The 53296-nt window shown below is 71.1% G+C and carries 56 protein-coding genes (1 of these 56 cut by a window edge); 37 read left to right on the top strand and 19 right to left on the bottom strand.

What is annotated here, in order from left to right:
- Positions 1-22 precede the first annotated feature (22 nt).
- Positions 23-304 carry a hypothetical protein gene (locus tag DR046_RS01945; protein ID WP_115379391.1) on the bottom strand — a complete coding sequence of 94 codons (282 nt, stop codon included), beginning with the start codon at positions 302-304 and terminating at the stop codon, positions 23-25.
- A gap of 133 nt (positions 305-437) precedes the next feature.
- The gene (locus tag DR046_RS01940; protein ID WP_115379389.1) at positions 438-1016 is read right to left on the bottom strand and encodes an FMN-dependent NADH-azoreductase; all 579 of its coding nucleotides are present in this window, start codon (positions 1014-1016) and stop codon (positions 438-440) included.
- 157 nt (positions 1017-1173) lie between these two features.
- Here DR046_RS01940 and DR046_RS01935 point away from each other — a divergent pair, with 157 nt between their 5' ends.
- Together DR046_RS01935 and DR046_RS01930 are read left to right on the top strand one after the other, a co-directional pair.
- Entirely contained in the window at positions 1174-2064 is an 891-nt protein-coding gene (locus DR046_RS01935) for a LysR family transcriptional regulator (RefSeq protein WP_115379387.1), read from the top strand.
- Entirely contained in the window at positions 2057-2926 is an 870-nt protein-coding gene (locus DR046_RS01930) for a DMT family transporter (RefSeq protein ID WP_115379385.1), read from the top strand. The genes DR046_RS01935 and DR046_RS01930 overlap by 8 nt, the downstream gene beginning before the upstream one ends.
- Here the strand turns inward: DR046_RS01930 and DR046_RS01925 are convergent.
- Complete coding sequence (locus DR046_RS01925) at positions 2912-3700, bottom strand: class II glutamine amidotransferase (protein ID WP_115379383.1); 789 nt, start codon at positions 3698-3700, stop codon at positions 2912-2914. The genes DR046_RS01930 and DR046_RS01925 overlap by 15 nt on opposite strands.
- Before the next feature lie 6 nt (positions 3701-3706).
- The gene (locus DR046_RS01920; protein WP_115379381.1) at positions 3707-3925 is read right to left on the bottom strand and encodes a DUF6356 family protein; all 219 of its coding nucleotides are present in this window, start codon (positions 3923-3925) and stop codon (positions 3707-3709) included.
- 111 nt (positions 3926-4036) lie between these two features.
- Between DR046_RS01920 and DR046_RS01915 the strand changes: the two genes are divergently transcribed.
- Positions 4037-4498 carry an Lrp/AsnC family transcriptional regulator gene (locus DR046_RS01915; RefSeq protein WP_115379379.1) on the top strand — a complete coding sequence of 154 codons (462 nt, stop codon included), beginning with the start codon at positions 4037-4039 and terminating at the stop codon, positions 4496-4498.
- 159 nt (positions 4499-4657) lie between these two features.
- Here the strand turns inward: DR046_RS01915 and DR046_RS01910 are convergent, their stop codons facing one another.
- The 4 genes from DR046_RS01910 to DR046_RS01895 form a co-directional block, all read right to left on the bottom strand.
- Positions 4658-5824: a hydantoinase/carbamoylase family amidase gene (locus tag DR046_RS01910; protein WP_115379377.1), complete on the bottom strand. Its 1167-nt coding sequence runs from the start codon at positions 5822-5824 to the stop codon at positions 4658-4660.
- Positions 5817-6599, bottom strand: coding sequence for an HNH endonuclease (locus DR046_RS01905; RefSeq protein WP_245190755.1), 783 nt, complete (start codon positions 6597-6599; stop codon positions 5817-5819). The genes DR046_RS01910 and DR046_RS01905 overlap by 8 nt, the downstream gene beginning before the upstream one ends.
- Positions 6600-6685: 86 nt before the next feature.
- The gene (gene dnaE / locus DR046_RS01900) at positions 6686-10207 is read right to left on the bottom strand and encodes a DNA polymerase III subunit alpha (protein WP_115379373.1); all 3522 of its coding nucleotides are present in this window, start codon (positions 10205-10207) and stop codon (positions 6686-6688) included.
- 70 nt (positions 10208-10277) lie between these two features.
- The gene (locus tag DR046_RS01895) at positions 10278-10679 is read right to left on the bottom strand and encodes a PRC-barrel domain-containing protein (protein WP_115379371.1); all 402 of its coding nucleotides are present in this window, start codon (positions 10677-10679) and stop codon (positions 10278-10280) included.
- Between the two features lie 168 nt (positions 10680-10847).
- On the opposite strand from DR046_RS01895, the gene xdhA reads away from it, so the two are divergent.
- From xdhA to DR046_RS01840, 11 genes are all read left to right on the top strand, one after another.
- Positions 10848-12233 carry a xanthine dehydrogenase small subunit gene (xdhA, locus tag DR046_RS01890; RefSeq protein ID WP_115379369.1) on the top strand — a complete coding sequence of 462 codons (1386 nt, stop codon included), beginning with the start codon at positions 10848-10850 and terminating at the stop codon, positions 12231-12233.
- Entirely contained in the window at positions 12230-14560 is a 2331-nt protein-coding gene (xdhB, locus tag DR046_RS01885; protein ID WP_115379367.1) for a xanthine dehydrogenase molybdopterin binding subunit, read from the top strand. The genes xdhA and xdhB overlap by 4 nt, the downstream gene beginning before the upstream one ends.
- Positions 14557-15417, top strand: a complete 861-nt coding sequence (gene xdhC / locus DR046_RS01880; protein ID WP_115379365.1) for a xanthine dehydrogenase accessory protein XdhC — start codon at positions 14557-14559, stop codon at positions 15415-15417. The genes xdhB and xdhC overlap by 4 nt, the downstream gene beginning before the upstream one ends.
- A complete protein-coding gene (locus tag DR046_RS01875) occupies positions 15414-16928 on the top strand; it encodes an ABC transporter ATP-binding protein (RefSeq protein ID WP_245190754.1) in 1515 nt (504 codons plus the stop codon). Before xdhC ends, DR046_RS01875 begins: the two co-directional genes overlap by 4 nt.
- Positions 16929-16949: 21 nt before the next feature.
- On the top strand, positions 16950-18068 hold the full coding sequence (locus DR046_RS01870) for an ABC transporter permease (RefSeq protein ID WP_115379363.1): 1119 nt from the start codon (positions 16950-16952) through the stop codon (positions 18066-18068).
- The gene (locus DR046_RS01865) at positions 18065-18358 is read left to right on the top strand and encodes a hypothetical protein (RefSeq protein WP_115379361.1); all 294 of its coding nucleotides are present in this window, start codon (positions 18065-18067) and stop codon (positions 18356-18358) included. The genes DR046_RS01870 and DR046_RS01865 overlap by 4 nt, the downstream gene beginning before the upstream one ends.
- A gap of 55 nt (positions 18359-18413) precedes the next feature.
- Entirely contained in the window at positions 18414-18680 is a 267-nt protein-coding gene (locus DR046_RS01860) for a hypothetical protein (protein WP_115379359.1), read from the top strand.
- A complete protein-coding gene (locus DR046_RS01855; protein WP_115379357.1) occupies positions 18671-19597 on the top strand; it encodes an ABC transporter permease in 927 nt (308 codons plus the stop codon). Before DR046_RS01860 ends, DR046_RS01855 begins: the two co-directional genes overlap by 10 nt.
- Positions 19584-20324, top strand: coding sequence for an ion transporter (locus tag DR046_RS01850; RefSeq protein ID WP_115379355.1), 741 nt, complete (start codon positions 19584-19586; stop codon positions 20322-20324). Before DR046_RS01855 ends, DR046_RS01850 begins: the two co-directional genes overlap by 14 nt.
- Complete coding sequence (locus tag DR046_RS01845; RefSeq protein ID WP_115379353.1) at positions 20321-21421, top strand: BMP family ABC transporter substrate-binding protein; 1101 nt, start codon at positions 20321-20323, stop codon at positions 21419-21421. The genes DR046_RS01850 and DR046_RS01845 overlap by 4 nt, the downstream gene beginning before the upstream one ends.
- A gap of 190 nt (positions 21422-21611) precedes the next feature.
- A complete protein-coding gene (locus DR046_RS01840; protein ID WP_115379351.1) occupies positions 21612-22583 on the top strand; it encodes a TIGR03885 family FMN-dependent LLM class oxidoreductase in 972 nt (323 codons plus the stop codon).
- Positions 22584-22633: 50 nt separating this feature from the next.
- On the opposite strand, the gene DR046_RS01835 is transcribed toward DR046_RS01840, so the two are convergent.
- Positions 22634-24274, bottom strand: coding sequence for an alpha-amylase family protein (locus DR046_RS01835; protein ID WP_115379349.1), 1641 nt, complete (start codon positions 24272-24274; stop codon positions 22634-22636).
- Positions 24275-24417: 143 nt separating this feature from the next.
- Here DR046_RS01835 and DR046_RS01830 point away from each other — a divergent pair, with 143 nt between their 5' ends.
- From DR046_RS01830 to DR046_RS01820, 3 genes are all read left to right on the top strand, one after another.
- Positions 24418-25350: an aldo/keto reductase gene (locus DR046_RS01830; protein ID WP_115379347.1), complete on the top strand. Its 933-nt coding sequence runs from the start codon at positions 24418-24420 to the stop codon at positions 25348-25350.
- 136 nt (positions 25351-25486) lie between these two features.
- Complete coding sequence (locus DR046_RS01825; RefSeq protein ID WP_115379345.1) at positions 25487-26554, top strand: NAD(P)/FAD-dependent oxidoreductase; 1068 nt, start codon at positions 25487-25489, stop codon at positions 26552-26554.
- Positions 26554-27210: a DUF938 domain-containing protein gene (locus DR046_RS01820; RefSeq protein WP_115379343.1), complete on the top strand. Its 657-nt coding sequence runs from the start codon at positions 26554-26556 to the stop codon at positions 27208-27210. The genes DR046_RS01825 and DR046_RS01820 overlap by 1 nt, the downstream gene beginning before the upstream one ends.
- A 19-nt stretch (positions 27211-27229) precedes the next feature.
- Here DR046_RS01820 and hisG read toward each other — a convergent pair whose 3' ends face one another.
- From hisG to hisS, 3 genes are all read right to left on the bottom strand, one after another.
- The gene (gene hisG / locus DR046_RS01815) at positions 27230-27919 is read right to left on the bottom strand and encodes an ATP phosphoribosyltransferase (protein ID WP_115379341.1); all 690 of its coding nucleotides are present in this window, start codon (positions 27917-27919) and stop codon (positions 27230-27232) included.
- Between the two features lie 139 nt (positions 27920-28058).
- Positions 28059-29150, bottom strand: coding sequence for an ATP phosphoribosyltransferase regulatory subunit (locus DR046_RS01810; protein WP_115379339.1), 1092 nt, complete (start codon positions 29148-29150; stop codon positions 28059-28061).
- Entirely contained in the window at positions 29147-30712 is a 1566-nt protein-coding gene (gene hisS, locus DR046_RS01805; protein ID WP_115379337.1) for a histidine--tRNA ligase, read from the bottom strand. Before hisS ends, DR046_RS01810 begins: the two co-directional genes overlap by 4 nt.
- Before the next feature lie 75 nt (positions 30713-30787).
- On the opposite strand from hisS, the gene DR046_RS01800 reads away from it, so the two are divergent.
- From DR046_RS01800 to cobJ, 10 genes are all read left to right on the top strand, one after another.
- Positions 30788-30982, top strand: a complete 195-nt coding sequence (locus DR046_RS01800) for a SlyX family protein (RefSeq protein ID WP_115379335.1) — start codon at positions 30788-30790, stop codon at positions 30980-30982.
- 183 nt (positions 30983-31165) lie between these two features.
- Complete coding sequence (locus DR046_RS01795) at positions 31166-32308, top strand: cytochrome P450 (RefSeq protein WP_115379333.1); 1143 nt, start codon at positions 31166-31168, stop codon at positions 32306-32308.
- A 58-nt stretch (positions 32309-32366) separates the two neighbouring features.
- A complete protein-coding gene (locus DR046_RS01790) occupies positions 32367-32747 on the top strand; it encodes an HIT domain-containing protein (RefSeq protein WP_115379331.1) in 381 nt (126 codons plus the stop codon).
- Between the two features lie 63 nt (positions 32748-32810).
- The gene (locus tag DR046_RS01785) at positions 32811-33560 is read left to right on the top strand and encodes a DUF3750 domain-containing protein (RefSeq protein ID WP_115379329.1); all 750 of its coding nucleotides are present in this window, start codon (positions 32811-32813) and stop codon (positions 33558-33560) included.
- A gap of 195 nt (positions 33561-33755) precedes the next feature.
- On the top strand, positions 33756-33974 hold the full coding sequence (locus tag DR046_RS01780; RefSeq protein WP_115379730.1) for a DUF6732 family protein: 219 nt from the start codon (positions 33756-33758) through the stop codon (positions 33972-33974).
- Positions 33971-35197 (top strand): sirohydrochlorin chelatase, encoded by a 1227-nt coding sequence (locus DR046_RS01775; protein ID WP_115379327.1) that lies wholly within the window; start codon positions 33971-33973, stop codon positions 35195-35197. The genes DR046_RS01780 and DR046_RS01775 overlap by 4 nt, the downstream gene beginning before the upstream one ends.
- A gap of 63 nt (positions 35198-35260) precedes the next feature.
- Positions 35261-35893, top strand: coding sequence for a precorrin-8X methylmutase (locus DR046_RS01770; RefSeq protein ID WP_115379325.1), 633 nt, complete (start codon positions 35261-35263; stop codon positions 35891-35893).
- Between the two features lie 144 nt (positions 35894-36037).
- Entirely contained in the window at positions 36038-37243 is a 1206-nt protein-coding gene (gene cbiE, locus DR046_RS01765) for a precorrin-6y C5,15-methyltransferase (decarboxylating) subunit CbiE (protein WP_115379323.1), read from the top strand.
- Entirely contained in the window at positions 37240-37941 is a 702-nt protein-coding gene (gene cobI, locus DR046_RS01760) for a precorrin-2 C(20)-methyltransferase (protein WP_115379321.1), read from the top strand. Before cbiE ends, cobI begins: the two co-directional genes overlap by 4 nt.
- Complete coding sequence (gene cobJ / locus DR046_RS01755; protein ID WP_115379319.1) at positions 37932-39719, top strand: precorrin-3B C(17)-methyltransferase; 1788 nt, start codon at positions 37932-37934, stop codon at positions 39717-39719. Before cobI ends, cobJ begins: the two co-directional genes overlap by 10 nt.
- A 74-nt stretch (positions 39720-39793) precedes the next feature.
- Here the strand turns inward: cobJ and DR046_RS01750 are convergent, their stop codons facing one another.
- Positions 39794-40234 (bottom strand): YybH family protein, encoded by a 441-nt coding sequence (locus DR046_RS01750; protein WP_115379317.1) that lies wholly within the window; start codon positions 40232-40234, stop codon positions 39794-39796.
- 17 nt (positions 40235-40251) lie between these two features.
- Here DR046_RS01750 and cobM point away from each other — a divergent pair, with 17 nt between their 5' ends.
- The 3 genes from cobM to DR046_RS01735 all read left to right on the top strand — a co-directional run bounded on the left by cobM (position 40252) and on the right by DR046_RS01735 (position 42403).
- Positions 40252-41019: a precorrin-4 C(11)-methyltransferase gene (gene cobM, locus DR046_RS01745; protein WP_115379315.1), complete on the top strand. Its 768-nt coding sequence runs from the start codon at positions 40252-40254 to the stop codon at positions 41017-41019.
- Between the two features lie 113 nt (positions 41020-41132).
- Entirely contained in the window at positions 41133-41492 is a 360-nt protein-coding gene (locus tag DR046_RS01740) for a hypothetical protein (RefSeq protein WP_115379313.1), read from the top strand.
- Between the two features lie 56 nt (positions 41493-41548).
- Positions 41549-42403 carry a D-amino-acid transaminase gene (locus DR046_RS01735; protein ID WP_115379311.1) on the top strand — a complete coding sequence of 285 codons (855 nt, stop codon included), beginning with the start codon at positions 41549-41551 and terminating at the stop codon, positions 42401-42403.
- Between the two features lie 139 nt (positions 42404-42542).
- Here the strand turns inward: DR046_RS01735 and DR046_RS01730 are convergent, their stop codons facing one another.
- The 4 genes from DR046_RS01730 to DR046_RS01715 all read right to left on the bottom strand — a co-directional run bounded on the left by DR046_RS01730 (position 42543) and on the right by DR046_RS01715 (position 44272).
- Positions 42543-42809 (bottom strand): hypothetical protein, encoded by a 267-nt coding sequence (locus DR046_RS01730; RefSeq protein WP_115379309.1) that lies wholly within the window; start codon positions 42807-42809, stop codon positions 42543-42545.
- 22 nt (positions 42810-42831) lie between these two features.
- The gene (locus DR046_RS01725; RefSeq protein WP_115379306.1) at positions 42832-43158 is read right to left on the bottom strand and encodes a hypothetical protein; all 327 of its coding nucleotides are present in this window, start codon (positions 43156-43158) and stop codon (positions 42832-42834) included.
- 66 nt (positions 43159-43224) lie between these two features.
- Positions 43225-43533, bottom strand: coding sequence for a DUF1244 domain-containing protein (locus tag DR046_RS01720; RefSeq protein ID WP_115379304.1), 309 nt, complete (start codon positions 43531-43533; stop codon positions 43225-43227).
- Between the two features lies 1 nt (position 43534).
- Entirely contained in the window at positions 43535-44272 is a 738-nt protein-coding gene (locus tag DR046_RS01715) for an N-formylglutamate amidohydrolase (RefSeq protein WP_115379302.1), read from the bottom strand.
- A 121-nt stretch (positions 44273-44393) separates the two neighbouring features.
- On the opposite strand from DR046_RS01715, the gene pyk reads away from it, so the two are divergent.
- From pyk to pheS, 7 genes are all read left to right on the top strand, one after another.
- Positions 44394-45839 (top strand): pyruvate kinase, encoded by a 1446-nt coding sequence (gene pyk, locus DR046_RS01710; RefSeq protein ID WP_115379300.1) that lies wholly within the window; start codon positions 44394-44396, stop codon positions 45837-45839.
- Between the two features lies 1 nt (position 45840).
- The gene (locus DR046_RS01705; RefSeq protein ID WP_115379298.1) at positions 45841-46152 is read left to right on the top strand and encodes a hypothetical protein; all 312 of its coding nucleotides are present in this window, start codon (positions 45841-45843) and stop codon (positions 46150-46152) included.
- Positions 46153-46559: 407 nt separating this feature from the next.
- Positions 46560-46760, top strand: coding sequence for a 50S ribosomal protein L35 (gene rpmI / locus DR046_RS01700; protein ID WP_115379296.1), 201 nt, complete (start codon positions 46560-46562; stop codon positions 46758-46760).
- 15 nt (positions 46761-46775) lie between these two features.
- The gene (gene rplT / locus DR046_RS01695; RefSeq protein ID WP_115379294.1) at positions 46776-47135 is read left to right on the top strand and encodes a 50S ribosomal protein L20; all 360 of its coding nucleotides are present in this window, start codon (positions 46776-46778) and stop codon (positions 47133-47135) included.
- 97 nt (positions 47136-47232) lie between these two features.
- Complete coding sequence (locus tag DR046_RS01690; RefSeq protein WP_115379292.1) at positions 47233-47910, top strand: SGNH/GDSL hydrolase family protein; 678 nt, start codon at positions 47233-47235, stop codon at positions 47908-47910.
- Positions 47911-47944: 34 nt separating this feature from the next.
- Entirely contained in the window at positions 47945-48748 is an 804-nt protein-coding gene (locus DR046_RS01685; protein ID WP_115379290.1) for a TerC family protein, read from the top strand.
- A gap of 75 nt (positions 48749-48823) precedes the next feature.
- On the top strand, positions 48824-49888 hold the full coding sequence (gene pheS, locus DR046_RS01680; protein ID WP_115379288.1) for a phenylalanine--tRNA ligase subunit alpha: 1065 nt from the start codon (positions 48824-48826) through the stop codon (positions 49886-49888).
- A 286-nt stretch (positions 49889-50174) separates the two neighbouring features.
- Here the strand turns inward: pheS and DR046_RS01675 are convergent, their stop codons facing one another.
- Together DR046_RS01675 and rnr are read right to left on the bottom strand one after the other, a co-directional pair.
- Positions 50175-51392, bottom strand: a complete 1218-nt coding sequence (locus DR046_RS01675) for a lytic murein transglycosylase (RefSeq protein ID WP_115379286.1) — start codon at positions 51390-51392, stop codon at positions 50175-50177.
- Positions 51389-53296: the 3' portion of a ribonuclease R gene (gene rnr, locus DR046_RS01670; protein ID WP_115379285.1), read on the bottom strand. 285 nt of this gene lie beyond the right edge of the window; 1908 of the gene's 2193 nt are visible here — the last part of the coding sequence; the start codon falls outside the window, past its right edge; it ends in the stop codon at positions 51389-51391. Before rnr ends, DR046_RS01675 begins: the two co-directional genes overlap by 4 nt.

Below are 53296 nucleotides of genomic sequence, written 5' to 3'. Positions count from 1 at the left end.
TCGACCGGCCGGGTCCTGCATGTCAGGCGGCGGAGGGTGTCGCGGCCTCGCCCTGCGTTTCGGCGGCCGTAGCCGGCTGCGCTGCCACGGCAGCGGGCGTGGCCAGCAGCGCGGTGGTCGTCTCGGCGACGAACTCGACCGCCTCGGCCGCGTCCTCGATGGCATCGATCGGCGCGTCCATCGCCCCGCGGAGGGTCGCGGAGAGGTGATCCGCCCAGAGCGCGGCGACGCGCGCGGTCATCTCCATCGTCATGACGGCGGGCAGGGTGAAGGCGGGGGCGAATCGCAGCGGGATCGAGGTCATGCCGGGTCCTTTCGGAGACAGTTGCGCCGCGACAATGGCGGGCGCGATCTCCGGATTCCAGCCCATTCGCCGCAGCTGCGAGCAAAAGATGCCGCGCCGCCGAAAGGGGCGGCGCGGCCGGTCCCGGACCGGATCAGGCGGCCAGCGCGGCCAGCTGCTCGTCGGCTTGGCGATGCGCGGCCTCGGCATCGACCATCAGCGTGTCGGCGGTGACGAAGGTCACGTCTGTGATGCCGATGAAGCCCAGCACGTGCCGCAGATAGGGCGAGGCGAAGTCGATCCCGGACCCGGCCTTCGTGCCGCCCGAGGCCATCGCGACGATGGCGCGCTTGCCCTCCAGCAGGCCGACGGGACCGTTTTCCGTGTAGCGGAAGGTCACGCCCGCGCGGGCGACGAGGTCGATCCAGGCCTTCAGCGCGGCGGGGACCGCGAAGTTGTAGACCGGCATCCCGATGACGATGGTGTCGGCGGCCTTGAGCTGCGCGATCAGCGCGTCGGACTGGGCAAGGGCGGCGCGCTGCTCGGGGCTGCGGTCGGCCTCGGGGGTGAAGTTCGACTGCATCCAGGTCTCGGTGATCTGGGGCAGGGGCGTCTCGGCCAGGTCGAGATGGGTCACCTCGCCGCCGAGCCGGTCGGCGATGCGGCCGGTCAGGTCGCGGGTGACGGAGCCCTCGTGGCGGGCGGAGCTGTCGATGCGGAGGATCTGGGTCATGTCGGGTCTCGCTGTTGGATCTGTCGTCTGCGGAAAAGATTGGCGCCGGGGTCCCTTCGGGCAATTCGCACCGAGCCCGCAGACCCTGTGCGCACATGCAGGGAAACCTTGTCATGTGCATCGGTGCGGGGTTACCTGCGCACAAACGGAGGACGCGATGGCATTCGACGATTGGGACGAGGTGCGGACCGCCTATCAGGTCGCGCGGCTGGGCACGGTGTCGGGCGCGGCGCAGGCGCTGGGCGTGCATCATGCGACGGTGATCCGGCATGTCGACAGCCTGGAGGCCAAGCTCGGCACCAAGCTGTTCCAGCGCCATGCCCGCGGCTACACCCCGACCGAGGCGGGGCAGGATCTGCTGAAGGTCGCGCAGTCGACGGACGACCAGCTCGCGCAGCTCGCCAACCGCATCCACGGGCGCGGCAACGAGGTCACGGGCGAGCTGATCATCACCTCGCTCGCCGTGCTGGCGCCGCTGCTCTCGCCCGCGCTGGCCGCCTTCCGGGAGGAGCATCCGGAGCTCACCATCAAGTTCCTGACCGACGAGCGTCTGTTCCGGCTGGAATACGGCGAGGCGCATGTCGCGATCCGGGCGGGCAACCCGCCGGACCAGCCCGACAACGTGGTGCAGAAGTTCTATCTTCAGGGCTTCGCGCTTTACGCCTCGAAGGACTACATCAAGCGTCACGGCCGGCCCGAGAGCCTGGAGGATGTCGGTGACCACGTCTTCATCGGCTCGGCCGACGAGGTGCCGCGCGCGCCGTTCTTCGCCTGGCTGAAGAAGAACATCCCGGCCAGGAACATCGGCTACCAGATCAACCAGATCACCGCCGCGCGCCCGGCGGTGAAGGCGGGGCTGGGCATCGGCTTCTCGACCACCTGGGCCGAGGACGAGGAGGAGGATGTCGAGATGGTTTTCGGCCCGCGTCCCGAATGGAACAGCCAGCTCTGGCTCGTGACCCATGTCGACCTGCACCGCACCGCCAAGGTCCAGACCTTCGTGAGCTTCCTCAAGGACTGGGCGAAGCGCTGGCCGACCTTTGAGTGACGCGCTGCGGGGGCATCTCGCGATGCTCCTCGCTTCGGCGCTGATCGCGGGGTCCTTCCCCATCGGCGCTGCGGCGGCCAACGACATCGCGCCGATGGCGCTGAACGCGGTGCGCTTCGTGGTGGCGGCCTGCGTCATCGGGATCGCCATGGTCCTGACCGGGGGGGCGTCGCGCGGCGCCTGGGCGGCGCCCTGGCGATACGCGGTGCTGGGCGGCGTCTTCGCGATCTATTTCGTGCTGATGTTCGAAGGGCTGAAGACCGCCGCGCCGGTTTCGGCCGCGGCGGTCTTCACGCTGACGCCGATCATCACGGCGGGCTTCGGCTGGGCCTTGCTGGGGCAGGTCGCGACCGGCCGCATCCTCGTGGCGCTGGCGCTGGGCGCGGCGGGGGCGCTGTGGGTGATCTTCAGCGGTGGGGCCGAGGGCGCCGGGCTCGGGCGCGGCGAGGCGGTGTATCTCGTCGGTTGCGTGGCGCACGCGCTCTATACGCCGCTGGTGCGCAAGCTGAACCGGGGGGAACGGGCGATCGTCTTCAGCTTCGGCACGCTGGTCGCGGGTGCGGTCCTGCTGATCGTGCTGGGTGCACCCGCCCTGGCGGCGACGGACTGGGGGGCGCTGCCGCCGCGCGTCTGGATCGCCATCCTCTACACGGCGGTTGCGGCCAGCGCGGCGACCTTCGTGCTGCTGCAATTCGCGACGCTGCGCCTGCCGTCGTCGAAGGTGATGGCCTATACCTATCTGGTGCCGTCCTGGGTCATCGTCTGGACGCTGGCGCTGGGCGGCGGCGGGCCGCCCGCGGTGCAGCTTGTCGGGGTGGCGGTGACGGTCGGGGCGCTGGCGCTGCTGCTACGCGACGGCTGAGAGCGGGGCAGACGCGAGCGGCATGACGACGGGCGCGCCGCCGTCGAGGATCACGAGCGACTCGGGCGGGACCGCGCACCAGTTGGCCGCGACGCCGTCGAGCGGCTCGGAGGCCAGTGCCCAGCCGCCATGGTCGAGCGGCCCGCGGCTGGCATAGAGTGTCGGCGCATGCGCGTCCGAGGCGTGGCGCAGGCCGAGCAGGCGGCGGCCGTCGCTCATCAGGCAGGTGATGCGGTCGGGCTCTCCGCCCTGCCGACGCGCGGCGAGCCGAGCCAGCACGCGGGCAACGGCGCCGGGGGCGTCCTCCGCCAGGCCCTCGGCCAGCAGCGTCAGGAACAGCACCTCGCTGTCGGTCGCCCCCTCGCGCCGGGCATAGAGCGCGTCGGGCAGCGCCGCCTCGAGCGCGCGACGATGGGCGGCGAAGTCGCCGATGCGGCCGTTGTGGCAGAAGGCCCAGGCGCCGTGGGTGAAGGGATGGCAATTCGCGCGGCCCGTGCCGCCGGTCGTGCCCGCGCGGACATGGGCGAGGAACAGCCGAGAGCGGATCACCCGGCAGAGGCTGGCGAGGTTGCCGTCGGCCCAGGCGGGCAGCACGTCGCGGTAGAGGCCGGGCTCGGCATCCTCGCCCCACCAGGCCATCCCGAACCCGTCGCCGTTGACGGCGAGCTTGGCCTCGTCGGCATGCTGGGCCTGCCGCAGAAGCGAATGGCAGGGGCGCGTCACCAGCCGCTCTAGGGCGATGGGCGGGCCGGAATAGCCCAGCATCCGGCACATGGAGGTCTAGTGCCGGTTGTGGATGCGGGCGTGCAGCGCGCGGATCTTGCGGCTGGCCGTTGTCTCGAAGAGCGGCGGGACGAAGGCATGGACGAGCGCCGCGCCGCCCGCGAGGAACAGTGCGCCCGCGAAGCCCAGGGCGAAGCGCATATGGCCGAAATAGGTCTCGTCGACCGAGGCGGGGTGGTCGCGGAAGGCGTTGAGGAAGGCTTGGGCGCGGTCCATCGAGTGTCTCCGGTCTTTGGGTTTGGTTGGGGCAGGGTATCCTTGGGGCGGGTCGAACATGTCCCAAATCGGGATGGCATTCGCGGTAGTCGTGGGATATCCGTACCGGTCATGAAGGATATCGCGGACGAAACGGACCGGCGCATCCTGCGCGCCCTCCAGGTCGATGCGGGCCAGAGCCTCGACGTGCTGTCGGAGCGGGTCCACCTGTCGCGCAACGCCTGCTGGCGCCGGGTGAAGCGGCTGGAGGAGGCGGGCGTGATCCGGGCGCGCGTGGCGGTCCTGGACGCGGCGTCGCTGGGGCTGGGGCTGGCGGTCTTCGTCCTGATCCGCGTCGGCGCGCACGAGCCGGGCTGGCTGGAGCGGTTCCAGGCCGCCGTCGCCGCGATGCCCGAGATCCAGGGCGCGCACCGCATGACCGGGGAACTCGACTACGTGCTGCGCGTCCGGGTGCGCGACGTGGCCGATTACGACCGCTTCTACAAGGCGCTGATCGCCCGGGTGCCGGTCGCGGACATCTCGGCGAGCTTCGTGATGGAGGACATCGTGGACCGGACCGCGCTGCCGGTCTGAGGGGGACGGGCGCAGGGGGGCATCGAGCCCCCCTCCGCCCGGCCCTTCGGCCGTGCGTCGCCTCGGCGCGCGCGGGGGGACGGGCGGTGCCGGGGGCTCCGCCCCCGTCGCCCCGGGGGGCGACTCCCCCGGAGTATTTGGAGCCCCGGGAAGGGGCTGTCAGGCGGCGAGGTCCGCTGCTGCGGCGGCGAGGATGTCGAGGGCGGCGGTCAGGTCGTCCTCGGCCGTGTCCTCCTCGAAGGCGTGGCTGATGCCGCCGATGGAGGGCGCGAACAGCATTGCGACGGGCAGGTGACGGGCGACGTTCGTCGCGTCGTGGAGCGCGCCCGACGGCATCTCACGCCAGCGGCCGGGCAGGCGCGCCTCGGCGGCCCGGGTGAGGGCGGCGCGCAGCTTCGGGTCCATTGCGGTGGGCGGCAGGGCGGCGGTGGCGGAGATGTCGAGGGCGAGGTCGGTGGCCTCGGCGGCGCGCGCCAGGGCGGCGCGGATGGCCTCCTCCATCCGGTCGAGGCGGCCCGCGTCGCCGTCGCGCCACTGGACGGTGAAGCGGACCCGTCCGGGCACGGCCGAGGGCGCGTTGGGGTGCAGCGCGACATGGCCGAGGGTCCAGACGCTGTCGGGCGCGGCGACGTTGCGCAGCGCCTCGGTGATCGCGGCATGGGACATGGCGAGGCCGGTCATCGCGTCGCGGCGCATCCGCATCGGCGTGGTCCCGGCGTGGTTCTGCTGCCCGGTCAGGGTGACGGTGACCTCGCGCAGGCCGACGATCGCGGTGACGACGCCCGCGCCCTCGCCGGCGGTGTCGAGGACGGGCCCCTGCTCGATATGGAGTTCCAGATAGGCGCGGAAGGTCGAGGGGTCCGGCATCGGCCCGGTCTCGGGGAGGGCCCGGCGCGCCGCGCCGAAGGAGGGGCCGTCGAGCGCGGTGAGCGCGTCGGCGGCGTCGAGCGCCAGCGCGCCGGACCAGATCTCGGAGCCGGTGGTCTTGCCGAAGCGGCCCTCCTCGTCCTGGAAGCTGACGACGGAGACGCCGGGAGTGGTGCGGGCGACCTCCAGCCCCGCGATCACGCCGAGGGCGCCGTCGAGCCAGCCGCCCTCGGGCTGGGTGTCGGTGTGGGAGCCGATGAGAAGCGGGCCGCCGAGGCCCCAGACATTGCCCGCCGGGTCGATGCGCGGCGCGAGCCCGGCCTCGGCGAAGCGGTCGGCGAGCCAGAGCCGGGCGCGGACATCGTCGGGGCTGAAGGCGCGGCGGACGACGCCGGTGCCCTGCGCGCCGATGGCACGAAGGGCGTGGAGGTCGGCGAGGAAGCGGTGGTGGTCAGGCATGGCCGTATACCTCTTCTCGGTGGTAACGGAGATATTCCGGGTGAGGATGGTCGCGTGGGTCTTTGGGAAGCATCAAGCGGCGCGACGGGTGGAGAAGCCGGTCGACCGTCGCGATATCGACCTTGTTGTGTGAAACCATGATGGCGTGATCTTCGGCAATTGCGATGAGCCCGCGGTCGAACATCCAGTGCAAGGTTCCGGACAGCGCAAGACCGTTGCGGACGACGTCCGGACCGCCATGAGCGACGGGGCGGATATGCGCAGCCTGCACTTCGGCCCTGCCGCCGCCGTTTCGGATTGAGAGGCCAGAGATGGCGCATCGCCCGCCATAGGCCCGGCGGACCATCCGCGAGAAGGCCGCGTCGCGGAGAGTGCGGCTGGTGAGGACCTTCGTGCGGTCGATGGTGAAGGCGGACTGATCCTCTTCCAGATCGAACAGCGGCCCCGACCGGGGATGGGCATCGATGTCGGGGAGTTCGTGCAGTCCCTCGGACACGATCGCAGAGAATTCCCGCGGTGTGAGCCGGCGCACGGCGGACGCGTTCAGCCCGCCCGAAGGAGGAAGGCGTTGCTCGTATGGTGTCCCGTCAGGCCGGAGTCGGGAGACCCTCCGCTCGAATTGCAGCATCTCGGCAGGATCGAGATCGGCATAGAAATGATCGGGTCGCTTCGGGTCGGGTCGCACCCCCGCGACCTTCTGCACATGCGTGTAGCCGTTCAGGCCGGCCCGCCCTTCGTAAAAGACGACCCAATCGCCCACGCACTCGCGCAGCATTCCGACGTATCTCTTGGGGAAATGGTAATGCAGCCCGTGGGCGTCGTCGTAGATCGAGTCCGGGTTCTGGATCAGGACGGCGTGGCTCACACCTCTTCCACCATCGCCACGCCGGGAAGCGAGCGCAGGGCGCCCTTGATCTGAGGGGTGACGGGGTATTCGCCGGGCAGGCGGAACTCGACCTCGCCGGGCAGGTCGTCGCCGAGCAGGCAGAGATGGACAGGGCCGCGGCCGCGGGTCTTCGCCTCGGACGAGACGCGGGCGAGCAGGCCGGAGAGCGGCGCGAGCGCGGCGGGGCCGCCCTCGACGAAGATGCGCAGGCCGATCTGGGGCGCGGCATCGACGGCCTCGTCCATCGGCGTCACGCCGCGGGCGAGCAGCTTGAGCTGGTCGGACTCCTGCGTGGCCTCGACCTGGAGGAGGACGCGGCAGCCCGGCTCCAGATGCTGGCGCGAGGCGTCGAGCGTGTCGGAGAAGACCATGCATTCGTAGCCGCCCGAGGGATCGGAGGCCTGGAGGAAGGCGAAGCGGTTGCCGCGGGCCGACTTGCGTTCCTGCCGGGCGGCGACGATGCCGGCCATCTTGACGAGGCGCGGGCCCTGGCGCGTCAGCTCTTGCACCTCGGCCAGGGTCTTGACGTCCTGCCGCTTCAACGCGGGCATGTAGTCGTCGAGCGGATGGCCCGAGAGGTAGAAGCCGATGGCCCTGAACTCCTCGCCCAGCCGCTCCGCCGGAAGCCAGTCGTCGCGATGGGGCAGGCGCGGCTCGGGCAGGTCGTCGCCCGCCTCGCCGAAGAGCGAGACCTGGTTCGAGGCGCGCTGGTCGTGGATCGCGGCCGAATAGCCGCAGAGCGCGTCGAGCGCCTCGAGCACCCGGGCGCGGTTGCCGTCGAGCTCGTCGAAGGCCCCCGCCCGCGCGAGCATCTCCAGCGGGCGCTTGCCGATGCGCTTCAGGTCGACGCGGCGGGCGAAGTCGTAGAGGGTGCTGAACGGCCTGTCGCCGCGGCCCTTGACCACCAGCCCCATCGCCTCGACGCCCACGTTCTTGAGCGCGCCGAGCGCGTAGACCAGCGCGCCGTCCCGCACAGTGAAGGTCGCGTCCGAGCGGTTGACGCAGGGAGGAACGATCGTCAGGCCCAGGCCGCCCCGGTCCTTCGTCTTGCGGACCTCTTCGGCATAGACCGCCAGCTTGTCGGTCAGGTGGATGTCCGAGTTCATGATCCCGGCCATGAACTCCACCGGGTGGTTCGCCTTCAGCCAGGCCGTCTGGTAGCTGACGACGGCATAGGCCGCCGCGTGGGACTTGTTGAAGCCATAGTTGGCGAACTTGTCGAGAAGCGCCCAGACCTCCTCGGCCTTCTTCTTGTCCACCCCGTTCTTCGCGCAGCCGTCGAGGAAGATCGGCTTCTGCGCGTCCATCTCGGCCTGGATCTTCTTGCCCATGGCGCGGCGCAGAAGGTCCGCGCCGCCGAGGGAATAACCGGCGAGCTTCCGCGCGATCTCCATCACCTGTTCCTGATAGACGATGATCCCCTGCGTCTCGTCGAGGATGCTGTCGATCAGGGGGTGGAGCGTGTCGCGCTTCGACAGCCCGTTCTTCACCTCGCAATATTTCGGGATGTTCTCCATCGGGCCGGGGCGGTAAAGTGCCACCAGCGCCACGATATCCTCGATGCAGGTGGGCTTCATCCGGCGCAGCGCGTCCATCATGCCCGTCGATTCCACCTGGAACACCGCGACCGTCCGGGCCGAGGCATAGACCTCGTAGGCGCCCGGATCGTCCAGCGGGATGGCGTTGATGTCGTTCTCGGTGCCGGGCTGCGGCTCATAGATGACGCGCCCGTCGGCGGCCTGGTGCAGGTCGCGGCCCTGCATGCGCACCAGACGGATGGCGTCGATCACCTGCGTCAGCGTCTTGAGCCCGAGGAAGTCGAACTTCACCAGCCCCGCCTTCTCGACCCATTTCATGTTGAACTGGGTCGCGGGCATGTCGGACCGGGGGTCCTTGTAGAGCGGCACCAGACGGTCGAGCGGCCGGTCCCCGATCACCACGCCGGCGGCATGGGTCGAGGCGTTGCGCAAGAGCCCCTCCAGCTTCTCGGCGAAGTCCAGCAGGCGCTTGACGGGGTTGGTGCGGCCCTCGCGGCGGTCCTGGTCGCTTTCGCGCGCCGCCTCGCGCAGGCGGGGTTCCTCGGCGAGGGCCTTGGTGATGCTGACCGGCTTCACGCCCTCGACCGGGATCATCTTGGACAGCTGGTCGCATTGGCCGTAGGGCATGCCCAGCACCCGCCCCACGTCGCGCACCGCGGCTTTTGACAAGAGCGCGCCGAATGTGATGATCTGGCCGACCTTGTCGCGGCCGTACTTGCCCTGGACGTAGCGGATCACCTCTTCCCGGCGGTCCATGCAGAAGTCGATGTCGAAGTCGGGCATCGACACCCGCTCGGGGTTGAGGAACCGCTCGAACAGCAGGCCGTAGCGCAGGGGGTCCAGGTCCGTGATCGTCAGCGCGTAGGCCACGAGCGACCCCGCGCCGGAGCCCCGACCAGGGCCGACGGGGATCTCGTGGTCCTTGGCCCATTTGATGAAGTCGGCGACGATCAGGAAGTAGCCGGGAAAGCCCATCCCTTCGATGATGCCCAGCTCGTAGTCCAGGCGCTTCTCGTAGTCTTCGACCGGCGCCGCATGGGGAATCACGGCGAGGCGCGCCTTCAGGCCCTCGACGGACTGGCGGCGCAGTTCGGCCACCTCGTCCTCGGCGAAGCGCGGCAGGATCGGGTCGCGGCCATAGGCCTTGAAGGCGCAGCGGCGGGCGATCTCGACGGTGTTCTCCAGCGCCTCCGGCAGGTCGGCGAAGAGCGCGGCCATCTCGGAGGGCGACTTGAACCGGTGCTCGGGCGTGACCCGGCGGCGCGGGGCCTGCTGGTCGACATAGGCGCCTTCCGCGATGCAGAGCAGCGCGTCATGCGCCGCGTGCATCGCGGCGTCCTTGAAGTAGACGTCGTTCGTGGCGACCAGCGGCAGGCCCTTGGCATAGGCCGCCTCGACATGGAAACGCTCCGTCGGCTCAGGCTGGCGGTGGCGTTGCAACTCGACATAGAGCCGGTCGCCGTAGATCGCGGCCAGGCGGTCGAGCAGCGCCTCGGCCCGCGCCTCCTGTCCCGCCGTCACCAGCCGGCCCAGCGGGCCGTCCGGGCCGCCGGTCAGGCAGATCAGCCCGCCCGAGAAGGTCTCCAGCTCCTCGAGGGTGACCTGCGGCAGCATGTCCGGCCGTTCCAGGTAGAGGCAGGAATTGAGCCGCATCAGGTTCTCGTAGCCCGGCTCGTCCTGCGCCAGCAGGACGATGGGCGCGGGCGCGCGAGGCCGCTCGCCCGGGGGCGCGGGGTCGTGCATCAGGTCGACCTGGCAGCCCATGATCGGCTGAATACCCTTCGCCGAAAGCTTCGTCGCCGCCTCGAGCGCGGCGAACATGTTGTTGGTGTCGGTGATCGCGACGGCGGGCATGCCGACCCGCGCGGCCAGATCCGGCAACTCGCCGAGGCGCAGGGCCCCTTCCAGCAGCGAATATTCCGTGTGGACGCGGAGATGGATGAATCGGGGCTCGGCCATGTCCCCATGTCTAGCCCGCCCCGCCCGAGGCCGAAAGGGAGCGCGGACACTCCGCGCGCCGCCCGTGGCGTCAGAGGTCCAGCGCGTCCGAGAGATCCTGCAAGGCCTCCGCGCCGTCGAGCTCGGACCCGGTCATCGGGATCTCGATCTCCGAACCGGCAGCGAGCCCGGCCTGCACAATGTCCCAAGGCAGCGCGATCCGGTCGCCGCCTTCGCGGGCGATCACGGCGGCGACGAGGTTGCCGCCGGGCAGGGCGACGAAGTCTTCGACCGTGCCGATGGACTCGCCGTCGGGGCCGATCACCTCGGCGCCCAGGCTGTCGGCAAGGGTCAGGCGATCCTCGGCCGCGTCGCGCAGTCGCTCGGCGGCGTCGGCGGCGCCCGACAGGAGGGCGTCGGGTTCGGGCAGGTCCTGCGCGGCCAGCGGCAGGGGCGCGGCGAGCAGGATCAGCGAAAGCAGGGCGTGGCGCATGGCGTCTCTCCGTGGCTTTCGGTGCGAACGCCCGGCGGCCTGCGCGCGTTCCCCGGCGGCCCTCTTGCCAATCCCCCGCGATGCCTAGTCTAATGGGGCGCCCGCCCCTCCTACGCCGCATCGGAGGGGGCACCGGGCCGGACCGGTACTGCGGCGGACCAGACACGCATGGAGATCCCTTTCCGCCTGAACGGCGAGGACGTCACCGCCACGCCCGGCGACCCGACCGACACCCTGCTCGACTGGCTGCGCGCGCGCGGCCTGACCGGCACCAAGGAGGGCTGCAACGAGGGCGATTGCGGCGCCTGCTCCGTCGTCGTGACCGGCGCCGACGGTATGCCGAAGGCGCTCAACGCCTGCATCCTGTTCCTGCCTCAGGTCGCTGGGAAGGCGGTCCGCACCGTCGAGGGCATCGCCGCTCCGGATGGCACGCTGCACCCCGTCCAGCAGGCGATGATCGACCGCCACGGCAGCCAGTGCGGCTTCTGCACGCCCGGCTTCATCACGACGATGGCCGCGGCCCATGCCCGCGGCGAAAGGGACCATGCCGACCAGATCGCGGGCAACCTCTGCCGCTGCACCGGCTATGCGCCGATCCTGCGCGCCGCCCGCGACGTCGAGGCGGCGCCGGTCCCGGACCACATGCGCGAGTCCCCTCTTCCTGTGGCCGGAAATTCTCCGGGGGAGCACGAGGGGGCTGGCCCCCTCGCTCCGACATCTGCGGACGCGTTGGCGGACTGGTATCTCGCGAACCCCGACGCCACCCTCGTCGCAGGGGCGACGGACGTGGGTCTTTGGGTGACGAAGCAGTTCCGCGACCTGGGCCAGGTCGCGTTCCTGAACCGTTGCGAGGACCTGAAGGGCATCGAGGTGACGGAGGACGGGATCCGCATCGGCGCGATGACCGACATGGAGACGCTGCGCCGCGCCATCGCGCCGCACCACCCGTCCTTCGCTGAACTTCTGCGCCGTTACGGATCGGTTCAGGTGCGTAACGCGGCGACCATCGGCGGCAACATCGCCAACGGCTCGCCCATCGGCGACAGCCCGCCCCCGCTGATCGCGCTGGGCGCCACGCTGCACCTGCGCCGGGGCGCGGAGCGCCGTGCGATGCCGCTGGAAGACTTCTTCCTCGACTACGGCAAACAGGACCGGCAGCCGGGCGAGTTCGTCGAGGCGGTGACGATCCCCCGCCAGCCGGACGCGCTCTATTGCCACAAGGTGTCCAAGCGATTCGACCAGGATATCTCGGCGCTCTGCATGGGCGCCAACCTGCCGGTGGTGGAGGGCAGGCTCGCCGCCCCGCGCATCGCCTTCGGCGGCATGGCGGGCACGCCGAAGCGCGCCGCCCATGCCGAGGCAGCGCTCGACGGCCAGAAGGTGACGGAGGCCGCCTTCGAGAAGGCCGCGGCCGCGCTGGCCGAGGACTTCACGCCGCTGTCGGACATGCGCGCCTCGGCCGCCTACCGGCTGGAGGCGGCGCGCGGCGCGCTGATGGGCGCCTTCCGCGCGCTGGCCGGGGACGGCCCCGTCCTGCTGGAGCTGCGGGCATGACCGTCGCGAAACCGATGCCGCATGAGAGCGCGCGGCTGCACGTCACGGGTGCGGCGCGCTACACCGACGACGTGCCCGCGCCCGCGGGCTGCCTGCACCTCGCATTCGGCGTCTCGGAGGTCGCGCGCGGGCGGCTGGACGCGCTCGACCTCGCCGCGGTGCGCGCGGCGCCCGGCGTGGTCGCCGTGCTGTCGGCGGAAGACTTCGGGACGATGCCGGACTGCTCGCCCTCGCTGCATGACGAGCCGCTGCTCTGCACCGGCGAGATCCATTACGCCGGCCAGCCTCTCTATCTCGTGGTGGCCGACAGTCACCTGAACGCGCGCCGCGCGGCCCGGCTGCACCGGGCGGAGGTGGCCGAGCTTCCACCTATCCTGACCGTCGAGGACGCGCTGGAGGCCGAGACCTGGTTCGACGACGGTCCCCGCATCTGGTCGGACGGCGATGTGGAGGCGGAGCTTTCCGCCGCGCCGCGCCGGCTGGAAGGGCAGTTCGAGATCGGCGGACAGGAGCATTTCTACCTCGAAGGCCAGGCCGCGCTGGCGCTGCCGGGCGAGGGGGGCGAGATGCATGTCGTCACCTCGACCCAGCATCCGACCGAGATCCAGCACAAGGTCGCCGACGCGCTGGGCGTGCCGATGCATGCGGTGCGCTCGGAGGTGCGGCGCATGGGCGGCGGCTTCGGCGGCAAGGAGAGCCAGGGCAACGCGCTGGCCATCGCCTGTGCCGTCGTCGCCGCGCGCACGGGCCGCGCGGCGCGGATGCGCTACGACCGCGACGACGATTTCGTCGTGACGGGCAAGCGGCACGATTTCCGCATCGCCTACGAGGTCGGCCATGACGACGAGGGCCGGGTGACGGCGGTGCGGTTCCGCCACTGGGTGCGCTGCGGCTGGTCGCAGGACCTGTCGCTGCCGGTGGCCGACCGGGCGATGCTGCATGCCGACAACGCCTACGACATCCCCGCCCTGGAGGTGACGTCCTGGCGGCTTCGGACCAACATGCAGTCGGCCACCGCCTTCCGGGGCTTCGGCGGGCCGCAGGGCATGCTCGGAATCGAGCGGGTCATGGATCATGTCGCGCAGGCCGTGGGGCGGGACCCGCTGGAGGTGCGGCGCCTGAACTTCTACGATGACGCAGCTGTCGAGGGCGGGAGCGAGGGGCCAGCCCCTCGCGCTCCCCGGAATATTTATGGAGCATCGAAGAAGGGGCATACGCATTACGGACAGCGGGTGGAGGATTTCTGCCTCGGCGCGATCGTGGAGCGGTTGCGCGAGACCTGCGACTACGACGCCCGGCGGGCGCGGGTGGCGGCATGGAACGCGGAGAATTCGAGGCTGAAGCGCGGGATCGCGCTGACACCGGTGAAGTTCGGAATCTCGTTCACGCTGACCCATCTGAACCAGGCGGGGGCGCTGGTGCATGTCTATGCCGACGGATCGGTCCATCTGAACCACGGCGGAACCGAGATGGGGCAGGGGCTTCATTCCAAGGTGGCGCAGGTCGCCGCCTCGCGCTTCGGCTGCGATCCGGCGCGGGTGCGGATCACTGCGACCGATACCGGAAAGGTGCCCAACACCTCGGCCACGGCGGCCTCGTCGGGCGCGGACCTGAACGGCATGGCGGTCGCCCGCGCCTGCGACGCGATCCGCGAGCGGATGGCCGAGTTCCTGGCAGCCGAGCACCAGGCAGAGCCCGCCTCGGTCGTCTTCGCGGACGACCGGGTGCGGGTCGCGGGCGCGGAATACGGCTTCGAGGAGGTCGCCGCCAAGGTCTACATGGGCCGCGTGTCGCTGTCGGCGACGGGGTTCTATGCCACGCCCGACATCTCCTGGGACCGGGCAGCCGGGAAGGGGCGGCCGTTCTTCTATTTCGCCTACGGCGCTGCCTGTTCGGAGGTCGCGATTGACCGGCTGACCGGAGAGAACCGCATTCTGCGCACGGACATCCTGCACGACGCCGGCGCGTCGCTGAACCCGGCGCTGGACATCGGCCAGATCGAGGGCGGCTTCGTGCAGGGCGCGGGCTGGCTGACCACCGAGGAGCTGGTCTGGGACGGCAAGGGGCGGCTGCGCACCCACGCGCCCTCGACCTACAAGATCCCCTGCGCCTCGGACGTGCCGGAGGCGTTCGACGTCCATCTCTGGGACGGGCCCAACCGGGAGGAGACGATCTATCGCTCCAAGGCCGTGGGCGAGCCGCCCTTCATGCACGGGATCAGCGTGTTCTCGGCGCTGTCGCAGGCCATCGCCGCGGCGGGCGGCAACCCGCTGATCGACGCACCCGCCACGGCGGAGCGGGTGCTGATGGCGGTGCGGGCGTCGTGACGCTGGACGTCGCGGCGCTCAGTGCCGCACTTGCAACGCATGGCGCGGTCGCGCGCGTACTTGTGGCCGAGGCGCGCGGCTCGGTGCCGCGCGGGGCGGGGACCGGGATGCTGGTCTGGGGCGACGGGTTCGACGGGACCATCGGCGGCGGCGCGCTGGAATGGCGCGCGCTGGCCCTCGCGCGCGAGGTGCTGGCCGATGGCCGCGCGCGGGTGGAGCGGATGCCGCTCGGTCCCGCGCTGGGCCAGTGCTGCGGCGGCGCCGTCACGCTGGTGATCGAGAGGCTGGACGCCGTGCCGGACCTGCCCTGGACGCGGCGGGTCGAGGGCAACCGGCCCTGTCCGGCCGGCCCGTTCCTCTTCGCCGAGGGCTGGGTGCGGGAGGAGGCGGCCGCCCCGGCCCGCGCCGTCTGGATCTGGGGCGCGGGCCATGTCGGGCGCGCGCTGGCCGGGGTGCTCGCCCCGCTGCCGGACCTGTCGGTGACCGTCGTCGACCGGCCCGACCGGCTGCCCGAGCTGCCGGATGTCACCCCGCTCGCCGCCGTCGACCTGCCGCGCGCGATGGCGCACGCGCCCGATCATGCGGAGCATCTGATCCTGACCTGGAGCCACGAGGTGGACCTCGCGCTCTGCCATGCCGCGCTGCGCCACGGATTCGCCGGCTGCGGCCTCATCGGATCGGCGACGAAATGGGCGCGGTTCCGGGCGCGGCTGCGTGATCTGGGGCATTCCGACGACGCCATCGCCCGGATCGACTGCCCGATCGGCGACCCGTCCCTCGGCAAGCACCCTCAGGCCATTGCGGTCGGCGTCGCCGCGCGGCTACTGTCCACGGGGCCGCGAGAGGGGATCACGTGACGGCACTGCTCACCATCGAGGGGCTGACCAAGGCCTATCCCGGCGTGGTCGCCAATTCAGACGTGTCGATGCAGGTCGCCGAGGGCGGCGTGCACGCCCTGCTGGGCGAGAACGGCGCGGGCAAGTCGACGCTGGTCAAGGCGATCTACGGGCTGGTCAGGCCGGATGCCGGCCGCATGACGCTGGGCGGCCGCTCCTATGCCCCGTCCGAGCCGCGCGAGGCGCGGGCTGCGGGCGTGGCCATGGTCTTCCAGCATTTCAGCCTGTTCGAGGCGCTGTCGGTCGCCGAGAACGTGGGTCTGGGCATGGAGAACCCGCCGCCGCTGCGCGACCTCGCGCGCCGCATCTCCGAGGTGAGCCGGACCTACGGCCTGCCGCTCGACCCGGGCCGCCGGGTGGGCGACCTATCGGCTGGGGAGCGCCAGCGGGTCGAGATCGTACGCTGCCTTTTGCAGGACCCGCGCCTTCTGATCATGGACGAGCCGACCTCGGTCCTGACCCCGCAGGAGGTGGACACGCTCTTCTCCACGCTGCGCAAGCTCTCGGCGGAGGGGACCGCGATCCTCTACATCTCGCACAAGCTGGAGGAGATCCGCGCGCTCTGCGACGCGGCGACGATCCTGCGCGGCGGCAAGGTGGTGGGCGAGTGCGACCCGCGCACGACCTCCGCCGCCGAGCTGGCCGAGCGCATGGTGGGCATGACGCTGACCCAGCCCAAGGGCCGCGGGCCGGAGCCCGATGGCGTGCTGCTGCGGGTCACGGGCCTGTCGCTGCCGCCCGCCTCGCAATTCGGCACGCCGCTGCGCGATATCGGCTTCGTTCTGCGCGCGGGCGAGGTGCTGGGAATCGGCGGCGTCGCGGGGAACGGTCAGGACGAGCTGCTGGGCGCCCTGTCCGGGGAGCGGCCGTCAGCGAAGGGCACGGTCATGCTGGGCGGGACGGACCTGTCGCGCGCGGGACCGACGTTGCGGCGTCAGGCGGGCCTCCTGACCGCGCCCGAGGAACGCCTGGGCCATGCCGCCGCCCCGGACATGAGCCTGACCGAGAACGCCGCCATGACGGGTGCCGCGCGCAAGGGGATGCTGCGGCGCGGGTTTCTCGACTGGGGACGCGCGAAGCTTTTCGCGCAGGACGTGATCGACGCGTTCGACGTGCGCACGCCCGGACCCCATGTCGCGGCGCGGGCGCTGTCGGGGGGGAACCTCCAGAAATTCGTGATCGGGCGCGAGGTGCTGCAGGACCCGAAGGTCCTGGTCGTCAACCAGCCGACCTGGGGTGTCGATGCTGCCGCCGCCGCCGCGATCCGGCAGGCTCTGCTGGACCTTGCGGCGCAGGGGGCGGGGGTGATCGTGATCTCGCAGGACCTCGAGGAGCTCTTGCAGATCTCGGACCGTTTCGCCGCGCTCAACGAGGGCCGGCTCGGCGCGCCGGTGCCTGCCCAGGACCTGACGGTGGAGCGCATCGGGCTGATGCTGGGCGGCGCGCATGACATGGAGGTGGCACATGTCTGACAGAGCTCCCGGAGCGGCCCGATGATCGCGCTGGAACGCCGCCCGACGCCGTCCCGGGTCTGGGCCTGGGCCTCGCCGCTGGTCGCGGTCGGGCTGACGCTGGTCGCGGGCGGCATCATGTTCGCCTTCCTCGGGACCGACCCGCTGGAGGCGATGCGCACGATCTTCTGGGACCCGGTCTTCGGCGAATTCGCCTTCTACTTCCGGGGCCAGCTTCTGGTGAAGGCGGGGCCGCTGATCCTGATCGCGGTCGGGCTGGCGCTGGGGTTCCGGGCGGGCATCTGGAACATCGGGGCCGAGGGGCAGTACATCGTCGGCGCGCTCTGCGGGGCGGCGGCGGGGCTGGCCTTCTACCCGGCCGAGACGCGGCTGATCTTCCCGCTGATGGTGGTCTGCGGCGCGCTGGGAGGCTTCGCCTGGGCGATGATCCCGGCCCTCCTGCGCATCCGCTTCGGGACGAACGAGATCCTCGTCTCGCTGATGCTGGTCTACGTGGCCCAGAACATCCTCGCCTCTGCCGCCGTGTCCTGGCTGCGCAACCCGGACGCCACGGGCTTTCCTGGCTCGCGCAACCTCAGTCGGTGGGAGGCCTCGGCCAACCCCGAACTGATCGCGGGCACCGGCGCGCATTGGGGCGTGGTGGCGGCGCTGATCGCCGTGGTCTTCGCCCATATCCTGCTGACGCGGCACCTGATGGGCTTCCAGATCAAGCTGACCGGCGCGGCGCCCCGGGCGGCGGCCTTCGCAGGCGTGCGGCCCGCGCGGCTCGTCGTGTTCTGCATGGGCCTGGCGGGCGTACTGGCGGGGATGGCGGGGCTGTTCGAGGTGACCGGTCCGGCGGGGCAGATCAGCATCGACTTCGCGAGCGGGTATGGCTTCACCGCGATCATCGTGGCCTTCCTCGGGCGGCTGAACCCGGTGGGCATCCTGCTGGCCGGTCTGCTGATGGCGCTGACTTATGTCGGGGGCGACGCGGCGGCGACCAATCTCGGGCTTCCCGCCTCGGCGATCAGCGCCTTCCAGGGGATGCTGCTGTTCTTCCTGCTGGCGGTGGACGTGATGACGAATTTCCGGCTGCGGGTGAAGCGGCGGGATCGGCGCGCGCCCGCGCCGTCCCCGGTGGTGGAGGCGGCGGAATGACCCACATGCGGATGGCCTGGCCCATGGGGCTGGCGATGGGAGCGATGGTGCCCGCGATGGCCCACGGGCCCATGGCAGGGGCCGGGTTGGCCTTCGTCGCGGCGCATCTGGCCGTCGCGCTGGGGCTCGCCGCCCTGGTCCTGGTGGCGCCCCGCGCCCGCGTCTGGGTTGCACGCCACCGCCCCTCCCGGGCGATGCTGGGGCGCATGGTGTTCGGCATGGGGCTCGGCTTCGCCGTCATCTGCGTGCATTGCCTCGTGACCTGGCATGGGAGCGGAGCGTGGAGCTGAAGGCCCTCCCTCCCCGCCGGCCCGCCTTGGGCGCGACCGTGCTGGAGGCTTCGGAGTGAGCGGGGCGCGGGCCTTCGGGGTCGCCACCCTCATCGGGGCACTGGTCGCTGCGTTGCTGGCCTTCGTCGCGCCCGACCTCGCGGCGGGGCTGTCGCGACCGATCTTCGCCCTCGCCATCGTGGTCGGCACCGGCCTCGTCTTCGGGATCGCGGGCTGGCTGATGGCGCGGCCGTTCCTCGGACCGGATGGCATGGGGCTGGCACCGGGTCTCTGCGGCGCGACCGCCCTCATCTTCCTGATCGGAGCGACGCCATGGACCTGACCTCCATCTCCCCCACGCTGCTCATCGCCTCCCTCATGGTCGCCGCGACGCCGATCCTGCTCGCCGCGCTGGGCGAGCTTGTGGTCGAGAAGGCGGGGGTGCTGAACCTCGGCGTCGAGGGGATGATGATCATGGGCGCGGCGATCGGCTTCATCGCCGCCGTCGAAAGCTCCTCGGTCTGGCTCGGCTTCGGGGCGGCCATCGTCGGCGGCGCGGTGATGGCGCTTCTGTTCGGAGTTCTGACGCAGATCCTGCTGTCGAACCAGGTCGCCACCGGCCTCGCCCTGACGCTGTTCGGGCTGGGCCTGGCAAGCCTGCTGGGCCAGAGCTACGCGCAGATGAAGGTCGACGGCCTCGCCCGGCTCGACTTCGGGCCGCTCTCGGACCTGCCCTTCTTCGGCCGGGTCCTCTTCGGGCACGATCCGATGGTCTATGTCTCGCTCGCGCTGGTCGCCGCGACCTGGGCCTTCCTCCGCTTCACCCGCGCGGGCCTGATCCTGCGCGCCGTGGGCGAGAGCCATAACGCCGCCCACGCGCTGGGCTACCACGTCGTGCGCGTCCGCCTGCTGGCCATCGCCTTCGGCGGGGCCTGCGCGGGGCTGGGCGGGGCCTACCTGTCGCTCGTCCGGGTGCCGCAATGGACCGAGGGCATGACGGCGGGCGCGGGCTGGATTGCGCTGGCGCTGGTCGTCTTTGCCTCCTGGAAGCCCGAGAGGGTGCTGCTTGGCGCCTATCTCTTCGGCGGGATCACGGTGCTGCAGCTGAACCTCCAGACGGCGGGGGCGCGCATCCCGGTCGAGCTACTGAGCGCGGCGCCCTATCTCGTTACCATCCTCGTGCTGGTGCTGATCTCGCGCCGGGGGCGTGGCGGGGGCGCCCCGGCCGATCTGGGCCGCTCCTTCCATGCGTCGAGCTGACACCAGGGCGGCGCTGCGCGACCTCCTCGACGGGGAAGGCCCGGCCGGGCGCGCCTTCGGGCTGGCGCTGTCGGGGCTGATCTTCGCTTCGGCCCTGATCATCGCCGTCGAGACGGTGCCGGACCTGCCGCGCTGGGCGGCCCGCGGGCTGTCGCTGGCCGAGATCGTCATCCTCGCGGTGTTCACGGTCGAATACCTGGCCCGCCTCTGGGCGGCGGAGCGGCCCTTGCGCTACGCCCTGTCCTTCTGGGGGCTCGTCGACCTGCTGGCGATCCTGCCGGGGCTTCTGCTGCTGGCGCCGGACTGGGCGGCGCTGCGGGTGCTGCGGCTTCTGCGGCTGCTGCGCCTGCTCAAGATGTTCCGCGCCGACCGCTCGCTGGCGCGGCTGGTGCGGGCGCTGGCTTCCTGCCGGGGCGATCTTGCCGTGTTCGGCTTCCTGTCGCTCTGCATGGCCTACCTGTCGGCGGTGGGGATCTACCATTTCGAGAACGCCGCGCAGCCCGAGGCCTTCGCCTCGATTCCGCACGCGCTCTGGTGGGCGATCGCCACGTTGACGACGGTGGGCTATGGCGACGTCTATCCCGTCACCACCGGCGGGCAGATATTCACCGCCTGCATCCTTCTGGTGGGGCTCGGCGTGGTGGCGGTTCCGGCGGGGCTTGTCACGGCCGCGCTCCTGTCGGAGTTTCAGAGCGATAACGAGAATCCGAGGGGAGATCACGGATGAGACTCACTACCATTCTGGCCGGGGCGCTGACCCTGGGCCTCGCCGGCGCGGCAGCCGCGCAGGACGACCCGCTGAAGGTCGGCTTCATCTATGTCGGGCCGATCGGCGACGGCGGCTGGACGTTCCAGCACAACGAAGGCCGCCTCGCCCTGGAGGAGCATTTCGGCGACCGGGTCGAGACCATCTACCAGGAAAGCGTCCCCGAGGGTGCCGATGCCGAGCGCGTCATCACCCAGATGGCGCTGCAGGGCGCGGACATCATCTTCACCACGTCCTTCGGCTACATGGATGCGACCAACAACGTCGCCGAGAAGTTCCCGGACGTGAAGTTCGAGCACGCCACCGGCTACAAGCGCGATCATCCGAACGTCTCGACCTATGACGCGCGCTTCTACGAGGGCCGCGCCGTGATCGGCACCATCGCCGGGCACATGACCGAGACCAACAAGATCGGCTATATCGGCTCCTTCCCGATTCCCGAGGTGATCCAGGGCATCAACAGCTCCTACCTGCATGCCAAGAAGGTGAACCCCGACGTCGAGATGGTCGTGACCTGGGCCTACACCTGGTTCGACCCCGCCAAGGAGGCCGACGCCGCGCGCGCCATGATCGACCAGGGCGTCGACGTGATCCTGCAGCACACCGACTCGACCGCGCCGCAGGCCGCCGCGCAGGAGGCCAACGCCAATCGCGGCGAGGGCGACCCGATGATCTACACCTTCGGGCAGGCCTCGGACATGGCAGCGTTCAAGCCGACTCCGCGGATCGCGTCGATCATCGACGAGTGGTCGCCCTACTACATCAAGCGCGTCGGCGCGCTGATGGACGGCACCTATGAGCAGACCGCCAGCTGGGGCGGGATGCCCGAGGGCGAGGTCGTGATCGGCGAGATCACCGAGGCGGTCCCCGCCGAGGTGAAGGCCGAGGCCGAGGCGATGATCGCGGCGATCACCGCGGGCGAGTACCACCCCTTCACCGGCCCGATCAACAAGCAGGACGGCACCGTCTTCCTGGAGGAGGGTCAGGTCGCCGAGGACAGCCAGCTCGCCACGATGGACTTCTACGTCGAGGGCATCGAGGGCGAGATCCCCAACTGATCCGCTGATCCGCTGATCTGCGCCGCAGCGCGCCTCTGGCGCCCGGTCCGTGAAGGGCCGGGCGTCTTTCGTTCGGGCAACGCAGGTTTGAAGGCTACCCTGTCGCAGGGCCGCCGCTTGCGGTGCCGGGGAACCGCGAGGCTCCCGCGCCGCTTTCCTCCCGGAAGCAGATCCGCGACCGGAGGCGCCGATGACCCGATGGGGATACCACAACAGCCACGAACAGTTCGCCCCCGGGCGGCTGCTCGACTGCGCGCGCATCGCCGAGGAGGCGGGCTTTACCTGCGCCAGCGCCTCGGACCATTTCCATCCCTGGTCGACCGTGGAGCAGGGGCAGTCGGGCTTCGTCTGGTCCTGGCTCGGTGCCGCGATGCAGGCGACCTCGGCGCTCGATTTCCGCACCGTCTCCTGTCCCGGCTGGCGCTATCACCCGGCGATCCTCGCGCAGGCGGGGGCGACGCTGTCGGCGATGTATCCCGAACGGCTGTGGATGACGCTGGGCTCCGGCCAGCTTCTGAACGAGGGGATCGCGGGGGTGAACTGGCCCGCCAAGGACGAGCGCAACGCCCATCTGAAGGAATGCGTCGACATCATCCGCGCGCTCTGGGCCGGGGAGACGGTGACCCATCGCGGCCGCGTCACGGTGGAGGAGGCGAAGCTGTTCACCCGGCCCGAGGTGCCGCCGCGCATCATCGGCGCCGCCGTCTCGGCCGAGACGGCGCGCTGGTGCGGGTCCTGGGCCGACGCGCTGATCACCGTGGGCAGCGCCGACCGCGCGCCCGTGCAGCGGGTTCATGACGCCTTCCGAGAGGGCGGCGGCGAGGGCAAGCCGTTTTGCGTGCAGGCCAAGATCGCCTGGGACGAAACGCAAGCGAAGGCGCTCGACGGCGCCTGGCGCGAGTGGCGGACCAACGTGCTGTGCGGCGACGTCCCGTGGGAGCTTCGGACGCCCGGGCAGTTCGAGGACGCCACGGAGCATGTGCGGCCCGAGGACGTGGCCCGCGCCGTCGTCGTCTCCGACAGCCTGTCGGAGCATGCGGACCGCCTGGCGGAGTTCGCCGAGATGGGCGCGGCCGAGGTCTACATCCACAATGTCGGGCCGAACCAGGAGGCGTTCCTGGAGGCGTTCGGCGCGAAGGTGCTGCCGCAATTGGCGGGGTAGGGCGGGCCGCTCCCGAGGTGTCTCCGGCCCCGCCACGCGCGGGACGCCGCTCAGCGCCGCTCTCCCCCGACCCGCAGCCAGAGGAACCCGTGCGGGCCGACCCGCACCGTCGCCCCCGGCTCGATCGGCGCGCCGGTCTTGTCGTCCGAGAGCAGGGGGACGAGCGGCGCGCCCTCGTCCAGCACCACTTCGCCGCCTTCCCCGCTCAGGTCGTGGATCGTCACCACCGTGCCGCCGCGCCATTCGCAGCGCAGTACCAGCAAGCCTTCCGGCGCGTCGGGCAGGGACCAGTCGCCCCATCCGATCTCGGGGCAGGCGCGGCGCACGCTGATCATCTTCGACACCTTGCGCAGCAGCGAATCCTGCGTCGCGCGCTGGTCAGCGACGTTCGTCTCGCGGAAGCCCAGCGTACCGTCCTCGACCGCCGGGCGCACGAGTTGCCCCGGCTCGACCTCGCTGAACCCGCCGTTCGGCTCGCCCGACCACTGCATCGGCGTGCGCACCGGCTTGCGCTCCGCCAGGTCCAGCCGCTCGCCCATCCCGATCTCGTCCCCGTACCAGATCACCGGCGTGCCCGGCAGCGCGAAGAGCAGCGACTGCGCCAGCGCCAGCCGTGCCGGGTCGCCGCCCAGCATCGGCGCCAGCCGCCGCCTTATGCCGCGCCCGTAGATCCGCATCGATTCCTCGGGGGCGAGCGCGGCGAAGCATTCCTCCCGCTCCGCCTCGGTCAGCTTGTCGAGGCTCAGCTCGTCGTGGTTGCGCAGGAAGACCGCGAATTGCCCCTGCATCGGCATGTCGCGGGGACGGGTGCGCAGCGCCTCGCGGATGGGCTCCGCCGAGCCGCGCACGAGGCCCAGCCAGAGCCGCTGGTTCAGCGGGAAGTCGAAGACCATGTGCATCCGCTCGGCCGCCTCGAATCGGCGGCCGCCGAAATAGGCCCCGACGGTCTCGCGCTTCACATTGGCCTCGGCCAGCATGATCGCCCCAGCCTTTCGCCACGACAGGAAGTCGCGCATCTCGGACAGCAGCAGCAGCGGATCGCGGTCCGGTTCCTCCTTGAGGCCCTTGTACTCGATCAGGAACGGCACCGCGTCGATGCGGAAGCCCTCGACGCCGAGCTCCAGCCAGAAGCCCATGATCCGCATGATCTCGTCCCGGACCGCGGGGTTGGCGATGTTGAGGTCGGCCTGATGGGCGTAGAAGCGGTGCATGTACCAGGCGCCCGCCTGCTCGTCATGGGTCCAGACCGCGTCCTGGACGCCGGGGAAGATGATGCCCTCGGTGATGTCCTCCGGCTCTTCCTCGGACCAGACGTACCAGTCGCGATAGGGGCTGTCCTTCGAGGCGCGGGCGGACTTGAACCAGGGGTGATCGATCGAGGTGTGGTTGCAGACGAGGTCGACCATCACCTTCATTCCCCTGTCGCGCGCGGCACGGGCGAACTCGACATAATCGCCGAGGCTGCCGAGCCGCGGATCGACGGAATAGAAGTCGGTGATGTCGTAGCCGTTGTCGCGGTTTGGCGACGGATAGAACGGGTTGAGCCAGATGCAGGTGACGCCCAAGGCCTCCAGATGGTCCAGCCGGTCGGTCAGCCCGACGAAATCGCCGGTTCCGTCGCCGGTCCGGTCCATGAAGGTCTCGACGTCCAGGCAGTAGATCACGGCGTTCTTGAACCACAGGTCGAGCATCGAGGGCCTCTCGCGGATGATGACATCGAGGGGAACGCGCCGCCGGGCGGTTTCGATCCCCGGTCCGTTCTAACTGGCCCCTTTCCACCTGCCATGACTGCCGGCGCTTGCGCCCGCGCCGCTGCGGCGCCACTCTCCCGCGCATGATCACGCTGACAAGCCCCAACGGCGCCCCGCCCTCCCGCCTCTGCTTCGGCGCGATGCAGTTCGGCGGCACCGCCGACGACGCCGCCTCCGCTGAGATGTACGCCGCCTGCCGGGCGGCGGGCGTCAACTTCTTCGACACCGCCCATGTCTATACCGGAGGCGAGTCCGAGCGCATCCTCGGCACCCTCGTCGCGGGCGAGCGCGACGACCTCATCGTCGCCACCAAGGCCGCCTACCAGGGCGGCGCCTCGCGCGCGAACATCCTCGCCAGCCTCGAGGAGAGCCGGGCGCGGCTGAAGCTCGACAGCATCGACCTGCTCTACCTGCACCGCTGGGACCCGGACACGCCGCTGGAGGAGACGTTCTACACCCTGGCCGAGCTGGTCGAGGCCGGGACGATCCGGACCGTCGGCGTGTCCAACTATGCCGCCTGGCAGGTGATGAAGGCCCAGGCCGTCGCCGCCCGTGTCGGGCTGCGGGTCGCGGCCCTTCAGCCGATGTACAACCTCGTCAAGCGCCAAGCCGAGGTGGAGATCCTGCCGATGGCGCAGGACCAGGGCATCGCCGTGATGCCCTATTCGCCGCTGGGCGGCGGGCTGCTGACCGGAAAGTACGCGCAGGGCGGCAGCGGGCGGCTGACCACCGACACGCGCTATGCCGCGCGCTATGCGCCCGACTGGATGCACGAGGCGGCGCGCGGGCTGGCGACGATCGCCGCCGAGGCGGGGGTCGCGCCCGCCACGCTGGCCGTGGCCTGGGCGATGAAGCATCCGGGCGTCACCGCGCCCATCGTCAGCGCCCGCTCCGCCGAGCAGCTCGGGCCGTCGCTCGCCGCGCTGGAGTTCGATCTGGACCCCGCCCTGGCGGAGCGGATCACCGCGCTGAGCCCGACCCCGCCCCCGGCGACGGACCGGCTGGAGGAAGGGTAGACGCGCAGGCCGCCGGACCGGACAGCAGTGCGACCCAATCCTCTTCGCATGGGGTGGATCGTTGCGCGGGCGAAAACGGACCGTCGCCATGCTGCGCGCTTGAGCGTTAACCCTTTGCGCCCCTAATGTCGCCGACATGGAAACCGATTTTCTGGTGATCGGCGGCGGTGTGGCCGGCGTCTCGGTCGGCGCGGCCCTCTCCGCGCTGGGTCAGGTCACCTTGTGGGAGGCCGAGGCCCAGCTCGGCAGCCACAGCTCCGCCCGCTCCGCCGCGATGTTCGACGAAAGCTACGGCCTGCCGCCGGTGATCGCGCTGAACCGGGCGTCCCGGGCGACCCATGCCGCGAACGGCGACCTCTCGCCCCGCGGTCTGCTGCTGATCGGTCTGGCGGGGGAGGAGGCCGTCTTCGACGCCGATCTCTCCAGGATGTACCTGACGGAGATCCCGCTGGCCGAGGCCCGCGGCCACGTCCCAATCCTGTCGGAGGCGGTGACGCGCACGGCCTACGACCCCGACGCTTTCGACCTCGACACCGACGCGATGCAGCAGCGCGCTCTGCGCGTCATTCGCGCCGCGGGGGGCACGGTCGAGACCGGGCGCCCGGTCACCGCGATGACCCGAGTTGCGGGCGGCTGGCAGGCGCTGTCCGGCGACCAAGCCGTCACCGCGCGGCAGGTGGTCGACGCCGCCGGGGCCTGGGCCGACCGCGTCGCGGCGTTGGCCGGGGTCACGCCGCTGGGTCTGCGGCCGCTGCGCCGCTCGGTCGCGCGCATCGCGGCGCCGGCGGGCAGCGATCCGCGCGGCTGGCCGATGCTGCTGGGCGCGGGCGAGCGCTGGTACGCCAAGCCCGACGCGGGTGCGCTGATCGTCTCGCCCGCCGACGAGACCCCGTCCGAGCCGATGGACGCCTGGCCGGAGGAGATCGACCTCGCCGAGGGGCTCGACCGCTACGGCCGCGCCGTCACCGCCGCGCCGACCCGCCCGCTGGCCAGCTGGGCAGGGCTGCGCAGCTTCACGCCGGACCGGTGCCTCGCGCTCGGCCCCTCGGAGGTGGCGGGCTTCTGGTGGGCGGCGGGGCAGGGCGGCTACGGCTTCCAGACGGCGCCCGCCGCGTCGCGTCTGCTGGCCGACCTGATCGCGGGGCGCCCGCCGGTGCTGGACCCTGCAACCGTCGCCGCCTGCGACCCGGCGCGCCTGATCTGATGCGCCGCGCCAACCCCCCCGAAGGGCCGCCCGCGCCCGACGCCGAGGGGCTGATGACGTCGCCCGCCGCCGCGCGGAACCTCGCCCCGATCCTCGACGTGCTGCTGCCGCACCTGCCCCGCAAGGGCGAGGTGCTGGAGATCGCGTCGGGCACCGGAGAGCATGTCGCGGCCTTCGCCGCCCACCGGCCGGACCTGACCTTCCGCCCCAGCGACCCGGACCCGACCCGGCGCAGGGCGATCGACGCGCGCTGCCGCGGGCTGCCGAACGTGGCAGCGGCCATTGATCTCGATGCCTGCGAATCCGGGTGGGCGAATGCGCTGGGACCCGTCGAGGCGGTGATCGTGGTCAACCTGCTGCACCTGATCTCGGACGGGGAGATGTCGGTCCTTCTCGACGAGGCCGGGCGCATCCTCGGGCCATCCGGGCGGCTTGCGATCTATGGGCCGTTCCTGCGGGACGGCATGGCGACCAGCGAGGGCGATGCAGGATTTCACGCCGCGCTGCAGGCGCAGGACCCGGCCATCGGGCTGAAGGACATCGAGGTGGTCACGACCGTCTTGGGGGTGCTGGACCTGTCGCCGCAGGTGGTCGAGATGCCGGCCAACAACCTGATGATTTTGGGCCGCAGGGGGACGGGCGTGCCGGGTCTCTGACCCGCCGGAGGGCCGGCGGTCAGGTCCGGGTCAGGCGCGGCATGAGATCGTCGAGCACTGCGCGGTCCTCGTCCGTCCACGGCGCGCGGCGGGCGCGGAACAGCGTCGCCTGGCTGGCATGGATCAGCCCGTCCTCGAGCACCTTGAGGTGGTTGGCGCGCAGCGTCTCGCCGGTCGAGGTGATGTCGGCGATGGCCTCGGCGGTGCCGTTCAGCACCGTGCCCTCGGTCGCGCCCTGGCTGTCGACCAGCGCGTAATCGGCCACGCCGTTCGCCCGCAGGAACTCCCGCACCAGCCGGTGATACTTGGTGGCGATGCGCAGGCGGTGGCCGTGGGTCGCCCGGAACTGGGCGCAGACGGCGTCGAGATCGTCCAGCGTGTCGACATCGGCCCAGAGCATCGGCACGGCGAGGATGAGGTCCGCATGGCCGAAGCCCATCGGCGCCAGCGGCTCGACCGCATCCTGCCAGCCCAGCAGGCTTTCGCGGACGAGGTCACTGCCGGTCACGCCGAGATGGATGCGCCCGGCGGCGAGCTCCCGCGGGATCTCGGAGGCCGACAGCAGGACCAGCCGCATCTCGGCGCCCTCGACGCTGCCGGCATATTCCCTCTCCGACCCGCTGCGGGAGAGCTGCAGCCCCCGCGCGCCGAACCACTCGAAGGTCTTCTCCATCAGCCGCCCCTTGGACGGCACGCCGAGCGCGATCATGGGCGGCCTCCGGCAGGGGGTGCAGACATTGCTCCGCCGGTCCGATCTGAGGCACAGGCCCGGTCCGGCAAGCGGGATCCCCTGGATCGAGCGTGCGCCTCCGGCGGGCATATTTCCGGAGCATCGAAGGCAGGGGCGGTCACGCGCGGTCCTCCAGCAGGCCAGGGCGGATGACGCCGCCGACGGCGGGGATCGCGGCCCCGCCCCCAAGCGCTGCGGTCAGGGCGTCGTAGCGGCCGCCGGTGGCGAGCGGCGGCAGATCGGCGCGGGTCCGGTCGGCGAAGGTGAAGATGAAGCCGTCGTAGTACTCCATCGCCGAACGTCCGCGCGCCGGGGCGAAGGGAAGGGCGTCGGCATCGATGCCGCGCCGGGCGAGCGCCTCGGCCCGGGACTCCAGCCGGTCGATGGCGGGGCCGAGGGCGGGCAGGTCGACGGCGAGGTCGCGCAGCGGGACGAGGGCGCCGGCCAGCGTGCCCTCCCAGGCGAGCAGGGCGTCGAGCGCCGCGGCCTCGGCTTCGGGGATCGGCGGGGTCCCGGCGTCCTCGGCCAGGGCGGTGAGGCGGGCGGCGACCTCTTCCGGGGCGCGGAGGCCGACGGCGGGACCGGCCTCGGCGGCGATGGTCTCGGGCGTCTCGGCGGCGAGCCGGGCCAGCAGCGCGGCGCGCGCGGTCGTGGGCTCCGTCCGGCCGGTGAAGCGGTCGGTCAGCCGGCGGAAGCGGAACGGGCGCCAGATGTGCCGGCGCAGTGCAGCGCGGCGGCGGGGCGTGGTGGCGAGCCCCTCGACGGCGGCGATCAGCAGGCCGAGATCGCCGGTCGCGGGGACCGGGTCCCAGGGGGCCAGCACCTCGGCGATGCGGGCGAAGACCTCGGCATCGGCCGCCGCCGGATCGCTGCCGTCGAAGAGCTCGTAGCCGACCTGGAGGTACTCGCGGGCGCGGGCGGGGTTTTCTTCCTGGCGGCGGAAGACCTCGCCCAGGTAGCAATAGCGCGCCGGGGTGGGGCCGCCGGCCATGTGGGCACGCACGACGGGGACGGTGAAGTCGGGGCGCAGCATCATCTCGCCCAGCGCGGGGTCCTGGGTCTGGAAGGCGCGGGCGCGGATGTCCTCGCCGTAGAGATCGAGGAGCGGCCCGGCCTCGAGCAGGATCGGGGCCTGCACCGGCTCCGCCCCGGCCGCGCGCAGCCTGGCGAGCAGCGCCTCGCCCCGGGTGCGGTCGGCGGCGGAGATCATGCGAGCAGGCGCTTCAGGTGCGGGACCAGATCGGCCAGCGGCACCTCGGTCTGGGAGGGGTTCTCCTTCCATTCCTCGACGGTGGCGTCCTGCGCCAGCCTGGCGCCGAGGATCAGGTCCTTGACCTGCACGACGCCGCGCGCGGCCTCGTCGGAGCCCTGGATGATCGCGGCGGGGGACTTGCGGTTGTCGGCGTATTTGAGCTGGTTGCCGAAGTTCCGCGGGTTGCCGAGATAGACCTCGGCCCGGATGCCCGCCTGCCGGAGCGTGGCGCAGATCGCCTGGTAGTCGGCCATCCGGTCGCGGTCCATGACGGTGACGACGACGGGGCCGGGCGCCTCGGCCTGCAGCTTGCCCTTCGCGGTCAGTGCCGCGAGCAGGCGGTCGACGCCGACCGAGACGCCGGTGGCGGGCACCTGCTGGCCGGTGAAGCGGGTCACGAGGTCGTCGTAGCGGCCCCCGCCGGCGACGGAGCCGAACTGGCGCGGGCGGCCCTTCTCGTCGGTAATCTCGAACGTCAGCTCGGCTTCGTAGACGGGGCCGGTGTAGTAGCCGAGGCCGCGGACGACGGAGGGGTCGATGACGATGCGGTTTGCGTAATAGCCTTGAGCCGCCACAAGCCGCGCAAGCTGCTCAAGCTCGTCAATGCCCTCGTTCCCGCTCTTGCTCATTCCGACGATTCTTCGAAGGTAAGCGCATACATTGAGGTTTCGTGGCGCTATGCGCCACCCTTCCTCTTCGTGCTCGAAGAAATCCCAATCCGCCGGAATTTGCGGGTTTGGGCTCCTGTCGACTGCGTCATTCGTCGAAAGGAATGTAAGAATCGTTGCGGCCTGATGTTGCGTGAGACCTGCGCCTTCGGTGAAGTCGCCACTCTCATCAAGTCGGCCCTTCGTAAGAAGTTGTCCAACGCCGTCCTTTCCCAGCCGGTCCAGCTTGTCGATTGCTCGCAGAACGATCCCGCGTTCTCTAGCGAAGCGGTCCGGTTCGGAAGGATCAAAGACACCAGCGACCTCCATCACCCCGTTCAGCACTTTTCGGTTGTTTACGCGGACAATGTAGTCGCCACGCGCGATCCCGACCCGCTCCAGCACGTCCGCAAGCATCGCGCAGATCTCGGCATCCGCCGCCACCGACGCCGTCCCCACCGTATCCGCATCGCATTGGTAGAACTGCCGGAACCGGCCCGGCCCCGGCTTCTCGTTGCGCCAGACCGGACCCATCGCGTAGCGGCGGTATGGCGTGGGCAGGGTGTTGCGGTGCTCGGCGTAGACGCGGGCGAGGGGCGCCGTCAGGTCGTAGCGCAGGGCGAGCCAGTCGGACTCCTCCTCCTGCCAGGCGAAGACGCCCTCGTTCGGGCGGTCCACGTCGGGGAGGAACTTGCCCAGCGCCTCGACAGTCTCCACCGCCGAGGATTCCAGCGCCTCGAAGCCGTAGAGGTGGTAGACCTCGGCAATGGCGTCGAGCATGGCCTTGCGCTGCGCGACCTCGGCACCGAAATAGTCGCGAAAGCCCCGGGGCGGGGCGGCCTTGGGGCGCGGTGTCTTCTTCGGCTTGGCCATCGGGGTCCCTTTCGTCGCCCGCCCGATACCGCCCGTCTGCCCGTCCCGCAAGCCGCCCACCGGAGGAGCCGACCCATGCAGGCACATGAAGAACGCATCGCCCACCTGACCCGGACCGTCGAGGACCTGTCCGACGTGGTCGCCGCCCAGTCCCGCGCGATCGAGGTGCTGGAGCGCCGCGTCGCCCTGCTGATGCAACGGGCGGCGGAGGCGGAGCAGGAGGCCGGCGGCTCGGTCCCGCTGGCCGACCAGCGGCCGCCGCACTGGTGAGGGGGCAGCAGACGTCCAACCGGCGGGGCGCCGGGAGATGGCAGGCTGTTCGTCCCTCGGCCCGCTTTGCGGCGGCGGCGGAGGGGGCTCTGCCCCCATCGCCCTGCGGGCGATTCCCCCGAGGTATTTGAAGCGAGATGAGGGGCGATTGACGCTTCCCGGCCCGGGCCGCATGGTCCGGCCATGATCCTGACCGACCTGCCTTCGGGCTTCCATGACGATCCCTGGCCGCATTACGCCGCGCTGCGCGAGGCGGGGGCGGTGCGGCAGCCCGACGGTTCGGTCCTGCTGGGGCGCCACGCCGACCTGGAGGCGATCTACAAGGATCCGGCAACCTTCCGCTCCGACAAGAAGGAGGTCTTCGCTCCCAAGTTCGGGGACAGCCCGCTTTACGCGCATCACACGACGTCGCTCGTCTTCAACGACCCACCGCTGCACGGACGGGTGCGGCGCGTGCTGACCGGGGCGCTGACGCCGCGGGCGCTGACGCGGCTGCTGCCGCGGCTGGAGGCGCTGGTGGACGGGCTGCTGGACGGGCTTGGGTCCGAGCCGGACCTCGTCGGCGATTTCGCCGCCGCCATCCCGGTCGAGGTGATCGGCGACCTGCTCGACGTGCCCCGGGCCGAGCGCGGGCCGCTTCGGGGCTGGTCGCTCGCCATCCTGGGCGCATTGGAGCCCGCGCCGGGGGCGGCGCGGCTGGCCGAGGGCAACGCGGCGGTGGAGGAGTTCCTCGCCTATCTGCGCGATCTCGTCGCCCGCCGCCGCGCCGCGCCCGGCGACCCCGAGACCGACGTGCTGACCCGGCTCGTCGCCGACCCGGACCTGTCGGAGGCGGAGCTTCTGCACAATTGCATCTTCATCCTGAACGCGGGCCACGAGACGACGACCAACCTGATCGGCAACGCGCTCTGGCTGCTCGACCGCCACGAGGCGGCGCGGGGCGCCGACACCGCCGCCCTGGTCGAGGAGGTGCTGCGGATGGAGAGCCCGAACCAGCTGGGAAACCGCCAGACGACCCGGGCGGTGGAGCTTGCCGGGCTGGAGATCGCGCCGGGGACGGACCTGCATCTCTGCATCGGCGCGGCGAATCGGGATCCCTCGGTCTTCGAGGCGCCCGACGCGCTGCGCCCTGGCCGGCCGGCGCGCCACCTTGCCTTCGCGGCCGGGCCGCATGTCTGCATCGGCCTGACGCTGGCGCGGATGGAGGGGCGGGTGGCGCTCGCCCGCTTCCTCGCGCGCCATCCCCGCTACCGGATCACCGGGACCGAACGCGCCGCCCGTATCCGGTTCCGCGGCTTCACCCGGCTTTCGGCGCGGCTCGGCTGACCTTCACCCCGGGCGGCGCGGGCACTATGCTCCGCGCGACCCACGGACAGGAGCCGCCATGGCCTATACCTACGACGATCAGAACGTCTTCGCGCGCATCCTGCGCGGCGAGATCCCGAACGACACCGTGATGGAGACCGAGCACACGCTCGCCTTCAATGACCTGCACCCCCAGGCGCCGGTCCATGTGCTGGTCATCCCGAAGGGCGCCTACGTCACCTACGACCATTTCTGCGCCGAGGCCTCGGAGGCGGAGATCGTCGATTTCACGCGCACCTGCGCCGCCATCTGCAAGGAGAAGGGCATTACCGCGGATGCATCCCCCGGCTTTCGCGCGCTGACCAACGCGGGCGAGCATGCCGTGCAGGAGGTGCCGCATTTCCACATGCACCTGATCGGCGGGCGGCCGCTGGGGCGCATCCTGTCGAAGATGGACTGAGGCGGCGCCCGCTTCACGCGCGCGTGCATGGCCTGCGCGCGGAAAGGCGGGCATAGAGGCGGGATGATCCGCCTCCTGCTTCTCTGGCCGCTCAGCCTGTTCGGGCTGCTCTTCGTCGTTCCGGTCGCGATCTCCGGCGTCTGGTGGTCGCTGCAGGACCGGCCCGGGTCGTGGCGGGCGGCGGACTGGGGGCCTTCGGGCGTCCTTCCGACCGCGGCCGAGGTGCCCGGCGCGGCGATTCATGTGCTTGCCGCGCGGACCGGCGGGGCCAAGGGCGCGGTTTCTGTGCATTCCTGGATCGTCCTCAAGGGCGAGGGCGCGGGGTCCTGGACCCGCGCCGAGGTGGTCGGCTGGGGCGCGCCCGTCCGCCGGGACGCCTATGCGCCCGATGCGCGGTGGTATTCGAACACGCCGGAGATCGTCGGATCGGTCACCGGGGAGGCCGCCGCCGCGCTCATCCCCGAGGTCGAGGCGGCCATCGCCGGTTACCCCTGGTCGGGGCGCGGCGACTACGTGATCTGGCCGGGTCCGAACTCCAACACCTTCGTCGCCCATATCCTGCGGGAGGTGCCCGGGATTGGGCTGACCCTGCCGCCGCACGCGGTCGGACGCGATTTCACGGGCCCGGGGGCGACGGCGCTGCGAGACGCGGGCGGCGACCTGCATGTCAGCTGGTCGGGCCTCGTCGGCTTCTCGGCCGGGCCCCGCGCGGGGCTGGAGCTGCACCTGCTGGGACAGGTCTTCGGCGTCGATATCCTGCACCCGGCGCTGAAGCTGCCGGGGATCGGCCGGATCGGCCTGCCCGCGACCTGAGGTCGCGTCGGGGCCGCGCCATGCCGCAAAGGCCGTTGCGCCCGCCCCCCCGCCCGCGCTAGCCCTCGGAGCGACGACGCCCCCGACGGGGCCGGACAGGTGGCCTCCCACGCGCCGACCCAGACCGGGGGCGAAGCGGCGGCATCGTCTTCCGGACCGGCCTCGACCGAGGGTGCCCCCATGCGAGGTCCGATCATGCGCTGTCTCCTGCCCCTTCTCGTCCTGGCCGCCCCGGCGCGCGCCCATACCGGCCATTTCGGAGAGATGGCGGGCCACGACCACTGGGTCCTGGGCGCGAGCCTCGGCGCCATCGCGGGCGCGGCGGCGATCGCCTGGGTCAAGGGCCGTCGCAAGACGGAGGAGCCCGCCGAGCCCGAGGCCGAAGCCGACGCGCCCGAAAAGGCGCAGGCATGAAGGACGCCTCCGAGGCCGAAGGGACCAGGACCGGCGTCATGATCTGCGGCCATGGCAGCCGCTCCCAATCCGCGGTCGACGAGTTCGCGACCCTGGCGCAGAAGCTGCCGCCGCTGCTGCCGCCCGACTGGGAGGTCGAATACGGCTATCTCGAATTCGCCAACCCGGTGATTCGCGACGGGCTGGACCGGCTGCGCGAGAAGGGCTGCACGCGCATCCTCGCCGTGCCCGGGATGCTGTTCGCCGCGATGCATGCCAAGAACGATATCCCGACGGTGCTGAACGCTTATGCCGCGCAGCACGGGCTCGACATCCGCTACGGGCGCGAGCTTGGCGTCGACCCGAAAATGCTGGCCGCCGCCGCCGCCCGCATCCGTGCGGCGCTGGACGCTGCGTCGTCGGAGGTCCCCCTGCACGAGACCTGCCTCGTGGTGATCGGGCGCGGCGCCTCGGACCCGGACGCCAACGGCAATGTCGCCAAGATCGCGCGGATGCTGCACGAGGGGCTGGGCACTGGCTGGCTGGAGGTCGGCTTCAGCGGCGTGACCTTCCCGCTGGTGGAGCCCTGCCTGCAACATGCGGCAAAGCTGGGCTACCGGCGGATCGTGGTGTTTCCCTACTTCCTGTTCAGCGGCATCCTGATCGACCGGATCTACGGCTTCACCGACCGCGTCGCCGCCGAGCATCCGGAGATCGAGTTCCTCAAGGCCGGCTATCTCGGCGACCATGACGGCGTCCTCGCCACCTTCGCCGAGCGCGTGCGCGAGCAGGCCGGCGCGATCCCTCCGCCCAATTGCGGCCTCTGCGCCTATCGTGAACAGGTACTGGCGCTGGAGGGGGGGCGGCATGTCCATATCCGTCCCGAGGACCGCCAGCATCCCGCCTTCGGCGAGGTGCCGCCGCCGACCTGCGTGACCTGCAAGTACCGCGTGCAGGTGCTGGGCTTCGAATCGGAGGTCGGCGCGGTGCAGGAGTCGCATCACCACCATGTCGAGGGGCAGGGCGCCTCCGCCCCCGGGTCGAACGTGGCGGACTGCACCCTGTGCGACACGTTCTGCACCGGCCTTTGCCGGTTGGGCGCGCAGGCGGCCCACACTCATCACCACCATACCCATCACCACGGCGGCGGCCACGCTCATCACCACGACCATCATCACCCGACCTATCCCCATGCCGACCACCCGCACGGGCCGGAGTCTGCACGCCGGACCGCGAGGGGCTGACATGACCGCCTGCGCCCCCCGGTTCTATGGGCCAAATGTTGCCAAAACGTTCACGGTCCCGAGGTGAGGCCCTACGAACGCGACCCGGCGGCCATCTATGCCGCCTCCTTCGCGACGGTGCGGGCCGAGGCGAATCTCGACCGTTTCCCGCCGGAGATGGCCGAGCTTGCTGTCCGGGTCATCCACGCCTGCGGCATGATCGAGATCGCGGACCGGCTGGCCTATTCGCCGGACGTGACCGGATCGGCCAAGGCGGCGCTGCAGGCGGGCGCGCCGGTCTATGCCGATTGCGAGATGGTCGCCTCGGGCATCACCCGGCGCCTGCTGCCTGCCGCGACCAAGATCCGCTGCACGCTGAACGACCCGCGCACGCCCGATCTCGCCGCAAAGGGGGGCACGACCCGCTCCGCCGCGGCCGTGGACCTGTGGGACATGGGCGGCGCGATCGTCGCCATAGGCAATGCGCCCACGGCCCTCTTCCGGCTGCTGGAACGGCTGGACGAGGGGGCGCCCCGGCCCGCGGCGATCCTCGCCTTCCCCGTGGGCTTCGTCGGCGCCGCCGAGTCGAAGGCGGAGCTTGCGGCGAACCCCCGGGCCACGCCCTTCGTCACCCTGCGCGGACGGCGCGGCGGGTCGGCCATGGCCTCGGCCGCGGTGAACGCGCTGGCTCTGCTGGCCGCGGGGGGCATGCAGTGACGGAAGTCTACTCCGACGCGCGCCCATGCGCCTTCGATGCTCCGGAAATATGCCGGGGGAGGCCGAAGGCCGGGGGCGGAGCCCCCCTCGACGCTTCGGTCAGAGTGCAACGCCCATCCAGTCAGACCCCCGCGGGAGCGCGCGATGCCTGACGCGCCCTGGCTGCACATCGTCGGGATCGGCGAGGACGGGCTGGGCGGCCTCTCGCCCGCCGCCCGGACCGTGGTCGAGACCGCCGAGGTGATCGTCGGCGGCGACCGCCACCATTCGCTGTCCGAGAGCATCGCCGCCGAGCGCCTCGCCTGGCCGCACCCGTTCGACGCGCTCATCTCGACGCTCCGCTCGCTGAAGGGCCGCCGCGTCGTCGTGCTTGCCACCGGAGATCCGCTCTGGTTCTCGGTCGGCGCGCGGATCGGTCGCGCGATCCCGCCGCGAGAGATCGCCTATCACCCGCAGCTCTCGGCCTTCCAGCTCGCCGCCGCGCGGATGGGCTGGTCGATGGCGGACCTCGAGACGCTGACGGTGCACGGCCGTCCGGTCGAGCAGATGATCGCCTTCATCCAGCCCGACGCGCGGCTGCTGATCCTGACCACGGGGGCGGAGACGCCGAGGCGGATCGCCAGATTCCTGGCCGAGCGCGGCTTCGGCGCCTCGCGGATGACGGTGCTCGCGAACATGGGCGGACCCGACGAAGCACGCTTCGACGGCATCGCCGAAAGCTGGAACCACGAGGTGCCCGCCTTCAACACGCTCGCCGTCGACTGCGTCGCCGCGCCGGACGCGGCGCTGCTGCCGCGGGTGCCCGGTCTCGACGATGCGCTGTTCCGCAGCGACGGCACGATGACCAAGCGCGAGGTGCGCGCCGCCACCCTGGCCAAGCTGATGCCGATGCGCGGGGCGCTGCTGTGGGATATCGGCACCGGATCGGGCTCGGTCGCGATCGAGTGGATGCGGGCCGCCCGCTCTGCCCGCGCCATCGGGATCGAGCCGCGCGCCGACCGCCGCGCCATGGCGGCCGAGAACGCGCTGGCGCTGGGCGCGCCGCGCCTCGACCTGCGCGAGGGCGAGGCGCCTGCGGTGCTGGACGGGCTGGAGCCGCCGGACGCCGTCTTCATCGGCGGCGGCCTCGGCGAACCGGTCTTCGATGCGGCCTGGACGGCGCTCCGCCCGCTGGGCCGATTGGTCGCCAACGCGGTCACGCTGGAATCGGAAAGCCTGCTCTTTGCGCTGCACGCGAAGCATGGCGGCGACCTCGTGCGCCTCTCGGTCGACCGGGCCGAGCCGGTGGGCCGCTTCCGCGGCTGGCGCGCGTCGATGCCGGTGACGCAATATTCGCTGGTCAAGCGATGACCGGAACGCTGCACGGCGTCGGGCTCGGCCCCGGCGACCCGGAGCTCATCACCCGCCGCGCCGCCCGCCTGATCGAGGCGGCGGAGGTCGTGGCCTATCCGGCGCTGGCCGGGGGCGACAGCCTTGCCCGGGCCATCGCCGCCGACCTGATCCCGCCGGGCACGCAGGAGATCGTCATGGACATCCCCATGACGACGGCACGTGAACCGGCGCAGGCGGCCTACGATGCAGGCGCCGAGCGGATTGCGGCGGCGCTGGATGCGGGGCGCGACGTCGTCTGCCTCTGCGAGGGAGACCCGTTCTTCTACGGCTCCTTCATGTATCTCTTCGCGCGGCTCAGTCCCCGCTACCCGGTCGAGATCACGCCCGGGGTCACGTCGCTGACCGCCTGCGCCGCACGGGCCGCGATGCCGCTCGCCGCGCGCAACGAGGTGATGACGGTGCTGCCCGGCCCGCTGCCCGACGCGGCGCTGCGCGCGCATCTGCGCGCGGCCGATACCGTCGTCTGCATGAAGGTCGGCCGCCACCTGCCGCGCCTGCGCGCGCTGCTCGACGCCGAAGGGCTCACCGCCCGCGCCACTTATGTCGAGCGCGCGACGATGGGGGCGGAGCGGGTGCTGCCGCTGGCCGAGGCGCCCGAGGCGGCGCCCTATTTCTCCATGATCCTGATCGCGAAAGGGGCCGATCCGTGGCTCTGACCCCCATCGTCCTCGCCCTGAGCGCCGCCGGGGAACCCACCGCCCGCCGCGTCGCCGAGGCGCTGGGCTGCCCCCTGCACGGGCGGGCCGGGCGGACGCAGGCCGAGATCACCTTCCCCGACGCGCTGGCCCATGCCCGTGACCTGTTCGCCGCGGGTCACGCGGTCGTCGGCGTCTGCGCGGCGGGTATCCTGATCCGCGCCGTCGCGCCTCTGCTGTCCGACAAGACGGCCGAGCCGCCGGTCCTGTCGGTCTCGGACGACGGCGCCGTCGTCGTCCCGCTGCTCGGCGGCCACCGTGGCGCCAACCGGCTGGCGCGCCGCATCGCCGAGGCTCTGGGCGCGACCGCCGCCGTCACGACGGCCGGCGACGTGGCGCTGGGCGTGGCTCTCGACGAGCCGCCCGCCGGCTGGGCGCTGGCGAACCCGGAGCACGCGAAACCCGTCATGGCGTCGCTGCTGCAGGGCGGCGGAGCGCGGATCGCGGGGGAGTTGCCCTTCGACCTGCCTGCTGGCGGTTCCGTCGAGATCCTCGGCACGGAGGCCCCGGCCGAGGGGGATCCCGCGCGGCTGGTCTACCACCCGATGCGGCATGTGCTGGGCCTCGGCTGCGCGCGGGACGCCGACCCCGAGGAGCTGTGGGAGAACGCGCAGGCGGTGCTGGCCGAGGCGGGCGTGGCGCCGGGCGCCGTCGCCGCGGTGGCGACCGTCGATCTGAAGCTGGACGAGCCCGCGATGCACGCCGTCGCGGCGCGGCTGGGGCGGCCGCTGCGGGCCTTCGCGCCGCCGGAGCTGGCGGCAATCGAGGTCCCGAACCCGTCGGAGGTCGTGCGCGCCGAGATCGGCACGCCCTCGGTCGCCGAGGCCGCCGCCCTGGCAGTCGCGGGCGGGGTGCTGGTCCACCCCAAGCGCAAGACGGCCATGACCACCGCCGCCCTGGCCCGTGCGGCCGACCCCATCACCGCGCCGAAGGGGCGCGGACGCGGGCGGCTCTCCATCGTCTCCCTTGGCCCCGGACAGGCCGCCTGGCGCGCGCCCGAGGCGTCGCGGCTGGTCCAGGAGGCCGAGGAACTGGTCGGCTACGGCCTCTATATCGACCTGCTGGGGCCGCTCGCCGCGGGCAAGGCGCGCGCGGACTTCCCGCTGGGCGGGGAGGAGGACCGCTGCCGCCACGCGCTGGAGCGGGCGGGCGAAGGGCGCAACGTGGCGCTGATCTGCTCCGGCGACGCGGGGATCTACGCGATGGGCGCGCTGGTCTACGAGCTGCTGGCGCGCGACCCCTCGGATCTCTCCGCCGTCTCGCCCGCCGCGCGCCGGGTCGAGGTCCTCGCGACGCCCGGCATCAGCGCGCTGCAGGCCGCCGCCGCCCGGATCGGCGCCCCGCTGGGACACGATTTCTGCGCCATCTCGCTGTCGGACCTGCTGACCCCGCGCGAGGACATCGTCCGCCGCGTGACCGCCGCCGCCGAAGGCGATTTCGTGATCGCCTTCTACAATCCCGTTTCGCGCCGTCGCCGCACGCTGCTGGCCGAGGCGCGGGACATCCTGCTGCGCCACCGCCCCGCCGGCACGCCGGTCCTGCTGGCCTCGTCGCTCGGGCGGCCGGAGGAGTCCCTGCGGCTGCGCCGGCTGGACGCGCTGGCGGTGGACGAGGTCGACATGCTGACCACGGTGCTGGTCGGTTCGTCGCAGACGCGGACCGTGAAGACGCCGGACGGGGTGCGGATGTTCACGCCTCGGGGCTATGCGCGCAAGATGGCCGGCGGGGACCTGGCATGAACGGGGGAGGGGTGCTCTGCCCCCCGTCAGCCTGCGGCCGACTCCCCCCGAGGTATTTCCGGCGAGATGAGGGATCAGCGGTAGCTCGTCGGGGTGAGGGCGCCCGCTCCCGCAAGCTGCGTCTCGGCCCCCGGCACCACGTCCGTGTTCTGCGCGCTGACCGCCTGCCAACCCCCGGGCGTTCGGTGCAGCACGAAGCTGAGGATCGTGGTCCGGGCGCCTGCACGGCTGCCGTCGGGCGCGCGCTGGCCGGTCAGCGCCATGCGGGCGTGGACCACGGCCACATCGCCCAGGTCGCGGATCCTGACGCGGCCGGGGGCGAGGCGCGTCTCGGCGAAGAAACTGCCCAGCGCGTAGGCATGGGCGCGGGCGATGGCAGGGCGGTCCTGCCACCAGATGCCGGTGACGTTGACGAAGTCCGCGTCGGGCGCGAAGAGCGCGGCGAGCCTTTCGCCGTCGCGCGCCATCCAGGCGGCGACGAAGGCGGGGACGAAGTCCTGCGGGGCGGGAACCATCTTGAGAGGATAGCGGCATGCGGGTTCACTTCATAGGCGCAGGGCCGGGCGATCCGGAGCTGCTGACGCTGAAGGCGCAGCGGCTGATCCGGTCCTGTCCGGTGTGCCTCTATGCCGGCTCGCTGGTGCCTGCCGCTGTCGTGGCCGAGGCGCCCGAGGGGGCGCGCGTCCTCGACACGGCCCCGATGACCCTCGACGAGACCCATGCCGAGATCCTCGCGGCGCGGACCCGTGGCGAGGACGTGGCCCGCGTCCATTCCGGCGACCCGAGCCTCTATGGCGCCATCGCCGAGCAGATCCGCCTTCTGAAGCGTGACGGCATTCCCTACGACATCTGCCCCGGCGTGCCCGCCTACGCCGCCGCCGCCGCCGCGCTGGGGCAGGAGCTGACGGTGCCCGAGGTGGCGCAGTCCATCGTGCTGACCCGGGTCAGCATGAAATCCACCTCGATGCCGCCGGGCGAGACGCTGGAGAACTTCGCCCGCACCGGCGCCACGCTGGCCATCCATCTCGGCATCCGCGCCCTGCGCGAGATCGAGCGCGCGCTGGTGCCGCATTACGGACCCGACTGCCCCGTGATCGTGGCCTATCGCGTCGGCTGGCCCGACGAGGCCTTCCTGCGCGGCACATTGACCGACATCCGCGAGAAGGCCCGCGCGGCCAAGATCACCCGCACGGCGCTGATCCTGGTCGGCCCGGCCCTGGGCGAGGTCGAGGATTTCCGCGACAGCGCGCTCTACGACCCGGCGATCCCGCACGTGCTGCGGCCCCGCGCGACGGGTTGACCGCGGACGCGGAGAATCTTCATCGCGGCTTCATTGACTCTTCATCCATCTGCGCCAGACTCATTCTGGAATATGGGGGTGTGCGGCGGCGCCGCGCGGGCAGGGAGGTTACAATGGTCGAGCTCGAGTCCGATATCCTTCCGCAGGACGTGCGCGACGGGCTCGCCGCCGCTCCGCCGCGCCGGGTGCGTCGTCCGGTCCGGGGCATCCGGGTCCGGGTGGGCGATATATGGTACCCGATCCGGGCCATGGACGAGACCGGCTTCGACCTCGACGTGGAATTCGCGCCCAAGCTGCGCGGCCTTGTCGAGATCCATGACGGCGGCACGCTACTGCGCGTCGGGCTGGTCGTCGCCGCCGAGCCGTCGCGCAACGTGATGCATTACGACTTCAAGCGCACGACGGAGATGCGCGCCGCCCCGCCGCGCGACTATGTCCGGGCGGAGCCCTGGGACGCTGGGGAGGCGCGCTGACGCTTGACCCTCCGGGCGCCGCCCCGCAAGACGGGCGGGCCGAACAGGAGGGGCCGATGCGCATCGTCTACGTAAACGGAGACTACGTTCCCGAGGACCAGGCCAGGGTCTCGGTCTTCGACCGCGGCTTCCTCTTCGCCGACGGCGTCTACGAGGTCACGAGCGTTCTGGGCGGCAAGCTCATCGACTTCGCCGGCCACGCGGCGCGGCTGAAGCGCTCGCTGGGCGAGCTCGCCATGGCCGAGCCGGTGGGGGAGGAGGAACTGCTCGCCATCCACCGCGAGCTGGTGGCGCGCAACGGCATCGAGGACGGGCTGGTCTACCTGCAGGTCACGCGCGGCGCGGCGGATCGCGACTTCCTCTACCCGGAGGCCGGAACCACGCCGACGCTGGTCCTGTTCACCCAGTCGAAGCCCGGGCTGGCCGATCCGGCGCGGGCCGCCAAGGGCCTCTCGGTGATCTCCATCCCCGACCGCCGCTGGGGCCGGCGCGACATCAAGACGGTGCAGCTGCTCTATCCGTCGATGGGCAAGATGATGGCGAAGGCCGCGGGGGCGGACGACGCCTGGATGGTCGAGGACGGCGCGGTGACCGAGGGAACCTCGAACAACGCCTATATCGTCAAGGGGGACACCATCGTCACGCGGCAGCTCGGCGAGGAGATCCTGCACGGCATCACCCGCGCCGCCGTTCTGCGGCTGGCCGCCGAGGCGCAGATGAAGGTGGAGGAGCGGCCCTTCACCATCGAGGAGGCGCAGGGCGCGGACGAGGCCTTCGTCACCTCGGCCTCGGCCTTCGTGATGCCGGTGGTCGAGATCGACGGCGCCCCGATCGGCGGCGGCAGGCCCGGCCGCGTGGCGGCCCGGCTGCGGGAGATCTATCTCGACGAGAGCCGCGCGAAGGCGGTCTGAGCCGGGGGGCGCAGACGTCATTCCGGTGACGGCGCCTTCAGGGTCAGGCAGCGGGTCGGGGCATGGTGCCCGTCACGACTGTCGGATGCCTCCGGCGGGCATATTTGCGGAGCATCGAAGGGGCCTGCGCCGGCCCCGGTCAGTCCTCGCGGGGCGGATCGAGGCGCAGGATCGCCTTCACGTCCTGCCGCGTGCGGATCCAGTTCGGCCCGAAGGACAGCGCGCGGCCCTGGAGTTGCATGTGCAGCGCCGCGATCTGGCGGGTCGAGAGCAGCGAGGCATCGACCTCGGAGAAGCCGAGCCGGTCGAGGCGGGACTGGACCGAGGCCACGAGCTGCGCGTTGGGCGCGGCCTCGGCGGCCAGCGGTGCGGCGAGCGTGACGGCGAGGAGAAGGGGGCGGATCATCGGAGGCTCCTTTCGGGGAAGCTCAGCGGAGGATGCGGTCGATCCCGCGTTGCAGCAGGCCGCGGCGCAGGGTGGCACCGATATGGCCCCGGATATCGCCTTCGGACCGGCCGGAATGCGCGAGATGGTGGATCGCGGCGAGCTGCGAGGCATTGAGCCGGCGCACATCGGTGTCGCCGTAGCCATAGTGCTGCAGATCGCGCGCGACGCTGGCGCGTAGGCCGGTCAGCGCGCCCCGGTCCTGCGAGATGCTCGCGGGCGGGGCGCTGACGAAGACGCTCTGGGCGGCGGCGGGAAGCGGCGCGGCGGCGAGGGTGAGGATCGCGAGACGGATGATGGGACGGGTCATGGCGTGGACCTCCTTTTCCCCTTAGGTAGGGACCGGGACCGGGGATCGCCAGACACGTCCGGGTGACTAGCCCTTCACGTTCTCCGTGAAGCTGGTCTCGAAGGCGGCCTGCTGCTCGGGGGTGGCCTCGGTCTGGTGGCGGGTTTTCCACTCGGACATGGGCATGCCGTAAAAGATCTCTCGCGCCTCGTCCTTCGACAGTTCGATTCCGCGCTCGGCGGCGGCCTCGCCGTACCAGCGGCTTAGGCAGTTCCGACAGAAGCCCGCGAGGTTCATCAGGTCGATGTTCTGCGCGTCGGGGCGGTCCTCGATCAGGTGCCGGCGCAGGCGGCGGAAGGCGGCCGCTTCGATCTCCAGGCGGGTCTGGTCGTCCATCTCAGGCATTCTCGGCATCCTCCAGGGCGGCGGTCAGCAGGGGCGCGAGGCGCGCGGCCCAGTGCCGCTGCCCCTTCGCATCCGAGATGAGGTCGTTTCGCAATTCGATCAAGACATGCAGCCTTCCCCGGGCCAGCGCGTGGCGGTCCATGCTGTCGCCGGGCAGGTGGCCGGAATAGGGCTCGTTTACGCCGACGCAGAGATCGCCCTCGGCCATGAGCCGGGCGATCAGCGGGTCGGAGAGACGCCGGTCGTGCGAGAACAGCACGCCGACCTGCCAGGGCCGCGGCTCGCGCCCGCGCAGCTGCGGCGTGAAGCTGTGCACCGAGCAGATCACCGGCGCCTCGCGGGCCTCGAGGAAGCCGGTGACGGCGGCGTGGTAGGGGCGGTGGTAGAGCGCGAGGCGCCGCTCGCGCTCGGCGGCGTCGGCATGGCGGTTGCCGGGAATGATCGTGCCGTCATAGAGCTTCATGAGCAGTGTGGGGTCGTCCTCGCCCCGGTTCGGGTCGATCACGAGGCGCGAGAAATCCGACAGGACCGCGGGCGCATCCAGAAGCTGGGACAGCGCCGTGACCACGCCCGCCGTTCCCGGATCCCAGGCGATGTGGCGGGCCATGTCGGCCTCGGGCAGGCCCAAAGGGCCAACCGCGTCGGGCACCCGGTTGGAGGCGTGATCGCACAGCAGCGTCCAGCGCGACGCGCCTTCGGGGTTGACGATCTGGTAGGGGGCGTCAGACATGGCCTCGCTTACCGCGCCCCGATCGGCTTGCCCAGACCCGTGGCAGGTTGCCTGCGCCGCCCGGGCAGGGCATTGGTGCGAGCGCTAACGCCACGTCTTCACAAGAAGGACCTGAGCCCGCATGAGACGCCATCGCAACGTGAAGATCGTCGCCACGCTCGGCCCCGCCTCGAACGATTACGATACCATCCGTGCCCTGTTCGAGGCCGGCGCCGACGTGTTCCGCCTCAACATGTCCCATGGCGGGCATGACGATATCCGCGCCCGCCACAACATCCTGCGCGACATCGAGCGCGACCTCGGGCGCCCGGTCTGCATCCTGGCCGACCTGCAGGGTCCGAAGCTGCGCTGCGGGGTCTTCGCCGATGGCGAGGCCGAGATCGCCGCGGGCGCGCCTTTCCGCTTCGACCTCGACGACGCGCCGGGCGACGCGACCCGGGTGCAGCTGCCCCACAAGGAGATCTTCGAGGCGCTGAAGCTCGGCTCCACGCTTCTGGTCAACGACGGCAAGCTGCGGCTCCGGGTCGAGGATTGCGGCCCCGACTTCGCCGAGTGCACGGTGATGACGGGGGGCACGATCTCCAACCGCAAGGGCGTGAACGTGCCCGACGTCGTGCTGCCGCTGGCGGCCCTGTCCGACAAGGACCGCAAGGATCTGGAATTCGTCTGCGATCTGGGGGTCGACTGGCTGGCGCTGAGCTTCGTGCAGCGCCCCGCCGATGTCGAGGAGGCGCGCAGGCTGGCCAAGGGCCGCGCCGCGATCCTGTCGAAGATCGAGAAGCCCGCTGCCGTCGAGGCCTTCGATGCCATTCTCGAGGCGTCGGACGGCATCATGGTCGCGCGGGGCGATCTGGGGGTGGAATGCCCGGTCCATGCCGTGCCGCCGATCCAGAAGCGGCTGATCCGCAAGTGCCGCGCGGCCGCGAAGCCCGTGATCGTGGCGACGCAGATGCTGGAGAGCATGATCGACAGCCCGATGCCGACCCGGGCCGAGGTCTCGGACGTGGCCACCGCGATCTACGAGGGCACGGACGCGATCATGCTGTCGGCGGAATCGGCGGCCGGCTCCTACCCGCTGGAGGCGGTGCGGACGATGAACGACGTCGCCGAATCGGTGGAGAGCGACAAGACCTATCGCGAGATCATCGAGGCCAGCCGGTCCTCGCATCTGACCACCACCGCCGACGGCATTGTCGCCGCCGCGCGCGCCATCGCCGAGACGACGGACGTCAAGGCGATCTGCTGCTTCTCGCATTCCGGCTCGACCGCGCTGAAGGTCGCGCGGGAGCGTCCGCGCGTGCCGATCATCGCCCTGACGCCAATCGCGCGTACCGCCCGGCGCCTGGCGCTGACTTGGGGCACCCATTCGGTCGAGACGCAGTCGGTCGAGCGATTCAAGTTCGCCGTGGTGTCGGCGGTCCGCGCCGCCAAGGCGGCGGGCTTCGCCGAGGTCAAGGACACGGTCGTGGTGACCGCGGGCATCCCGTTCAACGTCGCGGGCTCGACCAATATCCTGCGGGTCGCGCCCTGCGACGAGAGGCTGATCTTCGGCTCGGAATCGGACTGACATGGAGACGCTTGCCGCCTACTGGAACGCCGTTGCGGAATGGTGGGCGGGCCTTCCTGAGATCCCGGATCTGGGCCTTCCGGCGCCGGGCGACCCGGATCTGCTGCTCGTGATCGCGACCGTGCTGCTGGGGCTCGGCCTTACGGTCACGGTCTCCGCCTGGATCGAGAGGCGGCGGTCCTGGATCGGCGTGTTCGTCACGCTGCTTGCGGTGGCGATGTTCCTGTGGGTCTGGGAGGCCGATCGCGAAGGGTTCGGCTGGGTGCGCGTGCCCGAGGCCTTCGTCGAGATGATCGCGCGGATGCTGAACTGACGGCGGGGCGAGCGGTGGCACGGGGCATCATTCCCTTCTGCCCGGCGCGACGGGCCGCGGTGAAGCTGCACATCATGCCGTCGATGCGACGCAGCAGTTTGCTGCCCGCGATCCGAGCGGGTTCCGAGAGGGACGGCATGGCTCCTGCGGCAGTGCGCTTGAGGGGCAGCGGGAGGTCCGGAAGGGCGCGTGGGCGGATCTGCCTCGGGGCCCGGCGCTCTCGGGGCCCGGCTCTGGCGGGTGCTGCTCGAAGCGGGGCTGGAGTGCGACTTTCCGGCTGGCCTCCGATCCCCCGCACGTGACCGCTGGGCCTTGCAAAGTCCCGGCCCCGCCGGTATGGCCCGCGCTCTACCGCCTGCCCGGCGATTGGGATGCCGCGGCGCGCGCGAACGGAACAGGAGCCCGAAATGCCCAAGATGAAGACGAAGTCAAGCGCCAAGAAGCGCTTCAAGGTCACCGCCGGGGGCAAGGTCCTCGCGGGACAGGCCGGCAAGCGCCACGGCATGATCAAGCGCCACAAGAAATTCATCCGCGACGCCCGTGGCATGACCACGCTCAGCGCGCCGGACGCCAAGATCGTCAAGGGCTTCATGCCCTACGACCGCTGATAGGAGGAATCGCAGATGTCCCGAGTTACCTCCGGCAAGGTCACCCACGCCCGTCACAAGAAGGTCCTGAAGGCCGCGAAAGGCTATTACGGCCGCCGCTCCAAGACCTTCCGGACCGCCACGCAGGCTGTCGACAAGGCGAACCAGTACGCCACCCGCGACCGCAAGACCCGCAAGCGCAACTTCCGCGCGCTTTGGATCCAGCGGATCAACGCCGCCGTGCGCGCCCATGACGGCGAGATGACCTATTCCCGCTTCATCAACGCGCTGTCGAAGGCGGGGATCGAGGTCGACCGCAAGGTCCTCGCCGATCTCGCCGTGCACGAGCCCGAGGCCTTCGCCGCCATCGTGGACCAGGCCAGGGCCGCCGCGTAAGCGACGACCGACCGACTTGCGGACGGGGCCCCTCGCGGGCCCCGTTTTTCGTTGCGGGTGGCGTCGACGCGCCGCCCGCACGGGCTATCCTAGCCGAATGCGACCGACCCGTCTCCTTCCGAGCCTGCTGCTGCTGGCGCTGCCCGCCTGCACCTCCGCCCGCGCGCCCGAGGCGTCGATCCTCGCCATCGGCGACAGCGTGATGGCGTGGAACGGCGACCGCGGCATCCCCGAGGCAACGGCCGAGGCCTTGGGCCGGCCGCTGCGCGATGCGTCGCAATCGCTGGCTCGGATCAGCAACCCGAACCCCGTCGCGTCGGCGCTGGGTTTCGACATCTCGCGCCAACCGCCGCCCGGCGCCTGGGACTGGGTCATCCTGACCGGTGGGGGCAACGACATCCGCGACGATTGCGCGACGTCCCGGGCGGACGCCGCACGCGACGCGCTGATCGACCCGGACCTGACCGGCGAGATCCCGGCGCTGATCGCGCGGCTCAGAGCGCAGGGGTCGAAGGTCGCCGTCGTCGGCTATTACGACGGCGCCGAGGCCTCGCCCACCGGCTTCACCCCCTGCCAGCCGGAGTTCGACATCATGAACCGGCGCTTCGCCGCCCTGGCCGCCCGCGATCCCGGCTTCGTCTTCCTCGACGCGGGCGAGGTCATCGATCCCGCCGATCTCGACCTTTACGCGCCGGACCTCGTCCATCCCTCCCCGCGCGGCTCGGCACTGATCGGCGCCGCCCTGGCCGCCAGGATGCGCGCCGCCGAGCGCTAGGGGAACCGCGCCCCCCGGCGCGCGTTTCGCCCCCATGCTGGACCTGCTGACCGCCCCCGAAGCCTGGGCCGCCTTCGCCGCGCTCGTGACACTCGAGATCGTGCTGGGCATCGACAACCTGATCTTCATCTCGATCGTGGCGGGCAAGCTGCCCGAGGCGACGCGTGACCGCGCCCGCAAGATCGGCATCGCGCTGGCGCTGGTCCTGCGGCTGGTGCTGCTGGCCGGGATCGCCTGGATCGTCGGGCTGACGGCGCCGGTCATCGACCTCGGCATCACCGGCGTGCCGGGCGAGCACGGAGAGCCATCCTTCGAGACGGCCTTCAGCTGGCGCGACCTGATCCTGATCGCGGGTGGGCTGTTCCTGACCTGGAAGGCGACTTCCGAGATCCGCGAGAAGCTGCATCCGGGCGAGACCGCGACCGGCAAGCCGCGCGGTGGCACGGCGGCGTTCGGCACGGTGCTGGTCCAGATCATCCTTCTGGACCTCGTCTTTTCGATCGACTCGATCCTCACTGCCGTCGGCATGACCGACGAGGTGCCGATCATGGTCGCCGCCGTCGTCGTGGCGGTGGGGGTGATGTTCGCCGCTTCGGGCCCGGTGATGCGTTTCGTGCAGGCCAACCCGAGCGTGGTGATGCTGGCGCTGGCCTTCCTGCTGATGATCGGGATGGTGCTGATCGCCGACGGTTTCGGGCGCCATGTGCCGAAGGGCTACATCTACTCGGCGATGGCCTTCGCGGCGCTGGTCGAGGCGCTGAACCTCGTCGCACGGCGCCGCAACCGGCGCCTGGCGGAGCAGGGCGCCACGCAGAAGCCGGAGAAGCTGCCGCTCTGACCCGGCGCGCGGGCCGGATGCTTGCAGCACCCGTCCCGGCGGGCTAATCGGACGCGACTTCCGAAGGGGCCCGAGATGGACGATCTGCGCGACAAGTACGTCACCCGCATCCGCGATGCGGCCGATGCGGATGCGTTGGAGGCCGTGCGCCTGGCCGCCGTCGGCAAGAAGGGCGAGGTCGCGCTGAAGATGCGCGAACTGGGCAAGATGTCTCCGGAGGAGCGGCAGGCGGAAGGCCCGAAGCTCAACGCCCTGAAGGACGAGATCAACGCCGCTATCGCTGCCCGCAAGGCTGCGCTGGAGGATGCGGCACTCGACGCGCGGCTGCGCGAGGAATGGCTCGACGTGACGCTGCCCACGCGGACGCGGCGGCAGGGCTCGATCCATCCGATCAGCCAGGTCACCGAAGAGGTCACGGCGATCTTCGCCGACATGGGCTTCTCTGTCGCCGAGGGCCCGCAGATCGAGACCGACTGGTACAATTTCGACGCGCTGAACATCCCCGGCCATCACCCCGCGCGGGCGGAGATGGACACCTTCTACATGCACCGGGCCGAGGGCGACAATCGCCCGCCCCACGTCCTGCGGACCCATACCTCGCCGGTCCAGATCAAGGCGATGGAGGCGACGGGTGCGCCGCTCCGCGCTATCTGCCCGGGCCGCGTCTATCGCGCCGACTACGACCAGACGCACACGCCGATGTTCAACCAGGTCGAGGGCATCGCCATCGACCGCGATATCTCGATGGCGAACCTGAAATGGTGCCTCGAGGAGTTCTGCCGCGCCTTCTTCGAGGTGGACGGCATCGACCTGCGCTTCCGCGCCTCGCACTTCCCCTTCACCGAGCCCTCGGCGGAGGTGGACATCCGCTGTTCCTGGGAGGGCGGAACGCTGAAGCTCGGGGAAGGCGACGACTGGCTGGAGATCCTCGGCTCGGGCATGATCCATCCCAAGGTGCTGCAGGCCGGGGGGATCGACCCGGAGCAGTGGCAGGGCTTCGCCTTCGGCATGGGGATCGACCGGATCGCGATGCTGAAATACGGCATCCCCGACCTGCGCGCCTTCTTCGACAGCGACCTGCGCTGGCTGCGGCATTACGGGTTCGCGGCCTTGCAGGCTCCGGCGCGGCACGCGGGCTGATCCGGCCTTGTATCTTCGGCGCTAGCTGCGATCCCGGCCCATCCCGCCGGGTTCGCTATGACAGCCCCGCGCCGCAGCTTGGCGAAAACCTCTGAGAGCGATTCCTGTGATATCGATCACCGCCTCGGTCGAGGCGGCGCATGCCGGCGGCGATCCGGGGCGCGCCGTCAAGGTCATTGCCGAGTAGGTGCGCGATCTTGCCCGCCAGTCCGAAGCGCTGCTGGGGGAAATGAAGGCCCGTTTCGCCGATATTGGAACTGTCAGGTGAGCGGGCGGGCGCCGCGCTTCACTCCTGCCGCAGCCGCCTGAGCAGGGACGGCGGCATGTAGCCATCGGGCACCAGCCCGCGCGCGGCCTGCCAGCGCTGGATCGCGTCCAGCGTCAGCGGCCCGACCAGCCCGTCGAACTTCTCCGGGTCGAAGCCAGCCTCCGCCAGCAGGTGCTGCATCTCGACCCGCTCGTCGAAGGTGAGCGCCCGGTCTCCGCGGGGCCAGGCGTCGCGCAATCGCGAGCCGCCCGCGATGCGGTCGGCCAGATGGCCCACCCCGATCACGTAGGCATCCGCGGTGTTGTAGCTTTCCAGGGCCCGGAAGTTCGGCGTCGTGACGAAGGCCGTCGCACCATGCCCGCCCGGCACCCGGATCGACAGGCCCGGCCCCTCCGGCAGCGGTCCGCCGCCGCGCGCGGTGACGCCCAGCGCCTCCCATTCGGCTCCGGTCTTCGTCACCCGCTCGCCGGTCAGCAGGTAGTCGAACCCCTCGGGCAGATCGACCTCGACGCCCCAAGGGCGCCCGGTCTCCCAGCCATTGGCCTTCAGGTAGACGGCAGTGGAGGCGAGCGCGTCCAGCGGGTCCGTGCCCCAGATGTCGCGCCGCCCGTCTCCGTCCCAGTCCTGCGCATGGGCGAGGTAGGAGGAGGGCAGGAACTGCGTGTGCCCCATCGCCCCCGCCCAGGAGCCGCGCAGCCTCTCGGGACCGGCCGCGCCGCTTTCGACGATCTGCAGGGCGGCGAGCAACTCTCCCTCCCAGAGTTCGGCGCGGCGGGCATCGAAGGCGAGCGTGGCGATCGCCTCCAGCGTGGGTGTGTCACCCATGAAGGCGCCGTAGCTGCTCTCCAGCCCCCAGATCGCGACGAGGATCTCGGCGGGAACGCCGTGGGTCGCCTCGATCCGCGCCAGCGCGTCGCGGTGGCGGTCCAGCGCCGCGCGCCCGTTGGTGACGCGCAGGTCCGAGACAGCGATGTCGAGATAGTCCCAGATCGTCCGCGTGAACTCCGACTGGGTGCGGTCCAGCTGGACGATGTCGGGGCGATAGCCCAGCCCCCGCGTCGCCCGGTCCCAGGTCTCGGCGGAGATGCCGGCGGCCAGCGCCTCGGTCCGGAAGCCGGCGAGCCAGGCGTCGAGGCTGGGCGCCGCCTCGCCCCGCATCGCCGGGCGGGGCGAACTCACCGGCTGGGCAGAGACCGCCCCGGCCAGCGCCAGCAGCAGGACCGCCACGCGGATCATCGCCGCCGCTTCTTCGGCGCCTTGCGCAGCTTGCGCTTGCGCGAGGGGGCGGCGGCGGGGCGGCGGCGCTCCCCTTCGATCTCCAGAAGCTCGACGATCAGCCCGCCGGAGACCGGAGCGGCCTCGGCCAGGCGCACGGTCACGCGCTGCCCCAGCCCGATCTCTATCCCGGTCTCTGTGCCGGTCAGCGCCTGCTCGTCGCGATCGTAGCGGAAATACTCGTTGCCCAGCGACCGCACGGGGATCAGCGCGTCAGCCCCGGTCTCGTCCAGCCGGACGAAGGCGCCGAAGCTCTGCACGCCCGAGATGCGCCCGGTGAAGCTGGCGCCGATCTGGTCGGCGAGGAAGGCCGCGAGGTAGCGATCGTTCGTGTCCCGCTCGGCCACCATCGACCGCCGCTCCGCCTCGGAGATGAGCTTGGCGGTGGCGTCGAAATGCTCCAGGTCCCACTCGCTCAGGCCGTCATCTCCCCAGCCATGGGCCGAAATCAGCGCGCGGTGCACGATCAGGTCGGCATAGCGCCGGATCGGAGAGGTGAAATGCGCGTAGCTGCGCAGCGCCAGGCCGAAATGGCCCATGTTCTCGGCGCCGTAATAGGCCTGCATCATCGCACGCAGGGTCGACATCGAGATCAGCTCCGACAGCTCGGTGTCCTCGGCGGCGTGCAGCAGGGCGTTCAGCATCGCGGGCCGCGTGACCTGCCCCTTTGGCATCGAAAAGCCCGACGCCTTGGCGGTCTCGCGGAGGGCGTCCATCTTGTCCTCCGGCGGTTCCTCGTGGACGCGGTAGAGAAGGGGAGTGCGCTTGCGCTCCAGATCCTCGGCTGCGGCGACGTTGGCCGCGATCATGAACTCCTCGATCAGCCTGTGCGCATCCACCCGATCCTTGAAGGCGATTGAAACGACCTCGCCCTCGTCCGAGAGCAAGATCTTGCGCTCCGGCAGGTCGAGATCCAGCGGCGCGCGGCGCGCGCGCGCGGTCTTGAGCGCGTCATAAGCGGCATAGAGCGCCTTCAGCGTGTCGAGATGCGGCGCGGTCCGGTCGGTCGGCGTGCCGTCGATGGCGGCCTGCACCTCTTCGTAGTTGAGCGACGCGCGGGAGTTCATCAACGCGCGGTGGAACGTCTGGCCGGTCTTGTTGCCCTGCGCGTCCACGGTGATGCGGACGGCGATGCAGGCGCGGTCGACGCCTTCGTGCAGCGAGCAGAGATCGCCGGACAGCGCGTCCGGCAGCATCGGCACGACCCGGTCGGGGAAATAGGTGGAGTTGCCCCGCTCCCGCGCCTCGCGGTCGAGCGCGGAGCCCGGGGTGACATAGGCGGCGACGTCGGCAATCGCGACCCAGAGCGCGTGGCCGTCGCCCGCTGGCTCGGCGAAGACCGCGTCGTCGCGGTCGCGCGCGTCCGACGGGTCGATGGTGATCAGCGGCAGGTGGCGCAGGTCGGTGCGGGTGCCGAGAACGGGCGGCTCGGCCGCCTCCGCCTCGGCGATGACCTCGTCGGGGAAATGATCGCGCAGCCCGTGCTGGTGGATCGCGATCAGGCTGACCGCCTTGGCCGCCCCGGGATCGCCCAGCCGCGTCACGACCCTGGCGCGGGGCAGGCCAAGGCGGGTTCGGCCCTTGCCGATCTCGGCCTCGACCAGCTCCCCGTCCTTCGCGCCGCCGGTATCGCCGGCACCGATGATCCACTCCTTGTCGGCGCCCTTGTCGACCGGCAGCAGGCGCCCGCCCTCGGCCGAGGCGCGGAACACGCCGACGGCGCGGCGCGGCCCGGTGCCGATCCGGCGGATCAGGCGCGCCTGGTGGGAATGATCCTCGTCCTCGACCTCGGTCAGGCGCATCAGCAGCCGGTCCTCGGGCCCGATGGCCGGATCGCCCTCCTGCGGGACATAGAGGATGCGCGG

It is taken from the genome of Jannaschia formosa (assembly GCF_003340555.1).
Classification (GTDB): domain Bacteria; phylum Pseudomonadota; class Alphaproteobacteria; order Rhodobacterales; family Rhodobacteraceae; genus Jannaschia; species Jannaschia formosa.
This window is presented reverse-complemented; position numbering and strand designations above follow the sequence as displayed.

What these genes read in the sequence shown, in the direction of transcription:
- DR046_RS01850 (WP_115379355.1), top strand. Translation starts at nt 19,584, where the DNA reads ATGCGTCGAGCTGACACCAGGGCGGCGCTGCGCGACCTCCTCGACGGG.
- DR046_RS01925 (WP_115379383.1), bottom strand. Translation starts at nt 3,700, where the DNA reads ATGTGCCGGATGCTGGGCTATTCCGGCCCGCCCATCGCCCTAGAGCGG.
- pyk (WP_115379300.1), top strand. Translation starts at nt 44,394, where the DNA reads ATGAGACGCCATCGCAACGTGAAGATCGTCGCCACGCTCGGCCCCGCC.
- DR046_RS01750 (WP_115379317.1), bottom strand. Translation starts at nt 40,234, where the DNA reads ATGGTTCCCGCCCCGCAGGACTTCGTCCCCGCCTTCGTCGCCGCCTGG.
- DR046_RS01740 (WP_115379313.1), top strand. Translation starts at nt 41,133, where the DNA reads ATGGTCGAGCTCGAGTCCGATATCCTTCCGCAGGACGTGCGCGACGGG.
- xdhB (WP_115379367.1), top strand. Translation starts at nt 12,230, where the DNA reads ATGACCGTCGCGAAACCGATGCCGCATGAGAGCGCGCGGCTGCACGTC.
- dnaE (WP_115379373.1), bottom strand. Translation starts at nt 10,207, where the DNA reads ATGGCCGAGCCCCGATTCATCCATCTCCGCGTCCACACGGAATATTCG.
- DR046_RS01785 (WP_115379329.1), top strand. Translation starts at nt 32,811, where the DNA reads ATGATCCGCCTCCTGCTTCTCTGGCCGCTCAGCCTGTTCGGGCTGCTC.
- DR046_RS01820 (WP_115379343.1), top strand. Translation starts at nt 26,554, where the DNA reads ATGCGCCGCGCCAACCCCCCCGAAGGGCCGCCCGCGCCCGACGCCGAG.
- cobI (WP_115379321.1), top strand. Translation starts at nt 37,240, where the DNA reads ATGACCGGAACGCTGCACGGCGTCGGGCTCGGCCCCGGCGACCCGGAG.
- DR046_RS01730 (WP_115379309.1), bottom strand. Translation starts at nt 42,809, where the DNA reads ATGATCCGCCCCCTTCTCCTCGCCGTCACGCTCGCCGCACCGCTGGCC.
- DR046_RS01675 (WP_115379286.1), bottom strand. Translation starts at nt 51,392, where the DNA reads ATGATCCGCGTGGCGGTCCTGCTGCTGGCGCTGGCCGGGGCGGTCTCT.
- DR046_RS01855 (WP_115379357.1), top strand. Translation starts at nt 18,671, where the DNA reads ATGGACCTGACCTCCATCTCCCCCACGCTGCTCATCGCCTCCCTCATG.
- DR046_RS01725 (WP_115379306.1), bottom strand. Translation starts at nt 43,158, where the DNA reads ATGACCCGTCCCATCATCCGTCTCGCGATCCTCACCCTCGCCGCCGCG.
- DR046_RS01780 (WP_115379730.1), top strand. Translation starts at nt 33,756, where the DNA reads ATGCGCTGTCTCCTGCCCCTTCTCGTCCTGGCCGCCCCGGCGCGCGCC.
- DR046_RS01795 (WP_115379333.1), top strand. Translation starts at nt 31,166, where the DNA reads ATGATCCTGACCGACCTGCCTTCGGGCTTCCATGACGATCCCTGGCCG.
- DR046_RS01865 (WP_115379361.1), top strand. Translation starts at nt 18,065, where the DNA reads ATGACCCACATGCGGATGGCCTGGCCCATGGGGCTGGCGATGGGAGCG.
- DR046_RS01685 (WP_115379290.1), top strand. Translation starts at nt 47,945, where the DNA reads ATGCTGGACCTGCTGACCGCCCCCGAAGCCTGGGCCGCCTTCGCCGCG.
- DR046_RS01845 (WP_115379353.1), top strand. Translation starts at nt 20,321, where the DNA reads ATGAGACTCACTACCATTCTGGCCGGGGCGCTGACCCTGGGCCTCGCC.
- DR046_RS01705 (WP_115379298.1), top strand. Translation starts at nt 45,841, where the DNA reads ATGGAGACGCTTGCCGCCTACTGGAACGCCGTTGCGGAATGGTGGGCG.
- rpmI (WP_115379296.1), top strand. Translation starts at nt 46,560, where the DNA reads ATGCCCAAGATGAAGACGAAGTCAAGCGCCAAGAAGCGCTTCAAGGTC.
- rplT (WP_115379294.1), top strand. Translation starts at nt 46,776, where the DNA reads ATGTCCCGAGTTACCTCCGGCAAGGTCACCCACGCCCGTCACAAGAAG.
- DR046_RS01915 (WP_115379379.1), top strand. Translation starts at nt 4,037, where the DNA reads ATGAAGGATATCGCGGACGAAACGGACCGGCGCATCCTGCGCGCCCTC.
- DR046_RS01690 (WP_115379292.1), top strand. Translation starts at nt 47,233, where the DNA reads ATGCGACCGACCCGTCTCCTTCCGAGCCTGCTGCTGCTGGCGCTGCCC.
- DR046_RS01800 (WP_115379335.1), top strand. Translation starts at nt 30,788, where the DNA reads ATGCAGGCACATGAAGAACGCATCGCCCACCTGACCCGGACCGTCGAG.
- DR046_RS01940 (WP_115379389.1), bottom strand. Translation starts at nt 1,016, where the DNA reads ATGACCCAGATCCTCCGCATCGACAGCTCCGCCCGCCACGAGGGCTCC.
- DR046_RS01790 (WP_115379331.1), top strand. Translation starts at nt 32,367, where the DNA reads ATGGCCTATACCTACGACGATCAGAACGTCTTCGCGCGCATCCTGCGC.
- DR046_RS01920 (WP_115379381.1), bottom strand. Translation starts at nt 3,925, where the DNA reads ATGGACCGCGCCCAAGCCTTCCTCAACGCCTTCCGCGACCACCCCGCC.
- DR046_RS01715 (WP_115379302.1), bottom strand. Translation starts at nt 44,272, where the DNA reads ATGTCTGACGCCCCCTACCAGATCGTCAACCCCGAAGGCGCGTCGCGC.
- DR046_RS01810 (WP_115379339.1), bottom strand. Translation starts at nt 29,150, where the DNA reads ATGATCTCCGCCGCCGACCGCACCCGGGGCGAGGCGCTGCTCGCCAGG.
- DR046_RS01835 (WP_115379349.1), bottom strand. Translation starts at nt 24,274, where the DNA reads ATGCTCGACCTGTGGTTCAAGAACGCCGTGATCTACTGCCTGGACGTC.
- DR046_RS01870 (WP_115379363.1), top strand. Translation starts at nt 16,950, where the DNA reads ATGATCGCGCTGGAACGCCGCCCGACGCCGTCCCGGGTCTGGGCCTGG.
- DR046_RS01830 (WP_115379347.1), top strand. Translation starts at nt 24,418, where the DNA reads ATGATCACGCTGACAAGCCCCAACGGCGCCCCGCCCTCCCGCCTCTGC.
- DR046_RS01720 (WP_115379304.1), bottom strand. Translation starts at nt 43,533, where the DNA reads ATGGACGACCAGACCCGCCTGGAGATCGAAGCGGCCGCCTTCCGCCGC.
- DR046_RS01935 (WP_115379387.1), top strand. Translation starts at nt 1,174, where the DNA reads ATGGCATTCGACGATTGGGACGAGGTGCGGACCGCCTATCAGGTCGCG.
- DR046_RS01910 (WP_115379377.1), bottom strand. Translation starts at nt 5,824, where the DNA reads ATGCCTGACCACCACCGCTTCCTCGCCGACCTCCACGCCCTTCGTGCC.
- cbiE (WP_115379323.1), top strand. Translation starts at nt 36,038, where the DNA reads ATGCCTGACGCGCCCTGGCTGCACATCGTCGGGATCGGCGAGGACGGG.
- pheS (WP_115379288.1), top strand. Translation starts at nt 48,824, where the DNA reads ATGGACGATCTGCGCGACAAGTACGTCACCCGCATCCGCGATGCGGCC.
- hisS (WP_115379337.1), bottom strand. Translation starts at nt 30,712, where the DNA reads ATGGCCAAGCCGAAGAAGACACCGCGCCCCAAGGCCGCCCCGCCCCGG.
- DR046_RS01905 (WP_245190755.1), bottom strand. Translation starts at nt 6,599, where the DNA reads ATGCTGCGCGAGTGCGTGGGCGATTGGGTCGTCTTTTACGAAGGGCGG.
- DR046_RS01840 (WP_115379351.1), top strand. Translation starts at nt 21,612, where the DNA reads ATGACCCGATGGGGATACCACAACAGCCACGAACAGTTCGCCCCCGGG.
- xdhA (WP_115379369.1), top strand. Translation starts at nt 10,848, where the DNA reads ATGGAGATCCCTTTCCGCCTGAACGGCGAGGACGTCACCGCCACGCCC.
- DR046_RS01945 (WP_115379391.1), bottom strand. Translation starts at nt 304, where the DNA reads ATGACCTCGATCCCGCTGCGATTCGCCCCCGCCTTCACCCTGCCCGCC.
- hisG (WP_115379341.1), bottom strand. Translation starts at nt 27,919, where the DNA reads ATGATCGCGCTCGGCGTGCCGTCCAAGGGGCGGCTGATGGAGAAGACC.
- DR046_RS01735 (WP_115379311.1), top strand. Translation starts at nt 41,549, where the DNA reads ATGCGCATCGTCTACGTAAACGGAGACTACGTTCCCGAGGACCAGGCC.
- DR046_RS01825 (WP_115379345.1), top strand. Translation starts at nt 25,487, where the DNA reads ATGGAAACCGATTTTCTGGTGATCGGCGGCGGTGTGGCCGGCGTCTCG.
- cobM (WP_115379315.1), top strand. Translation starts at nt 40,252, where the DNA reads ATGCGGGTTCACTTCATAGGCGCAGGGCCGGGCGATCCGGAGCTGCTG.
- DR046_RS01895 (WP_115379371.1), bottom strand. Translation starts at nt 10,679, where the DNA reads ATGCGCCACGCCCTGCTTTCGCTGATCCTGCTCGCCGCGCCCCTGCCG.
- DR046_RS01775 (WP_115379327.1), top strand. Translation starts at nt 33,971, where the DNA reads ATGAAGGACGCCTCCGAGGCCGAAGGGACCAGGACCGGCGTCATGATC.